This is a genomic window from Photobacterium halotolerans DSM 18316, from assembly GCF_000425165.1.
GTDB classification, from domain to species: domain Bacteria; phylum Pseudomonadota; class Gammaproteobacteria; order Enterobacterales; family Vibrionaceae; genus Photobacterium; species Photobacterium halotolerans.
The window spans coordinates 115,343-173,013 of record NZ_AULG01000013.1 but is presented as its reverse complement, the minus strand read 5'-3'; the positions used below and the strand labels follow the sequence as shown (position 1 = coordinate 173,013).

Below are 57,671 nucleotides of genomic sequence, written 5' to 3'. Positions count from 1 at the left end.
GAAACTGGCCGACGCCGGAATCAGGAGCGGGGGCACGGCCTCTGCCGAAGATGAACTGGCACGCATTCTTGGTCGTCAATAAGCGGTAGTCCCGGGGGCTGAGGCCATAACGATGGCTGATCAGCCCTTAGGATTGAGGAGAAAGGCATGTCTATCTGGTTGTTGGTCCGCCGCTGGGCCCATCAACAATTCAATCAACTCAATGGTCGAAATCTGCTCATTACGCTGCTGTGCTATGTCGGCTTGTCCTGGTTACTTCTTAAACTTGCGGGTGAGCAGGCGCTTACACACTCATTAACCCACTTTTTCTACTATCTGGTTGTGACGGCTTCTACCGTCGGCTACGGCGATTATTCCCCGGAAACCCAAGCCGGAAAATGGGTGGTCGCCCTGTTTGTCATTCCGGGCGGTCTGGGTCTGTTCGCCATTGGTATTGGCCGCCTGGCTACGCACTTTATTGGCTATTGGAAAAGTGGCTTGCTCGGAAAACGGAGAATTAACGTGGAGAACCATATTCTGGTACTCGGCTGGAATAACCAGCGAACCTTGCACCTGATTAAAATGCTGCAGCACGAAGAGCGACAGCGTCGTCACATTGTGCTGTGTGTCCGCCCTGAAATGGAAAACCCGTTGCCGGGTGAGATTGATTTTGTGCGGGTGGTCAGCTTTACCGACACCACTGACATGGACAAAGCCGGTGTCAGCAAGGCAAGCTGTATCATCATAGATAACGAGCAAGACGATGTGACGCTGGCAGCAGCACTGTATTGCTCAAGCCGCAACCCCGATGCGCATTTGCTCGCCTACTTCACGGATGAAGGACTGAGCGACTTGCTGAAATCGCATTGCCCCAAGGCCGAATGTATTCCGTCCGTGGCGGTTGAAATGCTGGCCAAAGCCGCCGTCGATCCGGGTTCCAGCGAGCTTCACCATGAACTGCTGAGTACCCATCACGGCATGACGCAGTATGCAGTCCGCTATCCTGAAACAGCAGCCCCGACACAAATCAGTCGCCTGTTTACCCTGTTCAAAGAAGAACACGAGGCCACTCTGATAGCTATCGATCGCGGACAGGGGGTGGAATTGAACCCGCCGCTGGATCTGGCCGTATTGCCCGGCGCCAATCTGTTCTATATCGCCGATGAACGTGTCAATAATTTCAACTGGCCGTCTTAAACCGGCAAGGAGTAACTATGTTCGACTGGTTAAAAAAACGCAGGCAAGCTGAGACCACTGAGCCGGCCGCCCCAGAGATCATCGGTCTTCGCCTAGGCGGTGCTTTTGAGCTGGATGATTTAAAACTGCGCCTTACCGAGCCGTCTCTGATGATTGAAGGCGCAGCGCGTACCCAGCTTATCCAGGCGGTCGGGGAAGTCTGGCTGGACGAACAGACACGCCTGGTACGCTATTACACCGATGACGAGGGCTTTGTTCAGGTGCTGGCTCATGGTGCCGGTGATGCCGATGTCAGCGAGGTAAAACTGTTTTACTTTTTTGACAGCAAACCTGTCGATACGGACAGTGAATGGCAGCATTTACTGGACAAAGGGATAGTCAAAGGCCAGTGGCAGCTGGAAGACTTCACTTATCAACAAGTGTGGGAAAACAGTCGCCCTGTTGCTATGACAGAAAAAACCTGGCTGCAGAACGGGACGACCAGTTCTACCGATCAGTTTGTCATGGTATACGAGAGAGACGCAGAAGCCGCGGTAAAAGAAGTGCTTCTGGTGTCTGCAGAAGAGAAAATATTCAACAACAGGGCCGAGCGCAGCCTGGTGTTGAGCACAGGATTTGACCTCAGCCCGACAGATTTTAAACTTATTGGCTGAGTCAGATAATAACCACTAAACATTTATAATTTCAGGGATTTACATGGATCTTTTGACACAATCACTCGCCGGGCTAGGCTCATTTGTCGTTTATTTTGCCATTTCTATCGTGTTCTTGATGCTGTTCAAGATCATCTTTGTCCGCATTACCCCTTATGACGAGTGGAAACTGGTCAAAGAAGAAAAAAACACCGCTGCGGCCATTACCCTGTCCGGTTCTATTCTGGGTTATGCGCTGGCGATCTCCGGTGCTGCCAGCAACTCGGTGAACTTCATTGACTTTTCTATCTGGGGTGTCGTGGCCTTACTGGCGCAGATGCTTGCCTATGTGATTGTCCGGGTTGGTTTCATGCCCCGTATTGCCGAGCGTATTGAAGCAGGTGAAATCCCTGCCGGTCTGCTGATGGCTGCCACCTCAGTGTCAGTTGGCCTGCTCAATGCGGCCTGCATGACCTATTAAGGGGGACTGTCATGAAACGGACTAAAGACGTCAATCTTTCCGGCATGCGAAAACAATGGCGCCCCTTTGCCATTGCACCTGTTACCGCAGCCATTACAGCGGGATTGCTGACCGGTTGCAGCGATCCACAGGAAGATGCGGTGATTTACCATACGGTCAATGACTGCAAAGATGACAACCCGGGCTATTCCGAGCAGTGTGAAGCGGCCTATCAGAATGCACTGCAGGAAGCAGAGCGTACAGCACCGAAATACAAAAACTTGCAGGACTGTACCACTGAGTTCGGCATGAACTCTTGCATGAAATCGACGGAAAACAACTGGTTCATGCCTGCAATGGCTGGCTTTATGTTTGCCCGGCTGCTGGACAGTAACCGCGGTTACTACAGCCAGCCAATGTTCAGCTCCTACTATCCGGGCAGCCGTTATTACGGCCGCTGGACTACTGCCGACGGCTATGACTACGGTTCATACCGCTATAAAAACTCAAAGATCAAAGTCGGTACGGAACAGATGAAACCCAAGCCGACCGTCAGCCGCACCATCTCGCGCGGTGGCTTTGGTTCCAGTGCGGCGGCAAAATCCAGCTGGGGCAGTTCTTCCAGCCGGAGCTGGGGCGGATAATCTGACCTGATGTCACCCAGAGCGCCGACAGGCGCTCTTTTTTGGCCTCCGAATTTACAACTCAGACCAATCGCCTGATAACTTTTTTATCAGCCCAGTCAAATTGATACATTTTCCTTAATAAACAAGGATATAAATTAACATTTAGAGCTAAAACCCAAAAGTAGACCAAGCTCACACTTTGAACACTAAGCAAAAAATTGATAATATCCACACGTTTTTCATAAGCAGAAAATCTGGAATACCTGCTTAACAAGAGGCCATAGCGCAAAATTTTGCTTTTGATATGGCCTATTTCACTGTCCGTTGAATTGATTTATATCAATTTTCACCAAGGCCTCTGCCACTATCATGGCGCACCCCTAATCGGACACAGCAACCGTAAGATTTGAAGGATTTATGGAAATTAAGTCAGATTTAAATAAACCGGTATTTTTTACCTCGGCAATTTTCATTGCCGCTCTCTCTTTTATAGGCGTGATGTGGCCGCAAGCCATGGAAGCCTATTTTAAAAATATTCAAGGTTGGATCATCGCACAGGCTAGCTGGATCTACATCCTGGCTGTCGCCATCTTTTTGATCTTCCTCATTCTGGTCATGTTCAGCCGTCTGGGTGATATCAAGCTTGGGCCCGATCACTCCGAACCTGATTACAGCTACAGCTCCTGGCTGGCGATGTTATTTTCCGCCGGTATGGGCATCGGTCTGATGTTCTTCGGCGTCGCAGAACCTGTCATGCATTTCACATCTCCGCCTGTCGGTGATCCGCAATCGGTAGAAGCGGCGCGTGAAGCGATGAAGATTACTTTCTTCCACTGGGGATTACATGCCTGGGGTATCTACGCGCTGGTTGCACTGGCGATGGCCTACTTTGCGTACCGCCACAAGCTGCCATTACTGCCACGCTCAGCCCTGTACCCTATCCTTGGTGACAAAATCTATGGCCCTATTGGTCATGTGATCGACATTTTTGCCGTGATCGGTACGCTGTTCGGTGTGGCGACTTCTTTGGGCTTTGGTGTGGTGCAGGTCAATGCGGGCTTCAACTATCTGTTTGATATGCCGCAAAGCACCACAGTTCAGGTGATCCTGATTGCCGCCATCACTCTGATTGCCACCGTCTCCGTTGTTCTGGGCCTGGACGGCGGTATCAAACGTCTGTCGAACATCAATATGTTCCTGGCCGTTCTGCTGCTGGCCGTTGTCATCATTGCGGGTCCAACCGCTCTGATCATGAAGTCTTTTGTGCAAAACACCGGGGCTTACCTGAGTGATATCGTAAACAAAACCTTCAACCTCTATGCTTATGAGCCGAAAGAAGACTGGATCGGTGGCTGGACCCTGCTTTACTGGGGCTGGTGGGTATCCTGGTCACCGTTCGTGGGTATGTTCATCGCCCGTATTTCACGTGGCCGTACTATCCGTGAATTCCTGGTGGGCGTACTGCTGATCCCATCCCTGTTCGGCTTCCTGTGGTTCACCGCCTTTGGTAACACCGCCATTGATGCCATCATGAACCACGGTGCGACTTATCTGAGTCAGGCTGTGAGTGAAAATGTGCCCGTTGCCCTGTTTAAGTTCTTCGAGCATATGCCTATGTCGACAGTACTGTCAGTCATCGGTGTGGCACTGGTGATCACTTTCTTTGTGAGTTCTTCCGACTCCGGATCGCTGGTTATCGATACCCTGACCTCTGGCGGTGCGGCTGAACCACCGGTTTGGCAGCGTATCTTCTGGGCCGTGATTGAAGGTGTAGTGGCCGCTGCGCTGCTGGCTGCCGGTGGTCTGTCTGCCCTGCAAACTATGACCATTGCCAGCGCTTTCCCGATCATGATTCTGATGCTGCTGTTCTGTTACTGCCTGTTCAAAGCACTGCGCAATGACTACATGCTGCAAAACAGTATTCAGACACACAACACCAGCGTGCAGTACACCCAGGCCAGTGTGAGCTGGAAGTCCCGCATTTCGGCCATGGTGAACCATCCAAAACAGGATGAAGCTGAGAATTTCATGGCCTCAACCGCCATACCTGCTCTGAAAAACCTGGTCGAGGAAATGAAAGTTCAAGGCCTGGCGGCCAAACTTCAGGTGCTGGATGAATCGAGTGTCCGGTTAGTGGTTGAGAAAGAAGAGGTGGAAGATTTTGCCTATGGCATTCGCCTGCGCCACTTCGCGCTGCCAGCCTATGCCAATGAATCGTATAACGATTACTACCGCGCAGAAGTCTTCCTGCTGCAGGGCGGCCAGCAATATGATGTGATGGGTTACAACCAGGAACAGATCATTGCCGATGCCTTAACCCAGTACGAGCGCCACATGCACTTCCTGCATCTGGCAACGTCGGAAAACATTCAGGAAGAACCTGCCCTGTCATAAGGTTTCAGTTTCTTGATACGACTGAACAAGCCAGCATCCCTATACGATGCTGGCTTTTTTATATCCCATTTTGTGAAAATCACAATCGGCTCATTTGCTGTAGGCACCGCTGGCGTAATGCAGTTCATAGCTGTGGCTGTAGATTTCCAGAATATTCCCGAACGGGTCTTCCATATAAATCATGCGATACGGCTTCTCGCCCGGGTAATAATAGCGCGGTGCTTTCATGCGCTTTTTCCCGCCTGCAGCAACAATACGCTCTGCCAGTTCCTCGACATTCGGGTCCTGCACACAGAAGTGAAACACACCGGTTTTCCAGTATTCAAAGTTGTTTTCCGGCTGTTGCTGATTATCAAACTGAAACAGTTCCACCCCAATGCGATCGCCTGTTGAGAGGTGCGCAATCCGAAACCGTCCCCAGCCCTCGCCAAACACATCGGTACACATTTCACCGATGGCGCTGTTATCCTCGACGATTTCGGTCGGTGACATGATCAGATACCAGCCGAGCACCTCGGTATAAAACTTCACCGCCGCTTCCAGATCCGGCACTGAAATACCAATATGAGAAAACGTTCTTGGGTAAGGCATTTGTTCGTCTGTCTTCATTGTTGAAACCCTCTTGTTGTTGAGTGCTTCACTTTAATTCGCCAAAATGCGAATTAAAAATTATCATTTATTCTCATTTCTATCACGATTTGTTATCCATGAAACTCAACAGACAATGGCTCCACACCTTCGCCACTCTGGTCGACGTCGGCCAGTTCACAGAAACCGCGACCCGGCTTCATATGACCCAACCGGGCGTCAGCCAGCATATCCGGAAACTGGAACAGCAACTGGGGCAAGCACTTCTGATTAGGACAGGGAAAAAGTTTGAACTGACCCATGCAGGCACAGTGCTGTATCAGCACTGTCAGAGTTTAGTGACAGAAGAAAAGCGCCTGCAACAAGCCCTGTTACTCGATAACCCGGAATCCGGTCCGTGCCGGTTCGCCATGTCCGGTACGCTGGCAAATCAGCTTTACCCGCTTTTTGTTCAGCGCCAGCTTGCCCATCCGGGGCTGGTGGTGGGCGTTGAATCCGCGCCGGATCAACGTGTGCTTCACTTATTGGCACAGGACGAAATCGATCTGGGTATTGTCACCGAGCCGCCCGCACAGGCGCGTTTTCACAGTGAGCGAATCGGTGAAGAGACACTGTGTCTGGTTTTTCCTGCCACACAGAGTGAATCAACGTTGTCGCAAGCCTTGCTCACAGCAACCGGATTCATCGATCACCCCAATGCCCGCCGGTATCTCGACAGTGTGTTGCTGGATCTGCCGTTTTCGATGCCGCACGATTCGCTGCCGGTACGCGGTTACATTAATCAGCTCAGCCAGATTTTACTGCCGGTTTCACTCGGGCTCGGTTTTACCGCTCTTCCGGAAAGTACCATTCTGGAATCCCCGTACGCACAGGATCTGCGTATTCTGCACCGCAGCGTCAATGCCAGAGAACCTTTGTATCTGGTACGGAAACGCCATCGCGAGCTGGCCTCTCGTTACAGCTGGTTCACAGACTGTATCCGGCAAACACTGCAGTCTTCCTGAGCAACCGGGAAAAGCCCCCAAACGCGCTGCATTCACAGTGTTTGACTCACTGAGTGCTCAGGTGTTTTTGCAAATGATCAACGAAGATGGTGATTTTTTTAGCCAAATGTTTTCGACCGGCATAGAAAGCGTAAAGGATCAGAGGCTCAGGTTCAGCGTCTAACTCTATGATCTGTAATGTGCCTGCGTTAATTTCATCGGAGCATGACTCCTCAGGCAATATCGCGAAACCAAGACCTGCCAGCGCACCAAACTTTGCCATGTTGCCGCTGTTGACTTTAAATGATGATTTCACATTCTGCGTAAGCAACTGACCGTTTGAATGCCTGAATACCCAGGGGGCGCCATTTAGCGCCGTTAAGCTACTGATACAAGGCAAGTGGTTCAAATCAGCCAGTTTATGAGGACGGCCATGCTGTCTGATCAAGTCCGGTGCCGCGACCACTATGCTTCGCAACCTGACGATCTCTTTCGCCACCCAGCCACTATCGGTAATTTTTCCGCGCTGATAGCTCAGGATCAGATCGAACCCATCCAGTAAACTCTCTTTAGGGCTCAGGCTGGTTTCACAAGATAACGATATTGCAGGATGCTCAACACAGAAAGCGACGACTGCCTTTGCGAGTACCGGAATATCTGGCATCAGGATTCTGAGTTGGCCTGCTACCGTTTGAGAGCGCTGATTGACTTCTTCCAGCGCATCATTCAGCGCCGCTAACAAGACCCGTGTCGTAGAATAAAGCTGTTCACCTGCCTCGGTTGGGGTCATACGACGCGTCGTTCTTTCCAGTAACCGGGTATTGAGCTTCTCCTCCAGTAAAGCAACATGACGGCTGACATTTGATGTCGGTAAATTAAGCTGCTCTGCTGCCTTTTTAAAGCTGTTGTACTCATAAACGCAGTGAAAACTTTTCAACCACTGCTGCTCGATCTGCTCAATCATTTATTATCCCGAAATGTTGGATTATCAAACCAATAAACCGCACTTTATTACTCAATTCGGGCGAATACAATAAGGTCTTTCTTAAGAGTTACCCCTAAAGACCAAAAGGCTTAACAATGCTCACTTCATTTTTTTCATCACGCCGCATCTCTGATTACAGTCTTTATATCTGCTTTATGATTCATTTTCTGGTTGCACTGGATGCGCTAATCATAGTGCCTTTCAGCTCGGTCATGGCCATGGAAGCGAGAGTTCCGGCATCACAGTCTGGCTATCTGACGTCTGTTTACGCTATTGCTGCAGCACTGACTTGCCTGGTTATCAAAGGCTCACAGGATGTGACTCGTGAACGAGAGAGAATCCTTTTTTATCTTGCGGGTATCGCGATGACGACGCTCATTACCTCAACACTGGATAACTTTAATCTTTTGCTGTTGGCTCGGATAGTGACGGGAATTTTTGGCGGAGCATTGGCTGTTGTAAACCTGAATTATTTAATCTTGATCTCTGATGAAAAGAAAAAAAAGAAAAACACGGCAATATTGGTCAGTGCATTTCCGTTAGCCCTCGCACTTGGTGTACCAGGTCTCATCATGGTGTCCGCCGGCACCCACTGGCAGTTTGGCTTTCAGCTGTTAGGCATGGCTTTGATATTTTCTGCCATCTTGCTTTTAATCGTTCACTTTACTTCTCCCAAACCATTACAGGCATCAGAATATGCGAAGGACAGGGTGCAAAATACGCCAGTGAACCCACTCAGCAATTACAAACGATTATTTTTCTCTGCTGCACTGATTTTCACCGCCATTTTGAGCACTTTTGTCGTTTCAACCCAATACCCTGTCATGCTAACGGTAAACCTCGCTATCTCTGAAAAACTTCTGAGTTTGTGTTACATGGCAAGCGGTCTGGGCTCTTTTGTGTTCATTCAATATTACGCAAGAGCGAAAATGAGTGATGTTGCAGTTGGCAAGTTAATCGCACGACTTTCATTAGTGATGGCGATCGCTGTAGGGATGGGTTTTCATACAGAAAATGTAAATCTTGCCGCACTGGCCTTTGTTATTTTTATCATTGTCAGCTCTGTGCGAACGCTTATCTTAATTACCGAATTAATAAGCGCTCTCACGCCACAAGATCGTGTGATTTTCATCGGTCTGCAAAACACTCTCCAGCATTTCTCGGTCGGGCTGGGCGGCGCCTTAGGTAGCCTGCTTGTTACCTTGCAAGCGGGTTTATCTGTCGATTTTTCAGCAATGACTTATGTGGCAATCGTCTTAATTGCCTGCACGCCAGTGTTATGGAAAGGCAAGTCATTGATTAGCCTTGATAAGGTCAATCAGACGGGATGAGTTGTGTACCATAGGTAAATAACCGGCTCTCACGAATAGTCGATAGAAATAAAACCACAATAACCCAGGCAGTGGCTGTCACTTCAGCCACTTTCAAAAGTACCCGCCTTTAGATAGCTGCAAATCTGACATTCACAATTGCGCAACACATTGCTTATTCGCACCTATACTCCTTACCAGACGCTCGTTTAAAGCGTACGACAGGACGTCATCTAACCAGACAGGAGTTCAGGATGCTGCACACTCTGCTACAACGTTTATTGACTTTTGCATTGCTGTTCTCTGTATCAACTCAGGCAACAAATGTGCTGCTCCCGCCATTGAATGCGCAAGCCAATCAAACCTCGATTTCTGGTCTGTCGTCCGGTGGCTTCATGGCGGCGCAATTTCATGTGGCCTTTTCTGAATCGCTGGTCGGGGCGGGGATTGTTGCAGGTGGCCCCTGGAACTGCGCGGGCAATAATCCCTTTGTGAACCCGCTGATCAACGCGACAACAACTTGCATGAACCCCTGCGAAAATAGCCTGATTGGCTGTTCGTCAACCCTGTTTCCCAACAGCGGATACTTGGCAGAGCTGGCGAAAGTAACCGCCAACAACGGCCGGATAGACGATACTGAGCACCTCAAAAACGATCAGGTTTACCTTTTTTCGGGCAGGCTGGATGAAACAGTCGTCACAGGTGTGGTCGATTCTGCAGTCACCTTTTACCAACAGCTGGGGATACCTGAATCGCAGATCCGCTATAACAGCAGCGTCAATGCCGGCCATGCCTTTATCACCAGCGATCCGGCAGATACCCCCTGCGATCTCACACAAGCGCCTTATATCAATAACTGTGATATCCCGCAGGCACAGCGAATTCTGACCCACATCTACGGCCCGCTGAATCCACCTGCTGCGACGCCGAACGGTGACTTAGTGGCCTTCGATCAAAGTGAATTTATCAGCAGTCCACACACCAGCATGGACGACACTGCGTATGTCTACATTCCCGCCAGTTGCCGCTCGGCATCCTGCAAAGTGCATGTCGCTGTCCACGGTTGCCGCCAGGGCATTGCCGTTATCGGCACCACTTACATAAAAGAAACCGGCTACCTGAACGTTGCCGATACCAACGAGATCATTGTGCTGTTCCCGCAGGTGAAAAAGTCTGAATTCATCCCCTACAACCCCCGCGGCTGCTGGGATTTCTGGGGTTACAGTACCTTAAGCCAGCCGCCCTACAACTATTACACCAAAGACGCCCCGCAGATGAAGGCGATCAAGGGAATGATAGATCGTCTGGTCAGTGCAGGATAATCAGACCAGCGCGAGAAATGCCGTATCAATACTAATACCCTCGTGCTGGTCAAAACAATCATGGTAAACAAACAGAACTCTCGTTCAGACTCTTCCGTAGCGGACACCTTCTTTCTAATACTGCATTGAACTGCCAATATTTCAATTGGTTACAGTTAATACGTCACGAGAGTCACGATTTTACCCTCCCATCTCCCGCAGAACGAAATGCAACAAGACACTTATTATTTCTCGCCATAAAATAATCACAGACAATGTCAGGACGACCAGTGACCCATCGCGTGGTCAATTTCTGCAAGTACAGAAAACATAAAAACAGGACAAATACATGCAACGTCAGCTCCCTTTATTAACACCTATTCGCGGTATTGCCGCGCTCATCGTCACCTACTTTCATGCTCGTTTAATTCTGTTTCCGCAGTGGAGAGACAGTATTGCGCAATCCACACATTTTCTGGAAAACGGCTATCTCTGGGTAGATATCTTTTTCATCTTGAGCGGTTTTGTCATGACGTATGTTTATCAATCCACTTTCGCCACAGGCAGTAGCTTCAAAAAATGGCGAGGATTTGTGTGGTTGCGTTTCAGCCGTATCTACCCTCTATTCTTTGTCACCCTCGCTGCACTCTTTATCTGGGAATATTACAAATCAATTCACCAAATCGGCTTTTATGCCGGCCCATTATTTGACGCCTGGGGTGCAACAGGAATTCCACCTTTTACCGGCCCGTTTAACCGAACCGAAACCCTGTTGCCAAACCTGTTTCTGGTAAATGGTATCCTTTCCCAGCCTTTAAGCTGGAACATTGCTGGATGGTCGCTGAGTATTGAATGGCTGTGCTACCTGGTCTTTCCATTGCTTATGTCAGTGCTCTTGCGACCGGCAAAGAGTAATGCCTGGCTCCCGGTTCTGATTATGCTGGTACTGAGCGGTATGGTTAGCATGCATGGAACACTGGATATCACTTCAACACTGAACGCATTTGTCCGGGGCATTTGTGACTTCACATTAGGCATGTGGTTATCCCGTATCTCATTCGGTCCCAGAATGAAAAGCTGGGTGAATCATGATGGGTTACTGATTGCGCTCATCATTGCTTTAATATCAGTGCTTCAGTTCAGCATCAGTTACGCAGTTACGATGACGACTTATGTGCTGTTTGCACTTTTGGTACTCGTCGCGGCCAACCAGCAGAATCGTTCTTCGTTGTTGCTCGGTTTACTCGATAATAAAGTCACGCAATTTTTAGGTGATATCTCTTATTCCATTTATCTGTGGCACTCTGTATTGCTACTCGCAGGGGTGGAAGTGATCCATCATATCAACCCGGACTGGACCGCATGGTGGTATGCGCAAACATCCGTGGTCACTGTGCTGACAGGTATTTCTATCTTTACCGCTGTACTAATTTTTGTGTCTGTATGCAGTTACTACTTGTTCGAACGCCCCTTGATGAAATGGATGCGGGCAATGGGAGACAAACGCATCAGGCCAGAAGTATCAAAAGCACAACCGCTGAATACAATACCAGTGGCTGAGATTCAGCCGCTGTTTAGCTTTACCTGACTGCGTTAAACCATTCGCTATTCACTCAACAACATGATATTTCACTGATTGTAAGACGATAGGATATCAGTATGAAAATGCATTTTTCACAATAGCTATGTGATAATGCCCTGATAAATACATTTAAGGTAACACCATATGTTTTATATGGTCGCCTAAGTTTCCTTTACTTTCATCGAAGAAGTGTACCGTAATCCGGTTTCAGGACTAATCAAAGGAAATACAGTGTCTAATAGCAATATTAATCAATTAAAAAGTTTTTCTCTCATTACAATGCAAGGATTTCTTGTGTTCATCCTCGTTGCTGCAATCGCTTTATTGATTTCAATATCATTTTCAGAAATATTATTTAATAACTATAATGAAAACAGACCCATAGAAATGACATTCTTTATCTCTGGTATGTATTTAACATTATTTATCACTAAAAAGCTATGGCACTCATCGAGTAACAAAGATTTAAAAATAATTTTATCAATCACTTCATTGATATGTACAATCATCATTTACACAGTCTATTACATCATTAAAGAAATTAATGATTTTGATAGATTTTTAGATCAATACCTTTTATTACAAGCTGCAGCAGTTTTATTAACACTGATATTGCAACACTTCAGATACAGCAAAAAAATAGGCTAAAAAATCGGTATTCATTCCCCAATGCGTCTCTAAATCACAGAAAAAATGAATCACTCCATTTCAGGTTGTCGGCGCAAAAGCGCCGACAACCTCATATCATTGATGAGTTTCAAAAGCGGATGACGAAACACACCCAAAGTGGCTGGTTGGAATCAACCAGCCATACTTTCATCAACCGGCTTTCGTCATCCGTTAGTTACCTGACATAACCCGTATCTATCCCTCATCATAGCAGGTAAAGATTTTGAGTAATGCTGAAAGTTTGCCGTTACGGGTCACTATCAAACGGCAGATAGCCTCAGCGTACGGACCAATAAGTCATGAAGGTAGTCTACAGCCGGAGAGCCTTTGGATTTTTTACTCCGGTATACGGATACTTCCATAGGTTCTAACGGCCCCAGGCCCTGTTCTTCTCCGAGTATTTCAAGGTGAGGAGGCACACTGCACTGAGTGAAGACCGCTATGGCAAGCCCACTTTCCACCGCGGCAATCTGGCCCGCCAGACTCGAACTGTTATACACCACTTTGTAAGGTTTGCCTTGCAAAGCAAGGGAGTGTATTGCACTTCTTCTGGCAAGACTGGCACTTTCATAGACAGCAATCGGCAGTGTTTCCCGACGCCAGATTTCAAACTGAGACGCGCCCACCCACACCATAGGTTCATGGAAAAGCAGCGTCCCCCGGCTTGGGTTATCTCTGGAGACTAAGGCCAAATCCAGATCATTATTTGCTACCCTGGGAATAAGAGAGGTGGACTGCTCGCAGTTTAACTCAATCTCTACGCCACCGAACCGGGGCGCAAAATTGCGCAGCACAGGCGTGAGATATTTTGCTGCGTAATCATCCGGAACCCCTAATTTGACCTGGCCTACCAGCTCTTCACCGTGGAACGCGGCTTGCGCTTCAGAATGTAGGTCAAGAATTCGTCTAGCGTACCCCAGCAGCATCTGGCCTCCGGCTGTCAGCTCACTGTGCCGGCTTCCTCTGACGAGCAATTTCCGTCCGACGGCATTTTCTAACTTTTTCAGCTGCATGCTCACCGCAGATTGCGAACGGTGAACGGATGTCGTTGCATTCGATAAAGAACCGGCATCAACGACGGCCACAAAGCTCTTTAACCAATCTATCTGTAAGTCCTGATAACTCATTTATTCGATTTTCGAATGGATGATTTTTGAATTATGCGCTTTTCGATTTTTCCATTCCAGTTTATTGTTTCAACATTCTCAGATTATTCAAAGTGATGGTTTTTAATGCACACGCAGGAATTGAAGCTTGAATTGAATGCGATACAACAAGGCTTTATCAGCTTGGTTCCAATCTCGTTGTTCGTATTCGTTTTCGGTGCCGCTTTTGGTTTAGCCGCGTCTCAGGAAGGATTACATGAAGCCGCCGCCGTATTGATGAGCGCACTGGTGTTTGCAGGGGCTTCGCAGTTCGGGGCTTTAGATCTTTGGGGAACCCAGGTGCCTGTGCTCCCATTAGCGATCACAGTCTTTGCCATTAATGCCCGGCACTTGCTTATCGGGGCAACATTGTATCCCCATATTCGTTCCCTGAATCCGATCACCCGCTATGGTGTCATGCTGGTGGCATCCGATGCGAACTGGGCGCTGTCGATGCGGGCCTTTGCTCAAAATGAAACGTCCAGAGGGCTCGGTTTGCTGTTCGGTGGCGGTATTGCCCTTTGGTTTTTCTGGATTATTGGTACCTGGGTCGGATTTTATTTCGGCAATGCCATCCAAAATCCATCCGCCTTCGGTGTCGATATGGTGATGGGGTGTTTTCTGCTTACCATGGCGCTGGGAGGCAACAAAAACAATAAGACTTACGTGATATGGGCTGCGGCGGCCACATCATCGATTGCCGCTTACCTGTATCTGCCTGAAAACAGTCATGTAATTGTTGGTGCATTCACAGGCGGCATTATGGGTGTTTTACTGGGAGGAGAGAACAATGAGCATTGATACCTCTGAAATGGGTACACTGCTGCTCGTCATCATTATGGCGGTGGTTACTATAGCAACCCGCTGGGGAGGTGTATTCATTATGTCGTACATTCCCATCAGCCATCGTGTTCAGCAGTTTATCTCGGCGATGTCAGGATCTGTGCTCATTGCAATCATCGCGCCCATGTTCATTAAAGGAGATACGGGTGCTCAGGCAGCATTACTGGTAACAGCTGTGGGTACTCTGGTGCTGAAAAAGCCTCTGCTGTCTATTGCTGCCGGTATGGCGATGGCAGTACTGATCAGAAATATATAGATGGTTTGATGGTCACAGCGGTTATGTAAATATCGCTAAGCAATCCTGACTACCATCAGCACTCAGGAGGCCGGATTAGCCGGCCTCATACCCCATCACCCACTCACCTTCGCCTGTGTGCTCATCAACATTACCCCCGATGACGCGAAAGCCCTGAGAGAGATAAAACCGATAACTGACGTCATTACGTTTGTAGACATTTAACGACAGCGATTCACGACGTTTTTTAGCATGACTGATCAATGCTTTACCTATGCCTTTACCCTGCACATCGGGTTTGACAAAGATGGCCGCCAGCTGGTTTTCATACAGGGCATAAAAGCCTTTCACTATCTCTTTTTCAACCCAGACGTAAACTTCAGAAGCCGGCAGATACATGCGGCGCATGTTGTCGACCTGAGATTGCCAGTAATCCGGTGAAATGAAGTCGTGTGCTTTAAGTGAAGCATTAAGCCAGATATCCAGTACCGGCTCCATGTCTGTGTCTGCAAATGCTCTAATCATTGTGTCTTCGTGTTGTTTGCGTTAACCGGAGTATCACAGCTAACACGGTAGCCTTGCCAGATCACAGATCTCAGAATGAAGGAAATCAACCTGTCTGCGTCGCAAAATCCCGTATCAATCGGTGATGTCACTGAGGTAATTTGCCTGTTAACAAGAGATATCCCCGTCGGCCGGGGAAAGGGAAAATAACTATTATCACTTTATCGGCTGTTATTGCGCACCAAACGCAGCTAAAAATCACATTCTTGTTGTTTAGCTGCCGAATCGCCTTTTCAACATTGCAATGCTTCTGTTTTTTCCCGAAGGCTAGAGCGGGGTAAAATTCAGTGCCCATCATCGAGTCGTGAAATAAGGCTGACTTGTTTATGCGGTGACATCATTTAACGCAAGCGCGATATATACAACAAGACGTTCATTGAGCCTGCTCCATCGCCCGGATTAGCACGCCGTCCTGAATACGGTCACTGGGATAGGCGATCACCTGATCACCGGCAGAAAGACCTTCCAGCACCTCGGCATACTGGTCTGTCATGTGACCGAGCCGAATCACCTGCAAGCGGGCACGGCCGTCATCGTTGCGAAATACCGCCCAGTCACGCTTAATACGAAATATAGCGCTGATGGGAACGCGAATTACCTGCCCGTCATGCCATACCGCAATGCGCACATCCACTTGAAACCCGTGACCCAGCGCAGCCCATGCATGCTTCGGATCAGTTAAGTCGATGATCACATTGACACGCTGCTCCTCAATACCGAGAGAAGAAACTTTCGTCTTACCTGCCGGTTCGATCAGCCGAACGATACCGCTTAATACGCCTTCTCCGCCCCAGTTATCAATATCAACCAGGTCGCCAGGGGCTATCCTTACTGCATCGCGTGATAAAAGATCAGCGGCAATTTCGAGATTTCCCGGTTCTCCTGTTTCCATCAAAGCCGTGCCAGCGCTGACGACAGCCTCACTTTCCTGAAAGACCCGCAGGACCTTTCCGTTTACTGGTGCAGTAATTTCCACCTTGTCTTCCTGGGGTAATGCTGCTTCGGCAGGCTGTAACATCGCTGCCTGCGCCAACTTGTATTCCGCTTCTCTTTGCTGCAATACCGATTCTGCCGAGGCCAGCGCTGCTTCCGCTGCATACAGAAACTGCCGCGCCTGATCCTGTCGGTCAAGTGATACGGCGTCCTTTTCGGCAAGCTTACCTGCCCGCTTAAAATCGATCCGGGCATACTCAAGGCGAGCCAAGGCGCTCTTTATCTGTGCTTTGGCTTCATCACGAGACGCGGCGGCTGCACGAATGGCAGACTCATGTTCAAGCTGGGTCCGGCCGTCCAGAAATTGCGGCACAGCAGGTTGCATAACCGCCAGCACTGTCCCGGCGGTCACATCGTCACCGGCATCTTTATCGATCCGCAACAGACGGCCAGATACCGGCGCGGTAATGATGTAAACATCTTTCAGGCGCGTGATGGCATCGTCATCCACTGTTTCTGTCATTGGTCCTTCCGTGACAACAGCAATTTCAACGGTGATCGAGCGTGGCCAAAAGGCAAAGGCAAGACTCGCCATCAGCAGGAAAATCAAGATTAAAGTCCACCGATGTTTCCTGAACAGCATACTTTATTCCCTTTCCTTGAGAACACTGAGAAGGTTGAGCTCTCCGAGACGATATAGTACTAACACCCCGCTGAAGAACGCGGCGATGAGTATAGCGATGACAGCATAGCCGTAAGTCGATGCCTCGATCACAAACGGGATGCGATACAGGTCAGATGACATGAATGTCACCATCAACCTGACTAGCCCATATCCAAGAACACAACCCAAAGGCAATGCAGAAAGAGTCAGCAGCGCGACCTCACTACCCAGGATCCAGGCTACTTCTTTTTTATGGAAGCCAAGCACGCGCAGCAGTGAAAACTCCCGCGAGCGCTCAATCAGAGTCAGCCGTGCATTATTATAAACAACGCCAAACGCCAGCACCGATGCAAACAGTACATAGAATGTCACCATGGTAAACAGATTCTGCTGGATCATCTTGCGAAACAGTACCGCTGACGCTTCCAGTGACGATACGCCTGCGACAAACGGCATTTCTCTGATGTTACTGTAAAAACGCTTTCGTTTTACCTCATCGACGGTAACGATAGCTGTATTGGCCACCTGCCCGTCGAGAAGATACCGGTTGAGCGTCGTGCGGTTCATGTAGGCAGATAACCCAACATACTCATCACTGATTCCAGCCACGGGCACTAACAAATCGGGCATCCGCCCCTCCAGAATCTCAATCCCCAGCATATCGCCCTGTCTGACATTCAAGTACCGTGCAAGCCACTTGTTCAGCACCACACCTTCCGCAGGCAAATCAATTTTCCGTCCGTTAATATCCAGCGGATGACTCAGTTCTGCCCCCGGATCAAGCCCCTGAATACCCGTCCTTTTCGAACGATGGCCGGAAACCAGACGGACAGCAAGGTTGCGCTGCAACTCGACCTTCAGCACACCGTCAAGATGACGAATATCTGCGGCAGCGCTGTCCGGTCTGATTTCAGTAAAACTGATGGTGATGTCCTGTCGGTTACTGTGATGGAAAAATGAATCGAGCATGACATCAATGGAATCAAAGAAATTCAGTGTCGAGAGCAGTAAAGCAATCGCCATCGTCACGCCCAGAACAGTCAGACCAGAACGAAACGGCCAGCGTACTAGATGCCGTATGACCATGCGACCAGTTGGCGTCACCCCCCACAGCAAGCCAGTGCGCTCGCCCATCCCCGTATGATAGAGCGTCGGCAGGGGCGGTGCCATCGCAATAGCCGGTGGCAGCCTGACCGCCTTACGAATGGCAGCCATTGCTCCCAGTCCCGCACTCGCCAGGCTGATGACCGCCGCACCGAGAAAAACATCAGCCGTAATCTGGTAGCGAAGCAAGGGAAATTTAAAATATTCAATATACAGCTGTGCCATACCATGACCCATCCATGCCCCTGCGAACCAGCCAATCACAATACCAATACCGGAAATGAACAGCGCGGACTGCAGGTAATGAAGACCAATCGCAGTATCACTGTAGCCGATGGCTTTCAGCAAACCGATCTGCCCACGCTCCGTCTCTACCAACCGCCCAATGGCGATATTCAGCAGAAAAACCGCTGTCACCAGAAAAATCGGCGGCATGATGCGTGTCATGGACTTAAGCTGCTTCAACTCGCTGTCGATGAAGGAATCAGACAACTGATCTTTACGCATGTAAGCGCCTGTCCCGCCATAACGTGCAAGGAGCCGGTCGAGACGGGCAATCACTTCATGTGGATTTGCGGAGGAACTCAGTTTGAGCGCAACATCATTAAACGCACCCTCCATATTAGTTGCCGCCGCCAGTGCATTCCGGTTTATCCAGAAAATACCGAAACGCTTGCTGTCAGGGATCAGATCGCCGGGCCCCAGTGCATAAACAAACTCCGGCGATAACGCGATACCAGCAACCGTAAAATGATGCTGCTTGCCATAAATCGTCGCATTGAGCTTATCTCCCGGACGCAGGTCGTGCGCTTCAGCGAACGCCTCATGAACCAGTACCTGATCAGTCGAGTCCGCTGCAGGCCAGTTTCCCACGCGTAAGGCCAGTTTGTTCAGCAGGAATTTCCCCGTCGGCATTGAAACAAATAACCCCCTCACGGGTTCAATGACACCCGGCATTTTCATCAGCGCATATTGGCGAATACCCGTCCCTGCGCCGACCACTTCCGGAATTTGCTCAATGTCGGCAATGGTACTGTCCGGTGCACGCTTAAGGGTGGCAAAGATGTCGGCAAAGCGGTTTTGCTCGTAATAAAGGTTGCGGGTTAATTCAAGAGAACGGTAGGTTCCGGAGGACAACACGATCATGGCCACCGCTGAGGCAATGACAAGGGCTATCGCCAACACCTGCCCGCGAATCTGCCAGAGGTTACGGATCAGTTTTTTCTCCAGCGCACGCATCACTATCTACCACGTCAGTGCCGAAGCGACTTGCCGTTTTTCGTTGCGATCCTCTTTAACGATCCGGCCATCGGCGAAATGCAAAACCCGATCTCCGAGCGCAGCAATGGCGGCATTGTGCGTGATAATGATAGTCGTGGTACCCAGCTTTTCATTTACCCCGGCCAGCGCGGCCAGCACCTTGATCCCTGTCGCACTGTCGAGCGCACCTGTCGGTTCGTCGCACAAAAGCACCTTAGGTTTTTTCACAAGCGCCCGTGCCACCGCAACGCGTTGCTGTTCGCCGCCGGAAAGCTGAGAGGGGAAATGGTCGGCACGCGCTTTCAGACCCACCATGTCCAGCGCTTCTTCTACCGGCATGGAATCAGGCACAATATCCGAAACCAGGGCGACATTTTCCCGGGCATTGAGGCTGGGGATCAGGTTATAGAACTGGAAAACGAAACCGGCATAATTGCGACGATACTCAGTGAGGAACCGCTCGTCCTGTCCGGAGAGAGTCTGCCCTTCGAAAAGAATTTTTCCCCCCGTCGGTGTATCAAGGCCGCCTATCAGGTTCAGGAATGTTGATTTTCCGCTTCCCGAAGGGCCGAGCAATATCATTATTTCACCCTGCCGGATATCAAGATCGACTCCCCGCAATGCCCTGACCGCAATCTCACCGGTGTAATAGGTTTTTGTCAGGCCGCTTATCTGGTATACGATATTTCTATCCGATGTATTGCCCATATCGTGCTATCACTTCAGCCTGAATTGAAATCAATCCGCCCAAAGACGACGGGATACCACCAGCCAGTACTTCGGGGCGCTGGTTATCTGTGAACCCTCTCAGGTTTTAAGAATAGGCAATGACACAGCATTCAGGACAGTTTCATCATGATATTAAGATGAACCGCGGGCTTACTCGGCCAGTCAGGCAATCGAAGTGGAACGTTTTATCTCAAGGTGATAACACATCAGATCATCTCAAATATATCGACTCGAAAAACCCGGCTAAAAACCCGATCCCATATTGAAGTAAAAAGCGCTTTCTTCGTCACTGAAGACAATGTCGATGCCAGTATGGAAACCGTATCGCCGGGCAATCAGGTAGCGAAAGTCTGCAACATAAGCTGTTTCGCTGATCGTATGATTGGACACACTCACTTCAGTTCGCGTCCAAAACTTGCCCCAGCAATAGTGGTGTATCCTGAACAAGGAACTGGATTTTCTGAATTGCCGTAGCCCTAACAAAGGACCAATTCACCGGCCTGTTGTATCCGAATCTCGCGACGATAGATCTCTGTCCCTCGCAGGCTGCCATCCTCACCCATACGCTGCCAGCCCCAGCGACGGTAGTGACGTAACGCCCTTTCGTTGGTGCGGCTGACCGTTAAAAGCATAGCCTGGCAGCCCGCCTGATAAAGCGTATCTGCCATAAACTGCTGCGCGGTATCGGCTACACCGGAGCCACGGTATTCGGGAATGAGATAAATAAGATGGATATAACCCGTTTCGGCTTCATCAGAAAAACACTTAAATTCTAACTGGCCAATAATCTGGTCATTATCCCAGATATGAATGTAATACCAGAGGGGGTCCACCAGCCGGGCACGCATTCTTTCTTCATAACCGTGAATAAAGGGCGCAAAGCCATTGTCAGACTGAAACGTACACACGAAAGCATCACGCCGGAAAGCCATGCAAAGGGCAAAATGTTCATCAACATTAACAGGACGAAATTCAGGTTTCACATGACCTCCCAGGCTGGTGCAATAGCGTCAGTTCAGGCGCAGATGGTCACACTATAGCGAATAATCAGTGCAAACTGCGATTAAGATTGATCAACCGTTCTTGATTTTCCTGTCACGCCGATTGTGCGGCCTTCACGGCTTTTTTGACTTTCTTCATCGCCATTTGTCGTTTGAGTGGCGACAGGTAATCAATGAACAGATTTCCGTACAGATGGTCAATTTCGTGCTGCATCACAATCGCCAGAAAATCATCACGCTCAATCGTGACTGGATTGCCCTGACGATCAAGCGCAGTCACGACCACAGACTGATAACGCTCGACATCGGCGTAATAATCCGGTACCGACAGGCAACCTTCCTGCCCCATGGCTTTATCTTCACCGCTCACCACTTCCGGATTAATCAGTACCAAAGGTTGATCCCGGCTCTCTGAGATATCAATCACCACCACAGCTTCACGGCGACCGACCTGAGTCGCCGCCAGGCCAATACCATTCGAGGTGGCATACAGGGTCTCCAGCATGTCATCCACCAGCGTCTGAACAGCAGCAATATCAGTGACAGGAATGGCCTGCTCTTTTAAGCGGGGATCCGGGGCGGTGAGAATCTCTAATCGTGCCATAGTGTTTCAATTACCTTAACGTTAACTTCAATCAGATTCAGCATGCTCTGATACTTTGCTGTTTATCCGCACTATCTTACGGGTTTTATTTAATTTTCATAGGTTACCGGTGCAGTAAAAATATAACCGTTACCCCGCATGGTTTTGATGTATTTAGGATGTTTACCGCTATCGCCCAGTCGCTGCCGCAACCGGCTCAGTTGAACATCAATTCCCCGCTCAAACGGCAGCGCTTCACGGCCCCGGGTGGCATTGGAAATGGTGTCCCGGTCCAGCACTTCATTAGGACGGGATAAAAATAACATCAGCAAACTGAAATCACCGCCCGTCAGTTCATAGTCTTGTTCTGTCTGAAGGTCATATAGCCTGTGAGACAAGGTCTCCAGACGCCAGTGCCCAAACCGGATCGAACGCGGTAATGCGGTTGGTTGCACGATTTCCTCCTGACCGGCAGGGCGTGTGCGACGCAACAGCGCTTTAATGCGCGCCAGTAACTGACGCGGACTGAATGGCTTGGCGATATAATCATCGGCGCCGATCTCCAGCCCCAGAATCTGATCCATTTCATCGGAGGCAGCTGTCAGCATCATAATCGGCACTTCCGATGATTTCCGTACAAACTGGCATAATGTAAAGCCGTCGTCCCCCGGCATCATCACATCCAGCAGGATGACATCGGGCGTATGCGCTTCAAGCTGTTGCTTCATCGCAATGCCATCTTCTGCGGTTATCACCTCATAGCCGGATTTAGCCAGATACTCCTGCAATAACTCGCGGATTTCGACATCGTCATCCACAACCAGAATGGTCTTTGTCGACATGGTGGTGTTCTCTTTCTGTTCGTACACGTCATTATCGTTATCATTATTTACTGATAGCTTTCCTAAAGCGCTTTGCTCATCGCTTCATTTATCCCTGAAAGCGCTTCAGCCGCTAGCAGTGTTATTCATTACCGGGATGAAATCACGGATCAGGCGGCAAAAGTTTGAGGCTGATAAGGTTTTATGGTCTTGTTGCAGGTGAAATTTTGCTGCTAGCTTCCCCTGATACGCCATTCATGCATAATACTTTTAAAGCAGTATGTTAAGAGAAAAGTCCCTAATGCTAACCATTGATTACGCCACACTTGATGATCATTCCGCTATCACCGAACTGCATGTTCGCAACTGGCAGGTTGTGTATTGCAACGATCTGTCCGAGCAGTACCTGACGCACGATATCCATCAGGACCGATTTCAAACCTGGTACTCGCGACTGACTCAGCCCATGAGCAAGCGCCATATTCTTGTTGCAAAACAAAACGGGCAAATGTGTGGCTTTATCTGCATCGAGCTGGATGCACATCCTGAGTTAGGCACGCTGGTCGATAACCTCCATGTTAACTCTGAAATAAAAGGGCAAGGCATTGGCAAGCAGCTTCTCGCGGCGGCAAAAGAGATAATAACCAAGCACGCTCAGTCAGACAGCCTGTATCTGGAAGTGCTGGCGTCCAATCTGCCGGCCATAGGGTTTTATCAGCGGATGGGGGGAACAGAGTATTGCGCGCAAACCTGGCAGGCACCGGACGGTACAGTCGTCAACGAGTATATCTACCATTGGCCCCGACGTGAACATATAACGTTCTAACCGCAGAATTTGCAGTGCCTGTCACGACCCTTGTCTGTCCAACTTGTGGTTTTGCAGTAGCAGTAATAGTGAAAGAAGAGCTACCCCAGCCCTCTCCACCTCAGAGAGAGCTGATAAGGGAGCTTAAAACAACAGATGCGCAATGCCGACTACGATGGGCAGGGAAATCAAGGTGCGCAACAGAAAAATAGCCACCAGATTCAGAAAATTAAGCGGTATCTTGCTACGCAGGATAACGGTGCCTACTTCGGACATAAAGATGAGTTGGGTAACCGAAATGCAGGCAATAATAAAGCGGGTCATTTCGTTCTCGATGCCAGAGCCGAGTACGGCAGGCAGGAACATATCAGCGAAACCAACGACCATAGCGGGCGCAGCGGCTGCCGCTTCTGGTACCTGCAGCAGACTAAGTATCGGTTGAAATGGCAACCCCAGATACCGGAACAGTGGTGTGTATTCGGCCAGCAAAATCGCCAACGTACCAAACGCCATGACCACCGGCATAATCCCCACCCACATTTCCAGAACGTTGCGAGCGCTTTGCTTCAGTATGACTCCAGGGCCAGTGACCGTTTGCGACTGCGCGAGGGCGCGTTCCAGACCGTAGGACCAGACAGATTTTCCCTTGGGAGGTATTTCCTCATTATCAATGGTTGGTGCCCCTTCGTAGTATTCGTCTCCAATCCGCGATAGTGGCGGTATGCGGGGCATGATAACGGCCAGAGTCAGGCCAGCAACCAGCACCGTCAGGAAGAAGGGACCAATCATGTGAGCAAGGTTCAGATAAGTAATAACAACAATGGAAAAGGTGACCGATACCAGTGAGAAGGTGGTGGCGATGATGGCAGCTTCCCGCTTTGTGTAGTGGCCGTTTTCGTATTGCAGGTTGGTCAGAACCACTCCTATGGTCGCATCGCCTACCCAGGAAGTCATGCAGTCGACGGCAGATCGTCCGGGCAACTTAAACAAAGGTCGGAACAAACGGGTGAACAGTGCACCGACGAATTCCAGCAGGCCGAACATTAACAGCAGCGGCAGAAAAATGGCAGCGAGTAGGAAGATCACCAACAGCAGCGAAACCAGATTGTTAAGCATCAGACCACCGGTGTTTTCATTCCACAGTAGCTCTGGCCCCCATTGGAAATAGACCATGGTTGCGAACACAGCGCCGACACAGCGTACCAGAGTCCAGAACATACCGGCGGAAAACAACTCGCGGTAGAGTTCGGTCCTAAGCAGTATCGGCGGTGCTCCCAACTGCCCCAGCACGCTCAGTACCGCAAACAGGTTGATCAGAATCATAGCGAACAGAGGAGCATCGCCGAGTGCGTTCTGCAATAAGCCTGCAAACCAGGCGATAAGCACAGTTGGTTCGCCGTCAAACTGCATCGGCACGAGAAACAATAGAATGCCGAGCAGAGACGGCAATATAAATTTGGCGTAATCCATAAAACCTGCCGTGTTTGGCTGGGTTTGGGTTTGAGTGCTCATGGTCGCTCTCCTGTTCATCGTTGTAATTATTAATGTTGTGTTTAATGTCATTTTGACAGTGGGTGCTCACCTTTGCAGGGGCTGGTACTTTATTCGACGCTCCTGGGGACAGCTCTATGACGATGCCCCCTATCAGCCTGAGCATCGTGGATAAATGTTTTGCGAACATAGGGCGACAGGATGCCCTGGACTGAAGCTCCGTAGCCGAGATCAAAGCTGAGTGAATCGCCAACGCGCCAGGGCCGGCTCTCAGTCAAATCCAATACCAGGTGATCCGAAGAGGCGCCCAATACTTCAACACCGGGGTCGCGCGGCAATAGGGTGGCCAGGTCGGTGTCCAGGCGTCCAAAACCGACGATGCCGCGTATCCGGTCACCGCGATCCTCGAACTGAGGCACGTGGCCGAAGGCGTCGACAACAATATCTCCCTCGGGCATGGACGCCTTAGTCTGAATCTCAATCAGTTCGGCATTTAAGGTGAATAGTCCGGTGTTCAGACCGGACAGGGGTTGATCGGTGAAAGGATTTTTTCCCTGCAGGATGGTAAAGCCAATACGTAGGTGATTGATGCGTTCTGGAATCCGCTGTTGCAGCAGCAACGGCAGTGCGCCCGAATTGCCGCCGGAGATATAGCGCAGTGAGCGCTGAAGTTGTTGCTCGACCCGTTCGGCGCATTGCACCAACTGCCCAAGGTTGTATTCCGTGGTACGCACACCACCAATGCAACCGAGGTTGGTCCCGATACCGACCAGATCCAATCCCGGCAAGTCCTGAATCCTGGCCACCATATCCGGCAGTCGCCCAGGTAAAATGCCTTCCCGCCGATCCCCCAGTTCCACCATCAGGATGACCGCGTGACGTTTGCCCAGTTGTTCGGCAGTAGCAGACAATGCACGCAGCGAGGCCAGTTCCGAATTCAGACTGAGGTCGCATTGCTCAACCACTTGTGAAGCCTGGCTGGGAGAAGGAGAACGCAGCAACAACATGGGTTGTTGCAATCCTGCGCGCCGCAGCCGGTCGATGTTCTCCAGGCGGGAGTCTGCCAACATGTCGACACCACCTTCGGTAAATGCATGGGCAATACGTACGTCGCCACAGGCTGCTTTAACGACCCCTGCAATCTCGATACCCGACTGGTGGCACCAATCGGTGACGGTCCGGGCATTATCGGCCAACTGTTGCAAATTTATATCAAGGCGGGCGGATGGATTCATCTGTATTCCCCAGGCAGAAAGATACTCTAGGGTTTAAAGCTAAGTGAAAAACAGCTATTAATCTAAATGTTAAACTCTATGTTTGATATAAATTTGGTCTATGTACATACTAAAAAACGAATCATTGGAGATCCTGCTCATGGACGAGTCATCCGCACACTACAACCAGCTTGAGCGCTTCGCCTCCCGTCTGGATTGGAATTTGCTACGTACCTATATTGTGATTGTTCAGGAGCAAAGCATCACCGCGGCTGCGGACCGACTCTGCCTGCAACAGCCAACCATCAGCGCTGCCCTGAAGCGGCTGGAATCGACACTGGAGCGGAAACTTATCGAGCGGCGACCGGGCCGCTTCGAGTTAACCCATGCAGGTCAAACACTCTATGACGAGGCCATGTCGATTTACCGCACTGTATCCCGGTTGAACGAATTCGTCAGCGAATCCCAGGCGGATACCCTGGGGCACATCCGCATCATGACCATCAGCCATGTGGTCAGCGATTATCTGGATGAAGTTCTGAGTCGCTTCTTCAGGGATCATCCCAAGGTGACTGTATCCTGTGAGGTCTCGACCACAGCCACCATTCTGTCGGAATTGGAGAAATGCACCATCACCCTTGGTGTTTGCGATGGCGTCGTACCTGAATCGCTGGAGAGCCGCTTTTTACTGCGCGAGCAGTACGCTCTCTATTGCGGACCCGGTCACGCCCTGTACGGGCGTGAAGGATTGAAGCTGGAAGACCTGCGAGGTGAGGCCTATGTGGCGTTTACTTCAGACGTGCTTGGCGGCGAACACATGGGGGCGGTGACCGCCATCCGTGCCCTCGCGTCAATCGGGCAGCATGTACGTGGCAGTTCCTGTCATGTTGAAGAAGTGACCCGGATGATCATTAACGGAGTCGGGATCGGCGTTCTCCCGTTGCATTTGGCTGAGCCACATGTAGAACGTTCTCTGTTATGGCAGTTACCGCCTTACCATGATTTACCCGAGTCGGATATACAATTGCTGTTCAATCCCTCGTCACGCTTTAATGATGCCGAACAGGCTTTGGTGGACAGTCTGAAGCAACGGTGAAATCAAAAGTGCTAAATATCTACCATTGGCCCGGCAAGGATCAGATGAAGTTCTGATCGCAGACACTGTCATACAGCACGGCCGCATCCATCGATACGGCCGTGAAAGCCTTTAAAGCTCGACGATCAACTTACCTTTATTCTCACCGGAGAACAGCAGGTTAATCCCTTCAATGGCACTATCCAGCCCTTGCAGGGTATGAGCACGATACTGCAGCTTGCCGTCCATCATCAACTCTGCCAGTTTTTGACCGTATTCCGCAAACCGATGGAAATGATCCGGCATAGTAAAGCCCTGTATCATCAGTCGTTTACGCACAATATTCATCCAGTTCGGGCCAGGTTGTGGTGTCGCTGTGTTGTAGTCGGCAATCATGCCGCAGACAGCCACACGGCCATGGGCGTTCATGCGTTGATAAATGTGCTCCTGCGCAACGCCGCCGGTATTTTCAAAAAATAAGTCAATGCCGTTGGGGGTTGCGGTTGCCAGCTTGGCTGCGAAATCCTCATCGTGATAGTTGATTGCGGCATCAAAACCCAGTGTCTCTGTCAGCCAGTGGCATTTTTCATCGCTGCCAGCCACACCGATGACAGTCACGCCTTCCAGCTTCGCTAACTGGCCAACCATAGATCCCACAGAGCCTGCTGCGCCTGTCACCACCAGTGTCTGTCCCGCTTGCGGTTTCAGCACTTCATACAGGCCGTGATAGGCCGTCACGCCCGGCAAGGCCACCACAGAGAGCAAGGCTTCCTGCGGCACACTGGTCGGCACGGGCGACAAACCGCCTTTGGCAACAAAATATTCCGTCCAGCCCATCATACCCATCACACGGGTTCCCACCGGAAAATCCGGGTGGCGGGATTCCACCACATCACCGATGCCGCTTGAGCGCATCACTTCTCCCAGCTCCACAGGCGGAATGTAACTTTCACGATCGGCACTCATCCAGCCGCGCATGGCCGGGTCCAGTGACATGTGGGTTTGCTTGACCAGAAACTCGCCCTCGGCAATTTCCGGCACTGGCTTAGACACTTTTTCAAAAATATCTGACGTGATGGTGATGTCAGGACGCTTTTTCAGAAGAATGGCACTGTAATTCATGATCTTGTTCCTTTTGTTGTCTTGAGGCACACTCTAACTCTTGCTGAAAATGAAAATAAGACAGCAAAATAAAGAAACACTTTTGCTCAAAATGGGAAAATAAACATGGATAAACTCAAAGCCATGGAAGTGTTTGTCACCACATTACAGTGTGGCAGCATTTCCAGCGCCGCAAAGCAATTACGTCTTCCCGTTTCCAGTGCCTCGCGGCAACTGAGCTGGCTTGAAGCGCAACTCGGCACTGAGCTCATCAAACGCAGCACACGGACCATCAACCTGACTGAAGTGGGCAAAGCCTACCTGACACAATGCCAGCAGGTCCTTGAGCAAATTCGTCAGGCGGAGGAGCTGGTGAACACCTATCAGCAAACCCCGTCGGGCATTTTGACCATCAGTTGTATGAGCCACTACTTTGACAGTCAGGTACTGCCGCATCTGAGTGAATTCGAGGCGCTGTATCCTGATATCAAACTCGATATCGATGTGTCAGACCGCCTGACCGATCTGTCGAAAGCAGAAATTGATATCGCTATTCGTGGCGGATATCTGCCGGATGAACGTATTCACGCACGCTGGTTATGCGATAACACGCCACATCTGTGCGCGACACCTCAGTACATTGAGCGATATGGCCTGCCAACTGATCATACTGAACTGCACGCTCACCATCTGGCTTACTACCGGAGTCCAAAGCACATTTTAAAGTGGGGGATCGTCAGAGAAGGGCAATGGCTGCCTCTGGAACTGGAACCGTATGTTGTGACCAATTCCGGCCGCTATATTCGTGAGCTGATGATGGCAGGAAAAGTGATGGCGCTGCTGCCAAACTGGTCAACCTTCGAAGACAGGGATGAAGGCAAGCTCATCAAGGTCGAGCTTCCCGCGCCGGTCTGCCTGTCTGCCGAGCGCCTGGGGCTCTATCTGCTGTATTACTCACCCCGCTATCAGGTGCCGAAAATCAGGGCAGCGGTCGATTTTTTCAGTCAGAAGCTGGCCGTAAACAGATAGCAGAGACATCATACTGTTTTGCTCTCGCTTGCCGGATGCACCACTACAGGCTGGGATCAGACCCCCAGCTTGCTGCGGAACATAAAGAAAACCGCGCCCAGCATACACAACCCGGCCCAGAGGTAATCGAGTTTCAGCGGCTCTTTCAGGTAGTAAAACGCGAAAGGCACAAAGACAGACAGGGTGATCACTTCCTGCAGGATTTTCAGTTGCCCGACACTCATCACAGTAAAGCCGATGCGGTTCGCCGGCACCTGCAGCAGGTATTCAAACAACGCAATTCCCCAGCTCAGGAAAGCGGCAATGACCCAGGGTTTGCTGTTCAGATCTTTTAAATGTCCGTACCAGGCAAACGTCATAAATACATTACTGCACAGCAGCAGAAAAATCGTAATCAGTGTAGGTTGCATAGAGAAAGTGATTCAGTTTACCGGCCAGAGAATGCGCGGATTATAATCAGCACTTTTCACCTTGTCATGTAAAATATAAATCAATTGCAATAACAAACTAACTCATTGTTTAATAAACAATTTTAAAGTAGCGCAGCCCCATTTCCCTCATCGGCCAGCACATCATCCGGGTTACGAAGCTGGCACCGGCTCAGTGACAGACAGCCACAGCCGATACAATCGCCCAGCGAATCCCTGAGTTTTTGCAATTTGGCGATTCGTTCATCCAGCTGATGCCGCCATAAACTCGCCATCGCCTGCCATTCTTCCTGGGTCGGTGCGTGATCCACAGGCAGGTGCGACAGCGCCTCGCCGATTTCCTCCAGCGACATGCCCAGCTGCTGCGCGGTTTTGATCACCGCAATCCGGCGCAGCACACTGCGATCATAGCGGCGCTGATTACCTGCGTTCCGCCAGCTCTGAATCAGCCCTTTCTGCTCGTAAAAATGCAGCGCCGACACCTTTACATTAGAGCGTTCTGCAACCTGTCCGACTGTCATTTCCATCGCCAATCCTTACATGCTGATCATCTGTATTTTATTCTTGACCTCAAGTTTACTTGAGGTTTTAAGCTCTGCCCATCACTAACAATAACCAATAAGGAAACACGGATGTCACGCACTGCGACTTATCTCACCGGGCGCTTTTTTGACGGTATTTCATCCGGGATGTTCATGCTGGCACTGCCTTGGATCATGCTGAATCAGGGCGACATGGGGGTCTTCGTGGCGGCTGTCTCGCTCACTTGCACTGCCTTGTCATTTATCGCCACCCCTTTCACCGCCACGCTGATTGACAGGCATTCACGCAAAGCCATTCTGATCGTCATCCAGGTGATTCAGTCACTGACCGCACTGTCTGTGCTGATCGCTTTCCGGTTTCAGGCCGATTCCATCTGGTTGCTGGCACTGGCGCAACTGATCTTCTGGCTGACTAATGATGTCGCCTGGAGCACCAATAATGCTTTCACTCAGGAGAACTATGACAAAGCTGACTACGCCAGAGTCACCGGCCAGCAGGAAGTCGTCATGCAACTGACCACGCTCAGTGCCGGGGCAGCGGGCATAGTGCTGCTGACGTCCTGGTCGATGAACGAATTTGCCTTGCTGGCGACGCTGGCCTCCGGCATTGCCGCGCTGAGCTACTGGCTGACACCGTATCGCCGCCGGTTGGCGTCCAGTCAACCTCAGGCGTTTTTCAGACAATTGGCCGAGAGCAAAACCATCTTCACCCGCCAGCCCGCTTTCTACCTGTTTCTGGCGTTATCCTGCCTGACCTATCCTATGCTCACCTATCTGGCGAAACTGGTGCCAGTATATTTCTCTGAGCACAACATCAGTGGCAGCTGGTTTGCGTCCTGGTCGCTGAGCTATGGCATCGGCGCCTTGCTTACCGGCCTGCTGGTGACGCGTTTGCTGGCACGCATCAGCCATGAAAAAGCCATGATGTATTCGGTGATCACCATGGGCAGCCTGCTGATCGTCATGGCTATGTGGTTAACGTCGGTTGTACTGGTTTCGCTCACCGTGATTCTGGGCTTTTTCAACGCTTTAAACCGTATCGCCCGCACCAATAAGCTCAACCACGAAGTCAATGTACACGAACGGGGCCGGATAGAAGGCGGTCTGAAATTATTCTCGACCCTGAGTCAGAGCCTGAGTTATGTCTTGATTGCGGCGTTAAGCTACCTGCAGATCACTGAAATAGGTTTTGTCATTATGGGCGTCATTGTGCTGGCATCCGGTTTGATCATGCAGCTGTTATACCGGAAAGGTTCCCATCTGCAGGTTTCAATTGCCTGAGGACAAGACAATCACTGCAACGACTTCCCTGAAGCTACGCTAGGGAAGTCTTGTTATTTTTCCATCCAGTCCATCAGAAACTGCGAAAAAGCGTTCACTTGCCTTGGCTGGAATTTGCGGCCGGGATAGACAATCTGCAAAGCGACAGATCCGGTATCACTGAGACTCAATCCTCTGACCTGATCATCAAACAGCACCTGTAACCGGCCGTCCAGCACATCCTGCCGGACATCCCACCAGGACTTCATCGCAATACCGCAGCCTTCTACTGCCCATTGACGCACCAAAGCGCCATCGGTACAAATCATCGCCGGTTCGACGTCCACTGTGATCGGGCCCTTGTCTGTAACAAAGTGCCACTCATTCATGATTTGTCCGGCCCACTCCATCACTAAGCACCTGTGATGACGAAGATCATCGGGATGCGCCGGTTGCCCCGCTTTCGCCAGATAAGCCGGTGATGCACATACCACGCGCCGATTCGACACTAACGACTTTGCAATCAGGTTGCTGTCAGGCAAGTTGCCCAGCCGGATGGCAATGTCTATGCCTTCATCCACCAGTTTTACCATGCCATCGGTCAGATACAGATGCGGTGCCACCTTAGGATGGGCCTCAGAAAACGCCGCCAATGCCGGCGCCACGTATTGCCTGCCAAAGTCAGACGGCGCAGTAATGCGCAGGGAACCTGACAGCTCAGCTTCAGATTGCGTTAATACCGCTTCTGCGGCTTCCACTTCTTCCACTACCCTCAGACACGCCTGGTAAAATCGATAGCCCGCTTCAGTCATCGAAATATGCCGGGTATTTCTGTTCAGCAAACGGGTTTGGTATCTGTGTTCAAGCTGGTTCATCCGGGCGGTCATGCTGGCAGGCGACAACCCCAGCTTACGCCCTGCGGCCGCCAGTCCACCTGATTTCACCACCTGAACAAACAACGCCATGTCATCTGTCTTTGCCATATTATTCAGTTTTTATGAAGTATGTTTTTGTATTTGAGCTAATTATAAATATTTTTTGAAACAATACACTGAAGACCTCTTAATCGCAGAACCCGATTATCCTTATTACAACCAACACGCTTGAGGAATCCCCAATGAAAGCTGTCGCACTGACCCATTATTTACCTGTATCAAACCCGGACAGCCTGATGGATGTCGAACTCCCGGCACCGGCTGTATCAGGCAAGGATATTCTGGTGAGGGTGGAAGCCATCTCGGTCAATCCGGTTGATACCAAAGTAAGAGCCCCCAAAGACAAAATTGAACCACAGCCTCGTGTTCTGGGCTGGGACGCGGCAGGAACGGTCGTCGCAGTCGGTGAAGACGTCACCCTGTTTTCCGTCGGTGACGAGGTATTTTATGCCGGTGATATCACCCGCCCCGGCAGCAACAGCGAATACCAGCTTGTTGATGAACGTATTGTCGGAAAAAAACCGCAATCACTGTCGATGGCGGAAGCGGCCGCACTCCCACTGACCAGCATCACCGCTTGGGAAGGCTTGTTTGACCGGCTCAATATCAACCCCAACGGCACGCAGGATCAGCAAAGCCTGCTGATCATCGGCGGTGCTGGCGGTGTCGGTTCGGTGGCAATTCAATTGGCCAGCCAGATCACAGGACTGACTGTGATAGCCACCGCATCACGGGAAAACACCCGGCACTGGTGCCATGAAATGGGCGCCGATTACACCATCAACCACAGGCAGGATATGGCGGCACAACTGGCTGAACTCGGCTTTCCGGCAGTGGACTACATCTTCTGCCTCAACGACACAGCCGGCCACTGGGCAACCATGACACAGGTCATCAAACCCCAGGGCATGATTTGCAGTATTGTCGAAAGTAATGTGCCATTGGATATGGAACCGTTAAAAAGCAAAAGTGCCGGTTTCGTCTGGGAATTCATGTTTACCCGCTCCATGTATCAAACCCATGATATGACCGGGCAGGGTCATCTGCTCAATCAGATCAGCAAGCAGATTGATGCCGACACCCTGCAATCCACACTGAAGGAGCACCTGACACCGATCAATGCTGAGAACCTGCGCAGCGCTCATGCCATGGTAGAGCAAGGCAAAATGATAGGAAAAATTGTCCTGTCTGGCTGGGAATAAAGCTTAAATCCATCGCTTCTTGCCCGGCACAGCCTCGCTATATCGAGTGAAACTGTGCCGGGCGAAGCTATGCAAGACATAGCTGTGTCGGGAGAAGCTGTGCCGGCAAGGTAAACATGGTTAACTTAATAATGCCTCGGCAGGCTGAATCTCTACGATCCGATCCGGCCATCCGGCGACAAAATCCCTTTCGTGCGACACCATGATGACAGTCCCGTTAAAGTCGATCAGCGCTTGCTTCAGCGCCGCTTTCACCGTGGCATCCAGATGGGTGGTCGGCTCATCCAGCACCAGCAGATTGACCGGCTGCAATGCTAAACGACACAGCTTCACTTTGGTCTGCTCTCCTCCGCTGAGCGAACCGACAGGCTGCAAGGCCAGCTTGCCGGACAGGCCGAAGCGCGCCAAATATTGCCTGGCCGCTTTGTCATCCAGACCGGGACAAGCTGACTTCACCAGATTCACGGGGGTGGCATCCTGAAACGGCCAGTGCAGTTCCTGCTCAAAGTAGCCGAGCCTGAGTCCTTGCGATAATTCCAGCTGTCCAGACACAGCTGCCAGCTCGCCCACCAGGGTTTTCAGCAGGGTGGACTTTCCGATGCCATTGAATCCGGCAATCACGACTTTTTCACCGCGCTGCAGGCTCAGATTCATCGGAGGCAGCAAAGAGCGGGTATAGCCGATTTCCAGCCCGGTAGCCGCCAGCACGGTCTGGGCACTCAGCGTCGCTGCCCGGAACGAAAACGACACCGCTTTCTCTGACTCCGGCGCTGCCATGCGTGCAATCCGCGCCAGCTGTTTCTTGCGGCCATTGGCAATGCTCGCATTGACACCAGCACCGTTTTTGGCAATGAACTGCTCCAGCTTATCGATGTGCTTTTTCTGGGCCTGATATTGCTTGGCATGGGCCGCATCGTCGCTGGCTTTCTGCGCCATCGCTTTCTCAACATTGCCTTTGTATTTACGGATTTGTTGTCTGTCGATATCGCAGATGCCGGTCGCAATCCGGTTCAGAAAAGCCTTATCGTGCGACACTACCATGAAGGCGCCTGTAAAGCCATTCAGATAATCGGCCAGCCAGTCGACATGTACGGTATCCAGGTAGTTGGTCGGTTCATCCAGCAACAGCACACCCGGCGATACCAGCAGCAGGGTTGCCAGCATCACTTTATGGCGCTGACCACCACTCAAGGCGTCGAGCGGCGTTGCCATGCCGAACTGGGTGATCCCCAATCCTTCAGCCACCGCCTCTATTTTGTGGTCAGTGACATAAAAGGACTGGCTTTCCAGCATCGCCTGAATCGTTGCGGCACGGGTCAGAAAACTGTCGCGGGCACTTTTCTCCGGGCAGGCGTAAATCGCCATCATCTCGGCTTCCAGTGTGTATAAATCGGCAAACGCCGATTGCAGATAACCACGTACCGTCAACCGGGGATCCAATTCTGCGTGCTGATCCAGATAACCGACCTGCACGGCGGGCTGCCAGAGAATATCGCCGCTGTCGGGCAGCAACTCGGATTGCAGCAATTTCAGCAGGGTACTTTTCCCCACCCCATTCTTGCCGGTCACCCCGATATGCTCGCCGGGAAACAAAGTGAAACCAGCCTGCTGATACAGGGTTTTATCGCCGATGTGGTAAGTCAGGTTTTGAATTGTGAGTAAACTCATTGTATTACATCCATAAAAAAACGAGGGGCGGTACAAGGCATACCGGCCCCTCGCTTCAAGCAATCTTGAAACTAGCTGCTGACAGATTATCGGTCAGAAACTAAAAGGCCGACGATGAAAGTCATCGTCGGCCTGTACTCTGCATTCATCAGATACAGACAACTCCCCTGAGGATCAGGGAATGACGGCTATATCTGATGAAGATTCAGAAGACATTCAGCTCCGAGCCACACTTCATCGTGTTAATGCGCGGAGCACAGTCGCCTGACAAAATTCTTGAATAGGATGTAAAACATTGCAGAGCGGTCCAAAAACATAATTCGGCCGCAAAATACGCAATTTTCAATCATGAGTCAACCGCACCTATTGTCGTATACAACTCATATCGAGCATCGGTTTACGCCCCTCAGCCAAAAACCGCGGCCAATAGTCCAATCATAACAGCCAGAGCCAGTATGGCTTTCACCAGCAAACCGATATTCTCACTGCCACCATCAGGCGGCTGATTACAACATCCCACTGTTACCTCCAAAGTCACAATCATTGCAGCACAAAACAGACAGACTAAAGCTTCCCGCCAGTGGAAGGTAAAGCAAAACTGTTACGCGCTGCACATTTCCCTTCGCCCGAACCCTAATTGGCGGGAATACTCAACCAATAGCATTTATGTTATGCATATGCGTTTTTATTTTGTCATTGGAATGTCACATGCCTGTCCGAGCTAGCGCTGCCCGAGTGAGTATCATCACTGCTGGCCTGCTTTTTCTTTCTGCCTGCAGCCAGAATGCCAGTAATGATGTCGGTTTGTATGCGCAAGCCAGTAATCAGCTCACCAGCCAGCTGGGCGACATGATGCAGGAAACCAAAACCTTACAGACAAAACGGGCCACCAACACACTGGCGCTGGAACTGGAACGCCCCAGCACTCTGCTGACCTCAGACCGGCTGACGCAACAGGCAAAAACCTATGCCGATATCACCCAGCAACAGTTCGCACTATACGCCCTGAACCGTTCCCTGCAGGACTACAGCCAGGCCCTCAGCGAACTGGCAGGCGCCAAATACCGCGGCGACATTGACTATGCCGCCGCCAAACTCAGTGGTTCGCTGATCTCGGCAAACAAACAGTATCTTGCCCTGACCGATACACCCCTGCTGGATGCCAGCGATGACACCTTCCACATACTGTCATCCGCCATCGCGGGGATAGGCGCCACGGTGGCAGAATCTCAGCGGCGCAAAGCCCTGAAAGACATCATCATCAAGGCCGATCCGACCATCAGCACTATCTGCGACACCATCAGCCAGCGCCTGTCATCCGGCAGGCTGTACGCCGCTCTGCTGTCGGAACGCCGGGATATGCTCAGTACCGATATCCGTCGCTTCAACATCATGAAAACGCAGGGAAAGCTCAGCCATGAGGCAGTGATCGCCCAGATTGAAAGCCTGACTCAGCGCTCAGTGGATATCGCTTCAACCGCGCTGATCTTCAAGCAGATGGCCAAAGCCACGCAGACACTGAAAGAGAAGCACCACGCGATTTCCGAACTGGTTGCTAACAACAAGTTCAGCGGTAAAGCCTTCATCCGTATTGCCGGCGAGCTCAGCGAAACCGGCCGTCATTATTCATCACTGAACAATCTGCTGGGTAGCTGCGAAACCGGCTTTGCGCTCAGAGATGATCAACTTGTTTGCAAGGAGGGGTAAGATGACCGACAAACCATTGGGCAACTACCTGGTTGAAGCCATCGACGAGCTGCGCAAGGTGAAAGAAATCACCCTGAATTATGATCAGGCGCTGCAATTACAGCAAGACATCAACCTGCTGTTGACCCAACTCAGCGAAGCACTGGCATTACCCGATCTGGGCGTGACGCGTACCCAGAGTGCGGTGACAAACCTCATCACCCTGACGTCGCTGGCCAAAAAAGCCAAACACGATCCCAGCAAGATTGCCGATGTCATTCTCACCACCTCGAAAGTGGTGCGTGTGGTCGAAAAAGTGCTGAAAGGCACTGGTGAAGCGCTGCTGTAAAAGCGAGTGGCGGAGACAAGCTTGCTGCAAGCCGGCGCTGGAAAAGGTTTGATCCACACTTGCTATTAATAGCGATAATAATAGGGAAGCAAGGCCGAGTCTGCTAGAATCCCGTGCCCTCAACCTTCATGGCACAGCTTACTCATTCGTGCCGCTCTGGTATTTAATTGAAGCGTTGAGCGAATACCACCCAATCCAACCCGCACCGGTACGTGAAAAACTCAGGAACGCGTTATGATGACAGATGAAGAAAGAATTGAATTACAAAAAAATAATCCATTGCACGGTCTGAAGTTAGAAACCTTACTGCAAGAGCTGGTCGATTTTTACGGATGGGATATTCTGGACACAGCCATGCGTTTTAACTGTTTTCACACCAACCCATCGATTGCCAGCAGTGTGAAGTATTTAAAGAAAACGGACTGGGCAAGAGAGAAACTGGAAAACTTTTACCCGTACCGCTTCAAACGCATGCCTCGCGCAACAAGCGAAGAGTTCGAGTTGCCGCCACGCACCCGTACATTTCCGCACGGTCTTCAGCCGAAAGAGCCGATGGAACTGACGGTTGAATCCATTCTGAAATCGCAAGCTAAAGCCGCATCAGCCCATAAAGAGCGCTCATCACGGGGTCGTCACTTCCGCCGTTAACGCACGGCTTCTCGGTCGATCAGTTAACGACATATCAGGCATGGATGCCTGTGTAAGGCAAATCATCTCATTTACACTGTAAAACGTGCCAAATCTGGTTCTGATTTACGTATCGCACTTAAAACCAGCACTGCCTCGACACGTTACATGCCGTTTTTCTACTCTTCAGCCTGCGGCGCACTGAACGCTTTGCTGTAGAAACCTGACGGGTCAAAGCAGCACACTCTTTTCTTCCCCGAAGCAAGCATGTCGCATGCGTCATGAATGCGTTTCACGCGGGTCTTGGCCTGTTTGGCTGAAACAATCCAGTGGATCCAGTCAACACGGGCAATGGTCGTCGTTGCATCCCATATAGCACGGGCCTCAGGTGCTGCCTCCAGCGCTTTCACCAAATCATCCGGCACGTCTGGTTCAGGTTCCTCCCCGGCGAAAATCTCGAAATGTGCCGTGTCACCAATGCTGGCACCTGAAGCCACAAGCAGTGGCTTATCAATACGCAGCCAATGGCTTTTCTTGCCATCCGGTTCGAGCAAAACAGTGAAATTTTTACCGTTTAAGGTGCCTGAAACAGTAATACGCCCACGCCTTGGTAACGTCTCACTTGCCTCTTTGGGCAACACGACAAAAGCCCACTCACTGTCACCGCCCGAGTCCTTGGGGCGAAGCAAACGCGCGTCAAATTCAGCACCGCTGTTTTCTGTTTCCATGATTTGATGAGCTCCCTATGAAACTTTCCCTGACCAACGACATAGTATTTTAGCAGACAGTTATGATGGGAAAGTGAGTTTAGTCTACAGCCCCATTGCATCACTTTGTATGTCGCGCTTAAAGCCAGCGCCTTCTCAGCATTCTGCGTTGCGCGCCAGACACTCTTTGCTGGCTCAAAGAGTACCCAGAAAAGCCTTTGATTTCGCTGATTTTTTCCGGGCCGGTTGTAGGCGCTACCTAAAAATACATCCCTGTATTTTTCCCTGGGATCGTGACTGACTCTCCTTTTGATGACGCTGAGCCTGCCGATATGGCAGTACCCCGTGCCAACCAAATCACAAAAAGCAACCCGGCGCTCAACTAGGCTATTTTCATTATAATGCCGCTTCGGGCTTGTCCAACATCCGGATAAAGTGTCGGCGTCAGAACACGTATCCTTCTCCGTTATAAGCGCATTTTTGAGTAGATCACTGTGTTATCTAATCTCCTGAAGGTAAACGTCTTGCATTAGCTAAACTAGCCTCAAACTGGAAGCCACAGCGCTTTGCAACAGCCTGGCTTTTTAGGTTTGAACTAGCCATCTTTATTTCTAATCGTTGAGCTGCATTGTCATTGAAAGCATATTTCTCAACAAGTTTTACGGCTTCGGTTATGTAACCTTTACCGGTTTCAGATGTGCGTAACCAATATCCAATTTCAAAATAAGGAACAGATTTATCCCTAACAATAAAGCCGACAGCACCAATAAACCGTCCTGTTTCTTTTTCTATGACATTAAACCAAAACTCACCAGTGAAGTTGGAAAAATTCTCAAGTGCATCTTTGGTGTTTGCTTCGAGATCGCTCTTCGTTAATGACTCAGAAACCCAGGGTAAAAACTGAGAAAGCTCTGCTTTACTCTCCTCAATAACATCAAACATTGATTCAGTATATTTCAATGATGGTGGAACTAATTGAAGTCTCTCACTTTCCATCCGAGATCCTATTTTGAACATGCTTATAACGGATGAGGAACCGCAACCGCGAAGTTTGATCCGCTGCAGTTGTTTACTCAGCTGCATTGGCAAGTTCCAACTCACCTAATTTTTTCTTGGCAAACAGCCCCCTTTCGGCTACGGGAAATGACTTATCTGATGCAAACTTATCTGCAAGCGTCTTAGCACTATTACCTAAATTTAGTAATTCACGAATCAGAATTTCAGCTGAAACACGCCGGACAATAGACGAACGATCCTCCGCAGAATTGTGCAATAAGTCGAGCAAAGGTGTTTGTACTTTTATTTGTCGCTCAGCAACAACAGGTTTTAGCTTTCTTGCGCAATAACGTATATCAGTCCATTCCCATTTACGGCCTTCAATCCATGCAATTCTGCCTTCAAATAAACTTCGGTATGCCTTAGCTCGAACCGCAGGTTGGATTGCAAGAGTAGCGATTTCTTCAATATATCTATCAAGAACTGACGTGCGGCCAAGTTGAGAAAAAAGAGATGGCATCGGGCCAGATGGCGACGAAATTAATTTTGATCTAATAGCCTCTGCTATCGATTCTTCACATAGCATTTGGAAAAGAACCTTTTTATCTGCATCCTCGATTCTACCCCACGAAGTCCAGTTAGCGAGCGCTATGCACAGTGCTTCTACTACATGTTCTGGATCTGTTGCTCTTGCTATTTCAGGTAGCTTTTCTCTTGCAGCTATACGAACTTGAGGCACCCAATCATTAAGTCTTCGAACAGCAAGTGAAAAGAAAAATGTATTCGGTGCTGCGCCGGACAAAGTTCGTAGAGTTTTCTCGCGTTTGTGCCCATCCCAACTGACTAGGTCCAGCCAAGTTAGTCGTTCTTTAGGTTTTGACCATATCTTCCATTTGGGCGGAGTAGTCTCTCTTAAAGCCAAAGAGAATTCAGAGCGAATCAATCGCTCCCAGTAGTCAAAACTTGAAAGGGGCAAGTCAGATGTCACATCTATTAACGCAGACATGTCGGATACTACTACCTTGCTACCAGAATTTATTATTCTGGCAAATGCCTTCACTGCTGATTTAACTTCATCTTCCATAATCTGCGATTGTTGCACCTATTTTTGCCTCTTAACTAATAACATGAGCTCCCCCTCATCCAGGGTGAGAGCATACTAACTTATTGGCTCAGATAATGAACGCTTCGTATATTTGTTGAACTCAAAATTTTCATCTTCTCGGCAATTTTCGTAAAAATTGGCCTAGATTTTAAGCTCGTTCACTACTTGAACAAGAATTGAACGAAGTATGCTCGCGCCCTGCCCCCTCATCAGGCTTTGCCAGACTTGGAAAGTTTAAACACAAAATCACTGGAGGCCACCTTGTCCAATATCTGTCCATGGCATTGATTCAGCCACACAGTTTCAGTATCCACGGTGAGGCTCACCAAGACAAGCTGTTGATTTATAAAACAATTGCACGCTCAACAGCCGTCGATCTTTTTACAGATATGCCAACGTTGTCGTCCGGATGGAAACTAGTTGTCTCTCGCATCATAAAGCTCTTTGAGAGACACTTGACGAAAAAACAACGTCATCAATTTCGCTTATAAAGTGATTATCCTTACGCCAACAGCAACCGCTTAAACACGAGTTTCCTCAGGAATCAACGCCAAGAGATCTGTAACCCCAATGTCTTCACCGGCCTGAGAAAGCAAAGCAGAGACTTGCCCCCGATGGTGGGTTTGGTGATTAAAGAAGTGAAGAACCAGACTTGAAAACCGTTTGTTGGCAGGAACGCCTTTGCTGTTGTGATAACTAATTAAGCGATCTAAATCTGTTTCAGTGAGTTCATCTATCCAACAGATAATCTGACAATCCAACCAAGCCCTTTGTTCGGATAAAGCAGTAAAATCTTCAAAAAGTATCTGATCCAAACTACTCGGGTTGGGAAGATTGACCACCTCACGTAAAGAGGACTTGCAAGACGGATGCGAGGAAAATCGCTTGAGCCAAATAATATCGCCCACAAGAATGTGATTCAAAGTACCGAAAATGGAACCAAAAAATGCGCCACGATCCTTGGTCAACTCTTTCGTATCTAAGCGACTCGCAGCCTCGTAGACCTTAGTGTTCATGCTCTGATTGTAGGCGGCCAGCAATGTAAAGTGTTCTTTAAGGCTCATCAGTATTTCTCCTTGCACATCACGAATGGCGTGGACTCCTCTCGCATCAGGCTTTGCCACACTGGGTATGCCTGATTACGACATCGCCGAAGGCCACCATGTCAAAATCTGTCTATGGCATTGATTTAGCCAAACACAGTTTCAGTATCCACGGTGAGGATCACCAAGGCAAGGTATTGATACACAGAACCATTTTACGACAGTCAGTAGTCGGAGAAGCGGGGGCTGTCTGTATGTCGTGCTTGAGTTCTGTGCTTCTCTCGCCATGGTGTGACGCGCGCCAGACACTTTTTGTCGGCTCAATGTATGGTCCGCCTCGTTTTTGCAACTACAATTTTAACGGGAGTGGTTTGCGCTGATGTTGCCCGGGCGGTTGTAGGCGCTCCTTGCGCTCAACCAAGCTATTCCTTAATAAGACCATTTTGGGCTTGTCCGTAATTACTATGTACGTTTTATAGCGACCACTGAATATGAATGCCAGTGCTTCATTTTACCCAACGAAGTCTTTGCCGTTTCGTCACGTTCGAAGTACCTGACTACTTCAAAATCCGAGAACAAAGCCTTAACCTCTGACTCAGATAAAGGTGTTGTTGGGCTACGGTGATTTTTAGCCCAACTGTCTTTTGTCCCCATAAAGTCACCGGCAAAGACACCACCAATTTCAATCGACGATTTGATATTGCCCCAAGTTGCCTCAAAGATGTTCGGATCAGCAAAGAATAAACTAGAGTTAGCGATGACTAGGCCAACCTTAGGATAGTCAAAAGACTCAAATGAAGACTCTGAAATTTCCACCAGCGATTTAGCTCCAAATCGATCTCTGCATATCGCTACAGAATCAGGATTAATATCGAAGCCATGTACCTGATAACCTTGCTGCTCTAGATATTGGATATCACATCCGGTTCCACAACCACAGTCGGTAGCTATTTTGAGGTTTGATGCATTTAAACTAGCCGCAAATTCCGTCCGCTTTGAATGAGGGCGAGACAATGCCTTTTTGTAGTACTGGCGCCAGATCTCAGCATTTTCATCCATAAGCTTATTATTTCCCTGAAAGTACATAACATTTCATTACACGATCCAGTATCTTACTCAAACACCTTATGCGACCCAATTGATATTCTGAGCTTTTGTCGCACTTTATGAACTACCCTGAAGTTCAGCGTCGCAGATGCTGGTGAAAAAGCGACTGCGGTCACTGAGCGCTTTCAGGGGCGTTTATGAGCTGGTATTCATTTTGATTGTCAGTAAACCACTCTTTCATTGCCTTTCGCGATAGTTTGATGCCGGTTTGCGGCTGTTGTGGCATGGGGAGAAACGCATCAGGGATTTTGAAGCGGGTGAGTTTGTCTGCCAGCCAGAGGGGCAGTTGCAGGGCTGACAGGTCGCTGGCGCTGTCGATCAGGGCAATCGGGCGGGCGCCGTATTCGGGGCTGTGCACAGGGATCACCATACTTTGCCTGATGTCCGGATGGCGGTTCAGCACGGCTTCAATTTCTTCGCAGTGGATGTTCTCGCCGCCGGAAATAAACTGGTTATCGGCACGACCTGTGATGCGAAGTTCACCGTCGATCCACTGGCCGACATCTTTGCTATCAAACCAGCCCTGTTCATCCACCAGCGGGATAAGCTGGCCCTGATGATAGTAACCGCTCGCTAATATATCACCTGCGATATAAATCCGGTGGTTTCTCAACTGAACCTGACGGTTTGGCAGCACACGCCCGGCGCTTGCGATGTGGTCAGTCGGTTTGGCCGTCACCGTCGACGCCGCTTCTGTCATGCCATAACCCAGCCAGGTTTCAATGCCACTGTCTCTGGCCTGCTGGCACAGTGGCAAAGGCACGTCACTGCCGCCCAGTAGCACATGGCTGAGCTGCAGCGGCTGATGATGATCCAGCAGCCGCTTGAGCTGCGTGGCCACCAGCGACGCATGGGTCGCCCCCCGAATGTCCTGTTCCAGCTGACCGCTGCCGATTTTCAGGCAGGCACCGGCACTGAGCCAGCGGTACAGAATCGACAGACCGGAAACGTGATACATGGGCAGACTGAGCAGCCAGCAATCGTGCTGCTGAAACGGAAACACTGCCAGCAGACCACGGGCCGAGGCCAGATGCTGAGCCTGGGTGTGGGCGACCGCTTTGGGCACGCCGGACGAGCCTGAGGTAAAAACAATCGAGGCTATTTTTTCTGTGTCGCGTTGTTCTGTGTCGCGTTGTTCTGCGTCTTGTCGTCCTGCATCGCGGGCAAGACACGGCGCCGAGGAGGCAGCCGGCGCTTGCAGGTTCAATATCTGGCAGCCTTTGAATAAGCGCAGCCTGTCCTGTTCAGACAAACCGGCGATAACAGATTCACTCAGCCATAAACATCTTGGCTGCCCTTCGCCATACAGCACACGCAGTTTGTCCTCCAACACCTGACAGGGCTGCGGCATCGTCAGGGCCGTGATCGCACCAAGCTGGCTACAAGCCAGATGGAGCATCACTACATCCGGCGAGTTGTTGCTGACCACGGTCACCACAGCACCTTCGCTCACCCCCTGAGCGGCAAGCACGCGCGCCAGATGGTGAATCTGCTCAGTCAGCGCTTGCCAGGTGTATTCCGTATCAGCCGTGATCAGGGCGATGTCATCAGGCCGCGTCTGAGCCCAGGTGTGCCAGAGGCAAGGCTGGTGCGGACTCATGACTGCCATACCTGTGTCTGTTCCTGTAACGACTGAACCGGCAGCGAACTGCCCGGCCAGGGAATTTCAAGCTGCGCACTGAACAGATGAAGTGTATCCAGCCCGGGCAGGCTCTCTGGCAGCAACCAGTGAGACAGGCGTGCGAGCTGCGTCAGCCCCAGGCTGGACTCAAGCGCTGAACTGATCACCACTGACATGCCCGCAGCATGCGCATCCCTAATCAATTGTGCACAGCGCTGCACCGAACCGATCAAGGTCGGCTTCAGGATAAGCGTCTGAGCACCCGCCAAGCGATTGAGACTGAAATCCGGCGCTCTGACGGCAGCTTGCAAAGTTTCATCCCGCGCCAGCGCGAGGCCGGTTTCTTTACTGAAAGTCAGGCTGTCGGCCGGTCGCTGACAAGGCTCTTCAATAAAGGCAATTCGCGAAGCATGAGCAGGCGCAAGATGGCGGGCGAACTCACGCGCCTGCGACAGCGACCAGGCACAGTTGGCGTCCAGCTGCAGCATCAACGACGGGTGCGCTTTCAGCAAGGCACTGATATTAACAGCATCCTGGTGCGGCGAACCACGGCCCAGTTTGAGTTTGGCAAGGCGGCAATCCGCTGGCAGGCAGAGGCTTGCGACAGCGCCTGCCGTCCCGGTGTGCACTGGCTCATGGCTCAGCAAGGGCACTGTCTGGTATGTGGCTGTGATCGGTAGTCCGCCTTGCAGTTCCAATACCGCCATCGACAGCCCGAATGCCACCGACGGCCACCGGGCACAGGCCATGATGTCCTGCCCGGCCACCCAGCGTTTGAGCGCGATGCGGCTCTGCTGTTCGGCCTGCTCGGCACATTCCACACTGAAGCCCGGCAAGGGCGCGATTTCCCCGCGCCCGATGCGCGCGCCCTCCCGCAGCTCGGCGATATAGCCGGTGCGCTCGGTTAATCGCCTGCCCCGCAGGATCACTCCAGTGTCCATCGGCAACCGGTAGCAATACAGACTGGCTGAACGCGTCATCCTGTTCACACCTTGTTTCTATATACGGTTCTGTGTTTACCGCTCAGTGATGACAGATCACGGATTGCGCGGAAATTTTTTGAAGTCCGGCTGACGTTTTTCATTGAACGCATTACGGCCTTCCTGGCCTTCTTCGGTCATATAAAACAGCATGGTGGCATTGCCCGCCAGTTCCTGCAGTCCGGCCTGTCCGTCGCAGTCGGCATTCAGTGCGGCTTTGAGGCAACGCAGCGCCATCGGGCTGTGCTGCAGCACTTCACGACACCAGCGCACCGTCTCTCTTTCCAGCTCAACCAGCGGCACAACGGTATTGACCAGCCCCATCGCCAGCGCTTCCTGCGCATCGTAAAAACGACACAGAAACCAGATTTCGCGGGCCTTTTTCTGACCGACAATCCGTGCCATATAAGCGGCGCCCCAGCCGCCGTCAAAAGACCCGACTTTCGGGCCGGTCTGACCAAAGCGGGCGTTCTCTGCCGCTATGGTCAGATCGCACATCATGTGCAGCACATGGCCGCCGCCCACCGCCCAGCCGGCCACCGAGGCAATCACAGGTTTCGGACAGGTGCGGATCTGGCGCTGAAAATCCAGCACATTCAAATGATGGGTGCCGGCGTCGTCCCGGTAACCGCCATAGTCACCGCGAACTTTCTGATCGCCGCCGGAGCAGAAGGCATCCTCGCCCAGCCCGGTGAGAATAATCACGCCGACGGACTCATCGTAGCGGGCTTGTGACAGCGCATGGATCATTTCGTTGACGGTCTGCGGACGAAAAGCATTGTGCACCTGCGGACGGGCAATGGTGATTCTGGCAATGCCATCGCTTGATGTGTGGTACTGAATATCTTCATACCCGCTGCTGCCGTTTACCCATTCGATCGGCGCATAAAGTGCCTGTTCAGACAAACCCAGGGTCATTGCCATCTCATCCTCACTCTCAGATCACTGTGTCATTTCAAGGTGCTGGTTCAGCTGACGCCTGAGCGCCATCGCAAAAGCCTGCGGTTGTTCTTTGTGGGCGTTGTGCCCGGCATGGGCGATACAGCTTGCCGGCACCCGGCTGCCATTGGTCATTCGCGAAAATTTGCTGTCATGCCCGCCGTAAAAGTAATGCATCGGTACGGGCTGCGACTTGAGCGTATCCAACAGATACGCTTGCCGGGCTAATGACGTCGCGAGCAGCAGGGCGGCAACACCGGATCCGAGGTTATCACTGCGGCAGTGGACCAAACTTTGTTTTTGCGCATGATTCAGCGAAGAAAAGACAGGTTGCTGGTACCAGTCGGCCAACACCGCATCGACAGGCTCACGGCGAAACCGGCGGGCCCAGCGGCAGTCCTGTCGCCACCGTACAACTTGTTCCTGTGTGGAAGTCAGGCCAAAGTGACCGCCTTCCACCGCCAGCAGCCGGATATTCAGCGGCGCAAACAGGCCGTTGGCCACGCCGTGCATGGCGATACGGGCACCCAGTGAGTAGCCCGTCAGCACCAGGGGCCGGTCAGCCAGCTGAAGCTTGGTCAGGCTATCGCGAACCTGTCCCGCCGCCTCATCCAGAGAGTGACAGGCAACAGCGCGGCTGCCGCCATGACCGGGCAAATCCAGCCCGATACAGGAATAGGCTTGCAGCCACTGAGCACAATCAAGCCAGTCTGCTCCGCTGCCCAGCAGGCCATGGAGAAACACCATCACCGGCTGTTCAGGCTGATCGCTCCGGGTAAGAAACTGGCTACAGAGCATGCAGATCTCTGATGAACTGGCTGAGCTGCTCGCCGGCTTCTCCCGGCGTCGTCGGGATCTCCACCAGCAGCGCGCCTGTCCCGGCAAGCAAATGCTCATTCACAACCGATTGATAAGCAGACAGTGTCGCGGTTTTGTAATACGCCAGTCCAAACTGACGGGCAGCGTGCTCAAACTGATAACCGTGCGGCATCTGGTACAGATGCTGTTTACTGTCCGGCGGGACAGGCAGCAGGTCAAAAATGGCACCGCCGTCGTTGTTCGTGACGACGATAACCACAGGTGTTTTGCTGCGGGTCAATAACGCCAGCGAATTCAGATCATGCAGCAGCGAGGTATCGCCCAGCAGCAAAATCAAAGGACTGCCGCTGGCACGCTGCACCCCTGCCGCAGTGGCGACCAGCCCGTCAATGCCCGAAGCGCCCCGGTTGGTGTAAACAGCACGCCCGTCAAACAGAGTAAACATGTCAACCAGTCTGGCAATCAGGCTGTTACCCAGAAAGAGACTCGCCTGCTGACCCCTGTGGCTCAGATCCATCGCCAGTGCCAGCTCCGACATTGCGCCACTGGCCGCTAAATAGCTGCCGACCCTGGCATGGACCTGCTGCGCCGTGTGCCGGAGTGCCTGTCGCCACTGCTGCTGATGTGTCTGTCCGGGCAGCGGATCATCAGCGGCGGTTTTTGCTAACGCTGTCAGGGCCTTGTCTGCCCAGTCGGCAATACCCGCGACAAAATGGCATTGCGGCAGGTGGTCCGGATTGTGACGTGCCCTGTCGGCCGACACATACCAGTATTCGCCCTGCCTTTCACCGACCTGCCGGGCAATCCACTGGGTCAGGCGCTTGGAAATCAGGCGTGAGCCAAACTGGAGGATCAGATTGCACTCATTCAGCGGCGCGGCCAGCTCGTCAACCTGCAGCCAGAGATCGTAGTGCGCCCAGTCACTGCCAATCCCCGATTGCGGATCGCACAACAGCGGACATGCCAGCGCTGCCGCCAGTGCGGCCACCGCCTGCGCGTCTGAAACAGACATGTCACCGGCGATAATGACCGTCTTTTTGCTGCGCAGCGCCTGAATATCATCAGGCACAGTGACCCGTGCAGGCTGAACAGACACACAGGTAAAAGGCTGCTCCGCGCTTCGCCAGTGAGCAAGCAACCCTGTGTAATAGCCCGATTCATCCGGCGGGTCTGGCGAATACAGAGGCTCCGGAAACGGGCAGTTTATGTGCACCGCACCACCCTGCTGACGCTGGCGAAACAGCAGCTCATCTACCGATGTCAGCAGCCAGCTTAACGGGACAGTCACAGAAGGGCTGGGCAGATCCAGGCTGGCGGTCACGTGAGAAGAGAAGATTCCCGGCTGGCAGATCGCCTGATTGGCGCCGCAGCCGATCAGTTCGACAGGCCGGTCGGCGGTCAGCAACACCAGCTTTTCACCGGTCAGTCCCGCTTCAACCACAGCCGGTATCAGATTGGCCACCGCGGTGCCGGAGGTCACGATAACCGCCACAGGCTGGCCGCTGGCTTTGGCCATACCGAGCGCAAGAAAGCCCAGTCCGCGCTCATCAAAATGGGTATGCAGATTCAGTGCCGGATGCGCGTCGGCTTCCAGTGCCAGCGGTGTCGAGCGTGAACCGGGGGCAAGGCAGAGCTCTGTCACCCCCAGGCGTGACAATTCTTCGAGCAGGGTTCGCGCCCAGATCCGGTTCAGGTGAGCCTGTCCGCCAATCATCAGGCCACCTCAGACACGTGCGTTGCGGCAGCGAAATCTTGGATTAGCGCCAGCAGGGTCGACATTTTCCTGTCCAGCTCCTGCCATTCACTGCTAGCTTCAGAGCCTGCCACTATGCCCGCTCCGGCAAAAAGCTGCAGTTGATCCTGCATGACATAAGCGCTGCGGATCGCCACACAGAATTCTGCTTTTTCGCGACTGACATAACCCAGCGAACCAGCATACCAGCCGCGGTCAAACGGTTCATACTGGCGGATAAACTGCATGGCTGAGCTGCGGGGCAATCCGGCCACGGCAGCGGTAGGTTGCAGCGCATGGAGCAGATTCACGCCACAGACGCCGGGTTTGAGCCGGGCACGAAAGTGGCGTTTTAAGTGCTGTACCTGACACAGTTGCAGCAGTGCTGGCGATGCCTCAACATCAAGATTATCAACATAGGGCGCCAGACGATCGGTAATATCGTCCACCACGTACTGATTTTCCTGACGGTTTTTCGCATCCAGGCTGAGCCAGCGGGCCCATTGCCGATCCTGTGCAGGTGTGCGCCCGCGGCCAATAGTACCGGCAAGTGCTTCGGTCTGAAGACTGGCACCGTCACGCTGATACAAACGCTCAGGGCTCGAGCCCACAAACCCCCGTTGCTCATCCAGCGCCAGCATGAAATGAAAACTGTGCGCATTGGCCTGACGGCTGGCACTGAGTAATTGCGCGGCTGATATCGCAGAATTGATTGCTACTGTGCTCTTTCTGGCCAGCACCACTTTGTCGAACTGCCCGGCCTGAATGCCCGCCAGCACATCGCCGACCAGCTTGTGCCAGTGAGTGTGATTCGGGGTGTGGCGCACAGACACGATCGGCGCCGCTGTCTCTGCGCCGCTAATGGCAGGCAACACGCTTTTCTTGGTCACTAATTGTCTGAGCTTTGCTATCACTGATGCTTTGCCGCCATGCAGGTTCACCGCCAGTGACCATGTGTCGCCCTCGCGGATCAGCTCAATACAGGGCAGGAAAAAATAAGAACACAGCGTCGGATCGCTGCGGTTTTCCTCAGCATCAAAAGCACGGCAGCCCCACACACGCTGTTCATCCTGGAGCAGGGCGCAGGCAGGCTGCGGATCGGAATAAACCGCATGCTGGCCCAGTGCCACCACTTCCTCCTGACCATCACGCGATTGCCAGTACAATTTCGGATACAGCGTCTGGGCATCCAGCCAGTCGACGCCCGACACGTCAGACTGAGCCGCCAGCGGCTGTCTCAGCCGGGCAGTACTTTCCGGCGCCGTGCGAACACGTTCAATAAGTGCACTGACCGTCTGACATAAATGCGACACCTTGACCTCACAGAGCAGAATTGGAAATCAGCCGAACTCAGCCCGCATTCTACTGCTCAGTCAACTGCCCTGAGATGCACCAGATCAATATTGTTTTCATTTTTTATCCTGAACAATAAAGAAGCTGAGTGCGGAGACTTGAAGTTCGCTTTTTCGTCCTTATATCAATAGCAAGAGAGCCATTAGCCTTACTTTCAGTGCGTTTATTTTTTGAGGGATGACAGGAAGACTCCTGCCTGTAAATTGAGGTGAGCATGCTGACGCAACTACCCAGACTGCATCTGGAATTAACAGAGTGCAGTCCAAGATCCAGTGATACCAACCATCAGACATTGGCGCCGCCACGCTGGCCGATGAGTCAGGTTTTTCCGGCAATGCCGGTGACAGACAGCACATTTCGGTTACCCACAGTGACGTTTGTGATTCTGGTATCTGCTGAGTATGTACTTGAACAATTGAAAAAAGCCATTTCCCAGCCCGTCCTTCACTGATGGGCTACCTTGTCCTGTGTGATGAATGCGATAAGTGTGATTAACAAAAACAGACAAAAAAACCGGCGCTCAGTACGCCGGTTTCTGTTACAGACGGACAATTTCCCGTTGTGATCAGTTAATGACAAACAGCGCCATAAACTCATTCACCGGGGTTGCTTCCAGCCTGGCCTGATCACTGCAGAGCTCAACAATCTTATCGCTCATGCCCTGTGGGAAGCGGGTCAGCAGGTTGCGTCTGAACTTACGCTCCAGCACAGGAATGCCTTCTTCACGACGGCGGCGGTGACCAATCGGGTACTCGACCGAGACCTTCTCGGTGCTGGTGCCATCGCTGAAGAAAATCTGAATAGCATTGGCAATCGAGCGCTTGTCTGACTCCATATATTCGGCGCTGTAACGCTTATCTTCAATGATTTCCATTTTGCTGCGCAGCACATCGATACGGCTGTCGCCACGGTGGAAGTCATCTTCATAGTGCTCCGCAATCAGATCGCCGTGAATCAGAGGCACAGCAATCATGTACTGCAGGCAGTGATCGCGGTCGGCAGGATTGGCCAGATCGCCGGATTTGGAAATAATGCGAATGGCAGATTCGTGCGTGGTCACTTCGATACGCTCGATGTCGTCCAGACGGTCCTTCACCTGATCATGCAGCGTCACCGCACACTCTACCGCTGTCTGGGCGTGGAACTCTGCCGGGAAAGAAATCTTAAACAGCACATTTTCCATCACGTAGCTGCCAAAATCCTGATTCAACCTGAACGGCTGACCGTTGAACAGCACATCGTAATAGCCCCATTTAGGTGCGGTCAGCACTGACGGCAGACCCATTTCGCCTTTCATGGTGATCATTGCCAGACGCACGGCACGGGAGGTAGCGTCACCCGCGGCCCACGACTTACGGGAGCCGGCATTCGGCGCGTGACGATAGGTGCGCAGCGCACAACCATCGACCCAGGCCTGGGACACGGCATCTATGATCTGATCGCGATTTCCGCCCAGCATCTTAGTCACCACAGCCGTCGATGCCACACGCACCAGCAACACATGATCCAGACCTACGCGGTTATAGCTGTTTTCCAGCGCCAGAACGCCCTGAATTTCATGGGCTTTGATCATGGCGGTCAGCACGTCACGCATGGTCAGCGGCGCTTTGCCTTCCGAAACAGCGACACGGCTCAGGTAATCGGCCGTAGCCAGAATACCGCCCAGGTTGTCAGACGGATGGCCCCATTCTGCGGCCAGCCAGGTATCGTTGAAATCCAGCCAGCGAATGATGCAGCCAATGTTAAACGCAGCGGTGATCGGGTCCAGTTCGTGGGAGGTGCCCGGTACACGCGCGCCGTTCAGTACAGTTGTACCCGGCACAGTCGGGCCCAGATGCTTGGTGCATTCAGGGAAGCGCAGCGCCAGCAGGCCACAGCCCAGGGTATCCATCAGGCAGTTACGGGCGGTGTTATAGGCCTCGGCTGAGGTAATTTCGCTATTGGCCACATAATCGGCAATTTTTACCAGCAGTGCATCCGGCTGCGGGCGTTCATTCAGTTCAACGTTGAGGCTCATTCATCTTTCCTTTTACTTCTGAGTCGATATTGTTTCGATTCCCTTTCAAGGGAGGGAGTATCAGCGGCGTTGGTCTATCGGCAGCCAGTCCTGATGATCCGGGCCGATATAATCTGCGCTCGGCCGGATGATGCGGTTATTCTCACGCTGCTCATAAACATGCGCGGCCCAGCCGGTGACGCGGCTCATGACAAAGATTGGCGTAAACAATTTGGTGGGAATGCCCATAAAGTGATATGCCGATGCATGGAAAAAGTCCGCATTGGCAAACAGGCCTTTTTCGCGTTTCATCACCGCTTCCACCCGCTCGGACACAGCATATAAATGGGCATCACCGGCATCGGCCGACAACCTGCGCGCCCACTCTTTGATCAGCGCGTTACGCGGGTCTGAGTCGCGATAAATTGCATGCCCAAAGCCCATGATTTTGTCTTTGTTCGCCAGCATGGTGAGGATATGGCTTTCCGCTTCGTCCGGGGTTTTCCAGTGTTCGATCATCGCCATCGCCGCTTCGTTGGCTCCGCCGTGCAGCGGGCCGCGCAGGCTGCCGATCGCTGCCGTAATGCACGAATGCAGATCAGACAGCGTGGAAGCGCAGACACGCGCGGTGAAGGTCGAGGCATTGAACTCATGCTCGGCATAGAGGATCAGCGAGCAATGCATGACCTGCTTGTGCAGCTCCGACGGCGCCTTGCCGGTCAGCATTTCCAGAAAATAGCCGCCGGTACAGTCCTGCTCAGAACTGGCGGTATCGATGCGCACCCCGTCGTGACTGTAACGGTACCAGTAGCAGATGATTGCCGGCAGCATGGCCAGTAACGTGTCGGTTTTGTCTGCCTGCTGGCTGAAATCCGTTTCCTGATCCAGGTTACCCAGCATGGAGCAGCCGGTACGCATCACGTCCATCGGGTGTGCCTGTGCCGGAATCGCTTCCAGCACGGTTTTCAATGCATCGGGCAGGCCGCGTTTGGCTTTCAGTGTCGCTTTATACTGATCCAGCTCTGCCTGGGTCGGCAGTTTGCCTTTCAGCAGCAGATAAGCCACTTCTTCGAACTGGGCATTGTGCGCCAGATCCGTGATGTCATAACCACGGTATGTCAGGCCGGTACCGGTTTTGCCCACGGTACATAGTGCGGTGCTGCCGGCACTCTGACCGCGCAGACCTGCCCCGCCCAGTGGCTTGTTGAGTGAACTGTCCTTGTTTGCCGTGTTTTCATTGTCCGCTGTCACTGATTGTGTCGCAGTCATTACAGGCTCCTTTTGTTGCTGGTCGTCACGTTATTGGATTTAGACGCTCACTTCGTACGCCTTCTCTTTTTCTGTTGTATGAATGCTTTCTGTCCCTCCCCCTTTTCAAGGGGGAGGCTAGGAGGGGGTTACCGGGCACAATCTCTGAATCTGCGCACACCCTACGAACCCCACCCTAGCCCTCCCCTTGCCAAGGGGAGGGAATATTCGTGTTAACAACAAACTCAGTACCGTTCCTCCCCCCTTTTCAAGGGGGAGGCTAGGAGGAGGTTACCGGGCACAATCTCTGAATCTGCGCACACCCTACGAACCCCACCCTAGCCCTCCCCTTGCCAAGGGGAGGGAATATTCGTGTTAACAACAAACTCAGTACCGTTCCTCCCCCTTTTCAAGGGGGAGGCTAGGAGGGGTTACCGGGCACAATCTCTGAATCTGCGCACACCCTGCGAACCCCACCCTAACCCTCCCCTTGCCAAGGGGAGGGAATATTTGTGCACGTTGTCACTGGCCGCTGAAGAGTTTGTCCAGCGTCTGCTCATATTCATGGTAGCCAAGATAGTCATAAAGCTCTTCGCGGGTTTGCATCTGATCAACCACGTTGCGCTGATGACCGTCTGTCAGCAGGTGCTGATACACATTCAATGCCGCTTTGTTCATGGCACGAAAGGCTGACAGCGGATAAAGCACCATGCCGACTCCCTGCCCGGCCAGCTCTTCGCAGGAAAACAGCGGCGTGGCACCGAATTCCGTGATATTGGCCAGCACGGGCACTTTGACTGCATCCACAAACTGGCGGTACTGCTCGAGCGAAATCATGGCTTCCGGGAAAATCATATCGGCACCGGCTTCCACACAGGCAATGGCCCGCTCTATCGCGGCATCCATCCCTTCAACGGCCAGTGCATCGGTACGGGCCATAATGACAAAGCTGTCATCCTGACGGGCATCAACGGCCGCTTTGATGCGATCGACCATCTCAGCCTGGCTGACAATGGCTTTATTCGGACGGTGCCCGCAGCGTTTCTGCGCCACCTGATCTTCCATATGGACCGCAGCAGCTCCGGCCCGCTCCATTTCACGAATGGTGCGGGCAATATTGAATGCGCCGCCAAAACCGGTATCGATATCCACCAGCAGCGGCAGATCACAGGCGGCGGTGATCCGGCGCACGTCTTCCGTCACATCATTCAGGGTAGTGATCCCCAAATCCGGCAGACCATAAGAGGCATTGGCGATCCCGCCGCCAGACAGGTAAATCGCCTGGTGACCCACCTGTTTTGCCATCATGGCGCAGTATGGATTGATCGTCCCCACCACCTGCAGCGGGTGGTTGTCTGCAACAGCCTGACGGAAACGCTGTCCTGGCTTCATAACATGCTCCTTGTTGTTGTAAGAATTACCCGGCAGAACGCAGTCTGCTGAGTATCAGTCCTTGTTTAACTGGCTTTCGATCAGAGTTCTGCTGCGCATGATGTGGCGGCGCATCAGCATTTCAGCCAGTTCCCCGTCGCGATCCCGTATCGCTGCCAGAATCTGTGTGTGCTCGTTCAGTGCCCGCTCCGGACGTGAATGCGAACGCGGTGACTGATAACGGTACATACGCAGCAGGTGGTAAAGCTCATCGCACAACAAGCTGATTAACTTGCTGTTTCGACTGGCTTTGATGATCCGGTAGTGGAAATCGAAGTCACCGTGCTGGTGAAAATAGGAAGCACCATCAACCTGCTCAATATGGGTCTGATGGGTTTGCAATAAGGCCTCCAGCCCGGCAATTTCTTCGTCAGTGATTTTTTCACAGGCCTGACGCGCCGCCATGCCTTCCAGCGCTTCCCGCACAGCATAAATTTCTGCCAGCTTCTGCGGACTGAGTGCAACGACCCGGGCGCCGACATGGGGAATACGCTCGACCAAACCCAAGGCTTCAACCCGCATCATGGCTTCACGCAGCGGGCCACGGCTGACGGCAAACTGACGGGCCAGTTCAGGTTCAGATATCTTACTGCCGGCAGGAAAAACCCCGGTGACGATGCGCTCGACCAGCACTTCCAGCAAACTGTTGGATTTGGTCGGCTCTTTTACAGGATCAGCTTTACCGCTCATAGTCAGCGTGGGATCTTGCACATTGTCTACAATATCAATACTCACAACACTTTCCATCCATCCAACCAATGCATATTGTCAACAATAATTAATCAATAAGATAAAAATAGACCTTAAAAAGACCAAAAACAAGGGAGTTGTTAACAGGGAGTAAATATCGACAGTCAGAAGTGTCAACAATGTGAGGGAGATCGACGAGAGAAAATAGAGAAAATAGAGAAAGGTAAAATGGGCATGGTTAACCAGAAACCCACACACCCTGCACTGTTAACCCAGCAGTGTTAACAATAGTGCATTTTCACAGACAAGCCGCAAAATAACCGGGCAGTGCCCTTGCTCTCTTTCTAAGGCTTAATGAGTCAAGGCATAAAGAGTTAAGGCTTGACAGGTCCGGCATGCTGTTCAATATGCTTTTCCAGTGATCTAAACCATCCCAGCAAAAAAAGCACTTCAGCCAGGACGAACAAGGGGCCAATGATCAGGCCGGCAAGATCATCAATAAAGGCAGGCTTCTTGCCTTCAAAATAATGGCCAATAAACTGAATCACCCAACCCAGGAAGAACAGGCTAAGGCTGAAACCCAGCCAGCCCAATAAGGGCAGCGCAGCAATCGGCACAGCCGCCATGGTCATCACTGACAGCACAAACGCCATCATCAGGCCCATCGGCACACTGAGGCGCAAGTAGTAGAGCACACTCGATGCCACGGCAACATAAGCACCATTGAACTCCATCTCCCCTAATGAAAACGCTACTCTGGCAAACAGGCAGATCACGGCAAAAACAATCAAGGGGATACCGACAAAGTGCGTGTGTATATTGCGCTTTGAACGATGATAGAGCGCATATTGGGTCAATTGCTGTTCCAGAGTTTTCATTGCATTGTCCTGATACCGTCACCAAGCAATAACTCTAAAACACGGCACAATGTTAACGAAGTGTAAAAACCAGATTCTGTGATATCGCATCATAGTCACACTATCAATACCGGCGCAGGCGCAGCTATTTATCTGCTTCATCAGATCCTTTGGCAGCGGCATCGTGCTGCCATATTGAGGGATATCCCCCATTTACTGTTTGGTTCAGCCTTCTATAGTTAGATGGTCAATCCCATTGAGCACCGGAGGCAGCCATGACGAATGTGCAATCTGACAATAAACGCCCGACTCCAGATCCAGCGGAAGACAATGCGTTCTTCCCCTCGCCCTATTCACTGAGCCAGTTTACTTCACCTAAATCTGATCTGAGCGATGCAAACTATCCAGACCCTTACACTGGCGGTCGCTGGAAGATCCTGATGGTTGGAGCAGACGAACGCTATCTGCTTACAGAGAATGGCACCATGTTTTCGACGGGAAACCACCCCGTGGAAACGCTTCTGCCGATGTATCATCTGAACAAAGCCGGTTTTTCTTTCGATGTCGCTACGCTTTCTGGCAACCCGGTTAAATTTGAGTTCTGGGCGATGCCATCGGAAGACGAAGAAATAAAGGGACTCTTCGCCCAATATCGTGACCAGTTCAAGAAACCTTTGAAGCTTGCAGACGTTGTCGAAAAAGCGCTTGGCGATGATTCCGACTATATTGGGGTGTTCATTCCCGGAGGCCATGGTGCGTTAATCGGTCTGCCTGAAAGCCCAGAGATGAAAGCCGTGCTTGAATGGGCTAATGCCAATGACAAGTTCATGATATCACTCTGTCATGGACCCGCCGCCTTTCTTTCTGTTGGCAACAACCCAAACTTTGCAGGTTACAAGATTTGTGCTTTTCCTGATGATCTCGACGCCCAGACTCCGGACATTGGCTACATGCCCGGTCATTTGACATGGAAATTCGGAGAAAAGCTGAAAGCGCTTGGCTTCGACATTGTGAATACGGATATTTCAGGTGCAACGCATCAGGACC

The 57,671-nt window shown here is 51.4% G+C and carries 56 protein-coding genes and 1 pseudogene (2 of these 57 running past the window's edge); 23 read left to right on the top strand and 34 right to left on the bottom strand.

What is annotated here, in order from left to right; all coding sequences use genetic code 11:
• The 6 genes from H511_RS0102035 to H511_RS0102010 form a co-directional block, all read left to right on the top strand.
• Positions 1-82 carry the final stretch of a PspA/IM30 family protein gene (locus tag H511_RS0102035; RefSeq protein ID WP_027250812.1) on the top strand. The gene continues 608 nt to the left of window position 1, outside the view, so only the last 82 of its 690 coding nucleotides appear in the window; its start codon lies off the left edge, out of view; the stop codon is at positions 80-82.
• Positions 83-147: 65 nt separating this feature from the next.
• Complete coding sequence (locus H511_RS0102030; protein WP_027250811.1) at positions 148-1,176, top strand: ion channel; 1,029 nt, start codon at positions 148-150, stop codon at positions 1,174-1,176.
• Positions 1,177-1,193: 17 nt separating this feature from the next.
• On the top strand, positions 1,194-1,829 hold the full coding sequence (locus H511_RS0102025) for a YjfK family protein (RefSeq protein WP_027250810.1): 636 nt from the start codon (positions 1,194-1,196) through the stop codon (positions 1,827-1,829).
• A 43-nt stretch (positions 1,830-1,872) separates the two neighbouring features.
• On the top strand, positions 1,873-2,289 hold the full coding sequence (locus H511_RS0102020) for a DUF350 domain-containing protein (RefSeq protein WP_027250809.1): 417 nt from the start codon (positions 1,873-1,875) through the stop codon (positions 2,287-2,289).
• An 11-nt stretch (positions 2,290-2,300) separates the two neighbouring features.
• Entirely contained in the window at positions 2,301-2,912 is a 612-nt protein-coding gene (locus H511_RS0102015; protein ID WP_027250808.1) for a DUF1190 family protein, read from the top strand.
• A 399-nt stretch (positions 2,913-3,311) separates the two neighbouring features.
• On the top strand, positions 3,312-5,288 hold the full coding sequence (locus H511_RS0102010; protein ID WP_027250807.1) for a BCCT family transporter: 1,977 nt from the start codon (positions 3,312-3,314) through the stop codon (positions 5,286-5,288).
• Positions 5,289-5,378: 90 nt separating this feature from the next.
• On the opposite strand, the gene H511_RS0102005 is transcribed toward H511_RS0102010, so the two are convergent.
• Positions 5,379-5,897: a lactoylglutathione lyase family protein gene (locus tag H511_RS0102005; protein WP_027250806.1), complete on the bottom strand. Its 519-nt coding sequence runs from the start codon at positions 5,895-5,897 to the stop codon at positions 5,379-5,381.
• A 98-nt stretch (positions 5,898-5,995) separates the two neighbouring features.
• On the opposite strand from H511_RS0102005, the gene H511_RS0102000 reads away from it, so the two are divergent.
• The gene (locus H511_RS0102000; protein ID WP_036758405.1) at positions 5,996-6,880 is read left to right on the top strand and encodes a LysR family transcriptional regulator; all 885 of its coding nucleotides are present in this window, start codon (positions 5,996-5,998) and stop codon (positions 6,878-6,880) included.
• 46 nt (positions 6,881-6,926) lie between these two features.
• Here H511_RS0102000 and H511_RS0101995 read toward each other — a convergent pair whose 3' ends face one another.
• Complete coding sequence (locus tag H511_RS0101995) at positions 6,927-7,823, bottom strand: LysR family transcriptional regulator (protein ID WP_027250804.1); 897 nt, start codon at positions 7,821-7,823, stop codon at positions 6,927-6,929.
• 116 nt (positions 7,824-7,939) lie between these two features.
• On the opposite strand from H511_RS0101995, the gene H511_RS22235 reads away from it, so the two are divergent.
• The 4 genes from H511_RS22235 (at position 7,940) to H511_RS0101975 (ending at position 12,685) form a co-directional block, all read left to right on the top strand.
• Complete coding sequence (locus H511_RS22235) at positions 7,940-9,175, top strand: MFS transporter (RefSeq protein WP_081669142.1); 1,236 nt, start codon at positions 7,940-7,942, stop codon at positions 9,173-9,175.
• Between the two features lie 233 nt (positions 9,176-9,408).
• Positions 9,409-10,476: an extracellular catalytic domain type 2 short-chain-length polyhydroxyalkanoate depolymerase gene (locus H511_RS0101985; protein ID WP_027250803.1), complete on the top strand. Its 1,068-nt coding sequence runs from the start codon at positions 9,409-9,411 to the stop codon at positions 10,474-10,476.
• Positions 10,477-10,804: 328 nt separating this feature from the next.
• Entirely contained in the window at positions 10,805-12,043 is a 1,239-nt protein-coding gene (locus H511_RS22230; protein WP_051287699.1) for an acyltransferase family protein, read from the top strand.
• Between the two features lie 225 nt (positions 12,044-12,268).
• Positions 12,269-12,685, top strand: a complete 417-nt coding sequence (locus H511_RS0101975; protein WP_027250802.1) for a hypothetical protein — start codon at positions 12,269-12,271, stop codon at positions 12,683-12,685.
• Between the two features lie 281 nt (positions 12,686-12,966).
• On the opposite strand, the gene H511_RS0101970 is transcribed toward H511_RS0101975, so the two are convergent.
• Positions 12,967-13,833 carry a LysR family transcriptional regulator gene (locus H511_RS0101970; RefSeq protein WP_027250801.1) on the bottom strand — a complete coding sequence of 289 codons (867 nt, stop codon included), beginning with the start codon at positions 13,831-13,833 and terminating at the stop codon, positions 12,967-12,969.
• A gap of 105 nt (positions 13,834-13,938) precedes the next feature.
• Between H511_RS0101970 and H511_RS0101965 the strand changes: the two genes are divergently transcribed.
• Both H511_RS0101965 and H511_RS0101960 read left to right on the top strand, forming a co-directional pair.
• On the top strand, positions 13,939-14,652 hold the full coding sequence (locus H511_RS0101965; protein WP_027250800.1) for an AzlC family ABC transporter permease: 714 nt from the start codon (positions 13,939-13,941) through the stop codon (positions 14,650-14,652).
• Positions 14,642-14,950 carry an AzlD family protein gene (locus tag H511_RS0101960; RefSeq protein ID WP_027250799.1) on the top strand — a complete coding sequence of 103 codons (309 nt, stop codon included), beginning with the start codon at positions 14,642-14,644 and terminating at the stop codon, positions 14,948-14,950. The genes H511_RS0101965 and H511_RS0101960 overlap by 11 nt, the downstream gene beginning before the upstream one ends.
• Positions 14,951-15,025: 75 nt before the next feature.
• Here H511_RS0101960 and H511_RS0101955 read toward each other — a convergent pair whose 3' ends face one another.
• From H511_RS0101955 to H511_RS0101920, 8 genes are all read right to left on the bottom strand, one after another.
• Positions 15,026-15,454 carry an N-acetyltransferase gene (locus tag H511_RS0101955; protein WP_027250798.1) on the bottom strand — a complete coding sequence of 143 codons (429 nt, stop codon included), beginning with the start codon at positions 15,452-15,454 and terminating at the stop codon, positions 15,026-15,028.
• A 412-nt stretch (positions 15,455-15,866) separates the two neighbouring features.
• A complete protein-coding gene (locus tag H511_RS0101950; protein ID WP_162144596.1) occupies positions 15,867-16,949 on the bottom strand; it encodes an efflux RND transporter periplasmic adaptor subunit in 1,083 nt (360 codons plus the stop codon).
• A 123-nt stretch (positions 16,950-17,072) separates the two neighbouring features.
• On the bottom strand, positions 17,073-19,433 hold the full coding sequence (locus H511_RS0101945; RefSeq protein ID WP_027250796.1) for an ABC transporter permease: 2,361 nt from the start codon (positions 19,431-19,433) through the stop codon (positions 17,073-17,075).
• Between the two features lie 6 nt (positions 19,434-19,439).
• Positions 19,440-20,162 carry an ABC transporter ATP-binding protein gene (locus tag H511_RS0101940; protein WP_027250795.1) on the bottom strand — a complete coding sequence of 241 codons (723 nt, stop codon included), beginning with the start codon at positions 20,160-20,162 and terminating at the stop codon, positions 19,440-19,442.
• 264 nt (positions 20,163-20,426) lie between these two features.
• Positions 20,427-20,573 (bottom strand): hypothetical protein, encoded by a 147-nt coding sequence (locus H511_RS24550; protein ID WP_155804776.1) that lies wholly within the window; start codon positions 20,571-20,573, stop codon positions 20,427-20,429.
• Positions 20,574-20,659: 86 nt separating this feature from the next.
• Positions 20,660-21,166 (bottom strand): GNAT family N-acetyltransferase, encoded by a 507-nt coding sequence (locus tag H511_RS0101930; protein ID WP_027250794.1) that lies wholly within the window; start codon positions 21,164-21,166, stop codon positions 20,660-20,662.
• A 112-nt stretch (positions 21,167-21,278) separates the two neighbouring features.
• Positions 21,279-21,788: a peptide deformylase gene (def, locus tag H511_RS0101925; RefSeq protein ID WP_027250793.1), complete on the bottom strand. Its 510-nt coding sequence runs from the start codon at positions 21,786-21,788 to the stop codon at positions 21,279-21,281.
• 89 nt (positions 21,789-21,877) lie between these two features.
• The gene (locus H511_RS0101920; protein WP_027250792.1) at positions 21,878-22,609 is read right to left on the bottom strand and encodes a response regulator; all 732 of its coding nucleotides are present in this window, start codon (positions 22,607-22,609) and stop codon (positions 21,878-21,880) included.
• Positions 22,610-22,889: 280 nt separating this feature from the next.
• Between H511_RS0101920 and H511_RS0101915 the strand changes: the two genes are divergently transcribed.
• Positions 22,890-23,414, top strand: a complete 525-nt coding sequence (locus H511_RS0101915) for a GNAT family N-acetyltransferase (RefSeq protein WP_027250791.1) — start codon at positions 22,890-22,892, stop codon at positions 23,412-23,414.
• Positions 23,415-23,537: 123 nt separating this feature from the next.
• Here the strand turns inward: H511_RS0101915 and H511_RS0101910 are convergent, their stop codons facing one another.
• Complete coding sequence (locus H511_RS0101910) at positions 23,538-24,905, bottom strand: YjiH family protein (RefSeq protein ID WP_051287698.1); 1,368 nt, start codon at positions 24,903-24,905, stop codon at positions 23,538-23,540.
• An 89-nt stretch (positions 24,906-24,994) separates the two neighbouring features.
• Positions 24,995-26,119, bottom strand: a complete 1,125-nt coding sequence (locus H511_RS22225; RefSeq protein WP_051287695.1) for an alanine/ornithine racemase family PLP-dependent enzyme — start codon at positions 26,117-26,119, stop codon at positions 24,995-24,997.
• Positions 26,120-26,258: 139 nt separating this feature from the next.
• Between H511_RS22225 and H511_RS0101900 the strand changes: the two genes are divergently transcribed.
• Positions 26,259-27,194 carry a LysR family transcriptional regulator gene (locus tag H511_RS0101900; RefSeq protein ID WP_027250789.1) on the top strand — a complete coding sequence of 312 codons (936 nt, stop codon included), beginning with the start codon at positions 26,259-26,261 and terminating at the stop codon, positions 27,192-27,194.
• 111 nt (positions 27,195-27,305) lie between these two features.
• Here H511_RS0101900 and H511_RS0101895 read toward each other — a convergent pair whose 3' ends face one another.
• Positions 27,306-28,295, bottom strand: coding sequence for an NADP-dependent oxidoreductase (locus H511_RS0101895; protein WP_027250788.1), 990 nt, complete (start codon positions 28,293-28,295; stop codon positions 27,306-27,308).
• A gap of 105 nt (positions 28,296-28,400) precedes the next feature.
• Between H511_RS0101895 and H511_RS0101890 the strand changes: the two genes are divergently transcribed.
• Positions 28,401-29,303, top strand: coding sequence for a LysR family transcriptional regulator (locus tag H511_RS0101890; protein WP_027250787.1), 903 nt, complete (start codon positions 28,401-28,403; stop codon positions 29,301-29,303).
• Positions 29,304-29,359: 56 nt separating this feature from the next.
• Here H511_RS0101890 and H511_RS0101885 read toward each other — a convergent pair whose 3' ends face one another.
• The gene (locus H511_RS0101885) at positions 29,360-29,713 is read right to left on the bottom strand and encodes a DMT family protein (protein WP_027250786.1); all 354 of its coding nucleotides are present in this window, start codon (positions 29,711-29,713) and stop codon (positions 29,360-29,362) included.
• A gap of 122 nt (positions 29,714-29,835) precedes the next feature.
• A complete protein-coding gene (gene soxR, locus H511_RS0101880) occupies positions 29,836-30,258 on the bottom strand; it encodes a redox-sensitive transcriptional activator SoxR (protein ID WP_027250785.1) in 423 nt (140 codons plus the stop codon).
• 105 nt (positions 30,259-30,363) lie between these two features.
• Here soxR and H511_RS0101875 point away from each other — a divergent pair, with 105 nt between their 5' ends.
• Positions 30,364-31,554 (top strand): MFS transporter, encoded by a 1,191-nt coding sequence (locus H511_RS0101875; protein WP_036758403.1) that lies wholly within the window; start codon positions 30,364-30,366, stop codon positions 31,552-31,554.
• A 53-nt stretch (positions 31,555-31,607) separates the two neighbouring features.
• Here H511_RS0101875 and H511_RS0101870 read toward each other — a convergent pair whose 3' ends face one another.
• Complete coding sequence (locus tag H511_RS0101870) at positions 31,608-32,516, bottom strand: LysR family transcriptional regulator (protein ID WP_027250783.1); 909 nt, start codon at positions 32,514-32,516, stop codon at positions 31,608-31,610.
• A gap of 134 nt (positions 32,517-32,650) precedes the next feature.
• On the opposite strand from H511_RS0101870, the gene H511_RS0101865 reads away from it, so the two are divergent.
• Positions 32,651-33,670 (top strand): zinc-binding alcohol dehydrogenase family protein, encoded by a 1,020-nt coding sequence (locus tag H511_RS0101865; protein ID WP_027250782.1) that lies wholly within the window; start codon positions 32,651-32,653, stop codon positions 33,668-33,670.
• Positions 33,671-33,790: 120 nt separating this feature from the next.
• Here H511_RS0101865 and H511_RS0101860 read toward each other — a convergent pair whose 3' ends face one another.
• Positions 33,791-35,338: an ABC-F family ATP-binding cassette domain-containing protein gene (locus H511_RS0101860; protein WP_027250781.1), complete on the bottom strand. Its 1,548-nt coding sequence runs from the start codon at positions 35,336-35,338 to the stop codon at positions 33,791-33,793.
• A gap of 708 nt (positions 35,339-36,046) precedes the next feature.
• On the opposite strand from H511_RS0101860, the gene H511_RS0101850 reads away from it, so the two are divergent.
• The 3 genes from H511_RS0101850 (at position 36,047) to H511_RS0101840 (ending at position 38,021) form a co-directional block, all read left to right on the top strand.
• Positions 36,047-37,045 carry a hypothetical protein gene (locus H511_RS0101850; protein WP_027250780.1) on the top strand — a complete coding sequence of 333 codons (999 nt, stop codon included), beginning with the start codon at positions 36,047-36,049 and terminating at the stop codon, positions 37,043-37,045.
• A 1-nt stretch (position 37,046) separates the two neighbouring features.
• The gene (locus H511_RS0101845; protein WP_027250779.1) at positions 37,047-37,373 is read left to right on the top strand and encodes a hypothetical protein; all 327 of its coding nucleotides are present in this window, start codon (positions 37,047-37,049) and stop codon (positions 37,371-37,373) included.
• A 237-nt stretch (positions 37,374-37,610) separates the two neighbouring features.
• Positions 37,611-38,021 carry a VF530 family protein gene (locus H511_RS0101840; protein ID WP_027250778.1) on the top strand — a complete coding sequence of 137 codons (411 nt, stop codon included), beginning with the start codon at positions 37,611-37,613 and terminating at the stop codon, positions 38,019-38,021.
• A 158-nt stretch (positions 38,022-38,179) separates the two neighbouring features.
• On the opposite strand, the gene H511_RS0101835 is transcribed toward H511_RS0101840, so the two are convergent.
• The 11 genes and pseudogenes from H511_RS0101835 to H511_RS22210 all read right to left on the bottom strand — a co-directional run bounded on the left by H511_RS0101835 (position 38,180) and on the right by H511_RS22210 (position 50,362).
• Positions 38,180-38,728, bottom strand: a complete 549-nt coding sequence (locus tag H511_RS0101835; protein WP_027250777.1) for a YdeI/OmpD-associated family protein — start codon at positions 38,726-38,728, stop codon at positions 38,180-38,182.
• 445 nt (positions 38,729-39,173) lie between these two features.
• Positions 39,174-39,703: pseudogene (locus tag H511_RS22220) on the bottom strand (GNAT family N-acetyltransferase).
• A gap of 73 nt (positions 39,704-39,776) precedes the next feature.
• A complete protein-coding gene (locus tag H511_RS0101825) occupies positions 39,777-40,787 on the bottom strand; it encodes a hypothetical protein (RefSeq protein WP_211225165.1) in 1,011 nt (336 codons plus the stop codon).
• A gap of 542 nt (positions 40,788-41,329) precedes the next feature.
• The gene (locus H511_RS0101820; protein WP_027250775.1) at positions 41,330-41,872 is read right to left on the bottom strand and encodes a DinB family protein; all 543 of its coding nucleotides are present in this window, start codon (positions 41,870-41,872) and stop codon (positions 41,330-41,332) included.
• Positions 41,873-42,313: 441 nt separating this feature from the next.
• Complete coding sequence (locus H511_RS0101815; protein WP_027250774.1) at positions 42,314-42,910, bottom strand: class I SAM-dependent methyltransferase; 597 nt, start codon at positions 42,908-42,910, stop codon at positions 42,314-42,316.
• Between the two features lie 160 nt (positions 42,911-43,070).
• Positions 43,071-44,567: an o-succinylbenzoate--CoA ligase gene (gene menE / locus H511_RS22215; protein ID WP_051287694.1), complete on the bottom strand. Its 1,497-nt coding sequence runs from the start codon at positions 44,565-44,567 to the stop codon at positions 43,071-43,073.
• Positions 44,555-45,559, bottom strand: coding sequence for an o-succinylbenzoate synthase (gene menC, locus H511_RS0101805; RefSeq protein ID WP_036758397.1), 1,005 nt, complete (start codon positions 45,557-45,559; stop codon positions 44,555-44,557). Before menC ends, menE begins: the two co-directional genes overlap by 13 nt.
• 57 nt (positions 45,560-45,616) lie before the next feature.
• Positions 45,617-46,483, bottom strand: a complete 867-nt coding sequence (gene menB, locus H511_RS0101800; protein WP_027250772.1) for a 1,4-dihydroxy-2-naphthoyl-CoA synthase — start codon at positions 46,481-46,483, stop codon at positions 45,617-45,619.
• A gap of 18 nt (positions 46,484-46,501) precedes the next feature.
• Positions 46,502-47,296, bottom strand: a complete 795-nt coding sequence (menH, locus tag H511_RS0101795) for a 2-succinyl-6-hydroxy-2,4-cyclohexadiene-1-carboxylate synthase (RefSeq protein ID WP_027250771.1) — start codon at positions 47,294-47,296, stop codon at positions 46,502-46,504.
• On the bottom strand, positions 47,286-49,031 hold the full coding sequence (gene menD, locus H511_RS0101790) for a 2-succinyl-5-enolpyruvyl-6-hydroxy-3-cyclohexene-1-carboxylic-acid synthase (protein ID WP_027250770.1): 1,746 nt from the start codon (positions 49,029-49,031) through the stop codon (positions 47,286-47,288). The genes menH and menD overlap by 11 nt, the downstream gene beginning before the upstream one ends.
• Positions 49,031-50,362, bottom strand: coding sequence for an isochorismate synthase (locus tag H511_RS22210; RefSeq protein WP_051287689.1), 1,332 nt, complete (start codon positions 50,360-50,362; stop codon positions 49,031-49,033). Before H511_RS22210 ends, menD begins: the two co-directional genes overlap by 1 nt.
• A 254-nt stretch (positions 50,363-50,616) precedes the next feature.
• Here H511_RS22210 and H511_RS0101780 point away from each other — a divergent pair, with 254 nt between their 5' ends.
• Positions 50,617-50,853 carry a hypothetical protein gene (locus tag H511_RS0101780; protein ID WP_027250769.1) on the top strand — a complete coding sequence of 79 codons (237 nt, stop codon included), beginning with the start codon at positions 50,617-50,619 and terminating at the stop codon, positions 50,851-50,853.
• 114 nt (positions 50,854-50,967) lie between these two features.
• Here H511_RS0101780 and H511_RS0101775 read toward each other — a convergent pair whose 3' ends face one another.
• The 5 genes from H511_RS0101775 to H511_RS0101755 all read right to left on the bottom strand — a co-directional run bounded on the left by H511_RS0101775 (position 50,968) and on the right by H511_RS0101755 (position 56,645).
• The gene (locus H511_RS0101775) at positions 50,968-52,419 is read right to left on the bottom strand and encodes a bifunctional 2-methylcitrate dehydratase/aconitate hydratase (RefSeq protein WP_027250768.1); all 1,452 of its coding nucleotides are present in this window, start codon (positions 52,417-52,419) and stop codon (positions 50,968-50,970) included.
• Positions 52,420-52,479: 60 nt separating this feature from the next.
• A complete protein-coding gene (gene prpC / locus H511_RS0101770) occupies positions 52,480-53,667 on the bottom strand; it encodes a bifunctional 2-methylcitrate synthase/citrate synthase (RefSeq protein ID WP_051287688.1) in 1,188 nt (395 codons plus the stop codon).
• Between the two features lie 501 nt (positions 53,668-54,168).
• Entirely contained in the window at positions 54,169-55,038 is an 870-nt protein-coding gene (prpB, locus tag H511_RS0101765) for a methylisocitrate lyase (protein WP_027250766.1), read from the bottom strand.
• 54 nt (positions 55,039-55,092) lie between these two features.
• Positions 55,093-55,767 carry a GntR family transcriptional regulator gene (locus tag H511_RS0101760; RefSeq protein WP_036758465.1) on the bottom strand — a complete coding sequence of 225 codons (675 nt, stop codon included), beginning with the start codon at positions 55,765-55,767 and terminating at the stop codon, positions 55,093-55,095.
• Between the two features lie 374 nt (positions 55,768-56,141).
• Positions 56,142-56,645 (bottom strand): Mpo1 family 2-hydroxy fatty acid dioxygenase, encoded by a 504-nt coding sequence (locus H511_RS0101755; RefSeq protein ID WP_027250764.1) that lies wholly within the window; start codon positions 56,643-56,645, stop codon positions 56,142-56,144.
• A 254-nt stretch (positions 56,646-56,899) separates the two neighbouring features.
• On the opposite strand from H511_RS0101755, the gene hchA reads away from it, so the two are divergent.
• A protein-coding gene (gene hchA / locus H511_RS0101750) for a glyoxalase III HchA (protein WP_027250763.1) crosses the window boundary here: on the top strand, positions 56,900-57,671 show its 5' portion. Its footprint extends 92 nt past the window's final position; 772 of the gene's 864 nt are visible here — the first part of the coding sequence; the start codon lies at positions 56,900-56,902; its stop codon lies off the right edge, out of view.

Excerpts from the sequence above, each read along its gene's own strand:
- H511_RS0102030 (WP_027250811.1), top strand. The coding sequence starts at position 148 with ATGTCTATCTGGTTGTTGGTCCGCCGCTGGGCCCATCAACAATTCAAT.
- H511_RS0102025 (WP_027250810.1), top strand. The coding sequence starts at position 1,194 with ATGTTCGACTGGTTAAAAAAACGCAGGCAAGCTGAGACCACTGAGCCG.
- H511_RS0102020 (WP_027250809.1), top strand. The coding sequence starts at position 1,873 with ATGGATCTTTTGACACAATCACTCGCCGGGCTAGGCTCATTTGTCGTT.
- H511_RS0102015 (WP_027250808.1), top strand. The coding sequence starts at position 2,301 with ATGAAACGGACTAAAGACGTCAATCTTTCCGGCATGCGAAAACAATGG.
- H511_RS0102010 (WP_027250807.1), top strand. The coding sequence starts at position 3,312 with ATGGAAATTAAGTCAGATTTAAATAAACCGGTATTTTTTACCTCGGCA.
- H511_RS0102005 (WP_027250806.1), bottom strand. The coding sequence starts at position 5,897 with ATGAAGACAGACGAACAAATGCCTTACCCAAGAACGTTTTCTCATATT.
- H511_RS0102000 (WP_036758405.1), top strand. The coding sequence starts at position 5,996 with ATGAAACTCAACAGACAATGGCTCCACACCTTCGCCACTCTGGTCGAC.
- H511_RS0101995 (WP_027250804.1), bottom strand. The coding sequence starts at position 7,823 with ATGATTGAGCAGATCGAGCAGCAGTGGTTGAAAAGTTTTCACTGCGTT.
- H511_RS22235 (WP_081669142.1), top strand. The coding sequence starts at position 7,940 with ATGCTCACTTCATTTTTTTCATCACGCCGCATCTCTGATTACAGTCTT.
- H511_RS0101985 (WP_027250803.1), top strand. The coding sequence starts at position 9,409 with ATGCTGCACACTCTGCTACAACGTTTATTGACTTTTGCATTGCTGTTC.
- H511_RS22230 (WP_051287699.1), top strand. The coding sequence starts at position 10,805 with ATGCAACGTCAGCTCCCTTTATTAACACCTATTCGCGGTATTGCCGCG.
- H511_RS0101970 (WP_027250801.1), bottom strand. The coding sequence starts at position 13,833 with ATGAGTTATCAGGACTTACAGATAGATTGGTTAAAGAGCTTTGTGGCC.
- H511_RS0101965 (WP_027250800.1), top strand. The coding sequence starts at position 13,939 with ATGCACACGCAGGAATTGAAGCTTGAATTGAATGCGATACAACAAGGC.
- H511_RS0101960 (WP_027250799.1), top strand. The coding sequence starts at position 14,642 with ATGAGCATTGATACCTCTGAAATGGGTACACTGCTGCTCGTCATCATT.
- H511_RS0101955 (WP_027250798.1), bottom strand. The coding sequence starts at position 15,454 with ATGATTAGAGCATTTGCAGACACAGACATGGAGCCGGTACTGGATATC.
- H511_RS0101950 (WP_162144596.1), bottom strand. The coding sequence starts at position 16,949 with ATGACAGAAACAGTGGATGACGATGCCATCACGCGCCTGAAAGATGTT.
- H511_RS0101945 (WP_027250796.1), bottom strand. The coding sequence starts at position 19,433 with ATGCGTGCGCTGGAGAAAAAACTGATCCGTAACCTCTGGCAGATTCGC.
- H511_RS0101940 (WP_027250795.1), bottom strand. The coding sequence starts at position 20,162 with ATGGGCAATACATCGGATAGAAATATCGTATACCAGATAAGCGGCCTG.
- def (WP_027250793.1), bottom strand. The coding sequence starts at position 21,788 with ATGGCACGATTAGAGATTCTCACCGCCCCGGATCCCCGCTTAAAAGAG.
- H511_RS0101920 (WP_027250792.1), bottom strand. The coding sequence starts at position 22,609 with ATGTCGACAAAGACCATTCTGGTTGTGGATGACGATGTCGAAATCCGC.
- H511_RS0101915 (WP_027250791.1), top strand. The coding sequence starts at position 22,890 with ATGCTAACCATTGATTACGCCACACTTGATGATCATTCCGCTATCACC.
- H511_RS0101910 (WP_051287698.1), bottom strand. The coding sequence starts at position 24,905 with ATGAGCACTCAAACCCAAACCCAGCCAAACACGGCAGGTTTTATGGAT.
- H511_RS22225 (WP_051287695.1), bottom strand. The coding sequence starts at position 26,119 with ATGAATCCATCCGCCCGCCTTGATATAAATTTGCAACAGTTGGCCGAT.
- H511_RS0101900 (WP_027250789.1), top strand. The coding sequence starts at position 26,259 with ATGGACGAGTCATCCGCACACTACAACCAGCTTGAGCGCTTCGCCTCC.
- H511_RS0101895 (WP_027250788.1), bottom strand. The coding sequence starts at position 28,295 with ATGAATTACAGTGCCATTCTTCTGAAAAAGCGTCCTGACATCACCATC.
- H511_RS0101890 (WP_027250787.1), top strand. The coding sequence starts at position 28,401 with ATGGATAAACTCAAAGCCATGGAAGTGTTTGTCACCACATTACAGTGT.
- H511_RS0101885 (WP_027250786.1), bottom strand. The coding sequence starts at position 29,713 with ATGCAACCTACACTGATTACGATTTTTCTGCTGCTGTGCAGTAATGTA.
- soxR (WP_027250785.1), bottom strand. The coding sequence starts at position 30,258 with ATGGAAATGACAGTCGGACAGGTTGCAGAACGCTCTAATGTAAAGGTG.
- H511_RS0101875 (WP_036758403.1), top strand. The coding sequence starts at position 30,364 with ATGTCACGCACTGCGACTTATCTCACCGGGCGCTTTTTTGACGGTATT.
- H511_RS0101870 (WP_027250783.1), bottom strand. The coding sequence starts at position 32,516 with ATGGCAAAGACAGATGACATGGCGTTGTTTGTTCAGGTGGTGAAATCA.
- H511_RS0101865 (WP_027250782.1), top strand. The coding sequence starts at position 32,651 with ATGAAAGCTGTCGCACTGACCCATTATTTACCTGTATCAAACCCGGAC.
- H511_RS0101860 (WP_027250781.1), bottom strand. The coding sequence starts at position 35,338 with ATGAGTTTACTCACAATTCAAAACCTGACTTACCACATCGGCGATAAA.
- H511_RS0101850 (WP_027250780.1), top strand. The coding sequence starts at position 36,047 with ATGCCTGTCCGAGCTAGCGCTGCCCGAGTGAGTATCATCACTGCTGGC.
- H511_RS0101845 (WP_027250779.1), top strand. The coding sequence starts at position 37,047 with ATGACCGACAAACCATTGGGCAACTACCTGGTTGAAGCCATCGACGAG.
- H511_RS0101840 (WP_027250778.1), top strand. The coding sequence starts at position 37,611 with ATGACAGATGAAGAAAGAATTGAATTACAAAAAAATAATCCATTGCAC.
- H511_RS0101835 (WP_027250777.1), bottom strand. The coding sequence starts at position 38,728 with ATGGAAACAGAAAACAGCGGTGCTGAATTTGACGCGCGTTTGCTTCGC.
- H511_RS0101825 (WP_211225165.1), bottom strand. The coding sequence starts at position 40,787 with ATGGAAGATGAAGTTAAATCAGCAGTGAAGGCATTTGCCAGAATAATA.
- H511_RS0101820 (WP_027250775.1), bottom strand. The coding sequence starts at position 41,872 with ATGAGCCTTAAAGAACACTTTACATTGCTGGCCGCCTACAATCAGAGC.
- H511_RS0101815 (WP_027250774.1), bottom strand. The coding sequence starts at position 42,910 with ATGGATGAAAATGCTGAGATCTGGCGCCAGTACTACAAAAAGGCATTG.
- menE (WP_051287694.1), bottom strand. The coding sequence starts at position 44,567 with ATGGCAGTCATGAGTCCGCACCAGCCTTGCCTCTGGCACACCTGGGCT.
- menC (WP_036758397.1), bottom strand. The coding sequence starts at position 45,559 with ATGACGCGTTCAGCCAGTCTGTATTGCTACCGGTTGCCGATGGACACT.
- menB (WP_027250772.1), bottom strand. The coding sequence starts at position 46,483 with ATGGCAATGACCCTGGGTTTGTCTGAACAGGCACTTTATGCGCCGATC.
- menH (WP_027250771.1), bottom strand. The coding sequence starts at position 47,296 with ATGCTCTGTAGCCAGTTTCTTACCCGGAGCGATCAGCCTGAACAGCCG.
- menD (WP_027250770.1), bottom strand. The coding sequence starts at position 49,031 with ATGATTGGCGGACAGGCTCACCTGAACCGGATCTGGGCGCGAACCCTG.
- H511_RS0101780 (WP_027250769.1), top strand. The coding sequence starts at position 50,617 with ATGCTGACGCAACTACCCAGACTGCATCTGGAATTAACAGAGTGCAGT.
- H511_RS0101775 (WP_027250768.1), bottom strand. The coding sequence starts at position 52,419 with ATGAGCCTCAACGTTGAACTGAATGAACGCCCGCAGCCGGATGCACTG.
- prpC (WP_051287688.1), bottom strand. The coding sequence starts at position 53,667 with ATGACTGCGACACAATCAGTGACAGCGGACAATGAAAACACGGCAAAC.
- prpB (WP_027250766.1), bottom strand. The coding sequence starts at position 55,038 with ATGAAGCCAGGACAGCGTTTCCGTCAGGCTGTTGCAGACAACCACCCG.
- H511_RS0101760 (WP_036758465.1), bottom strand. The coding sequence starts at position 55,767 with ATGAGCGGTAAAGCTGATCCTGTAAAAGAGCCGACCAAATCCAACAGT.
- H511_RS0101755 (WP_027250764.1), bottom strand. The coding sequence starts at position 56,645 with ATGAAAACTCTGGAACAGCAATTGACCCAATATGCGCTCTATCATCGT.